The sequence below is a fragment of the Pontibacter silvestris genome (assembly GCF_020907275.1).
GTDB classification, from domain to species: Bacteria; Bacteroidota; Bacteroidia; order Cytophagales; family Hymenobacteraceae; genus Pontibacter; species Pontibacter silvestris.
Window position 1 is genome coordinate 1 of sequence record NZ_JAJJWI010000028.1, and the last position, 42,803, is coordinate 42,803.

Below are 42,803 nucleotides of genomic sequence, written 5' to 3' on the forward strand. Positions count from 1 at the left end.
GAGGCCGGAGCCTCTCTTTCAGGTAAGGGTAAGATAAGAAAAATTCAAAATAATCGCTTGATTTTTAAGATAGTACCTTTTCTCAAGGGAAAGACCGTAGTGGTTATTGCGCACAGGCTCTCCACTGTGAAGAATGCCGATCAGATCATCGTTTTGGAAGAAGGCAAGGTAGCGGAGAGCGGCACGCATACGGAGTTGGTCTCAAACAGGTCCGAGTACTATAACCTGGTGAAAAACCAGTTGGAGTTAGGAAGTTAACGGCTATCAGTAATAAGTAAAGCTCACGATTTTCAGACAAGTATACACCGCTTTCAGATTGTCTGATGGCAAAGATGGTCTGCGCCTGTAGTAAATTCTGATCTTCTCATGGCAACTCGTTTTGTTTAACTAGATCAATTGCCCGTTTCCACTACTTTATTAATAGTCCGGTTTTTCGGGGGGAGGTCACTTTACCAACTTTCTTTTAAGCCATTTGACAAAGCATTCTCATATTTCTCTTTATTGAAGCGATATAAGTTAGGTGATTTATGTGCCCCTCCACTTTTTCGTGATTCATCCAATTTGTCAAGTATGTCATATCCCATCATTTTACGATAAAAGTTTCCTCTGTTTAATTTCTTCCCTAAAATGATCTCATAGAGTTTCTGAAGTTCAGGCATTGTAAACTTATCAGGCAGCAGACTATAGCCAATAGGTTTGTGAGAAAGTTGCATTCTTAAAGTGGTAAGTGCTTGATCAATAATATATTTATGATCCATGATCAAACTTGGAAGATTTTCAATATCCTTCCACTCACAACTAGATGAAATGCTATCAGGCTTTGGGAGCACAAGGGTATAATCCACTAATGCGTAATATCCAATAGTGACAAATCGCTGTTTGTGCCAAAGTGTATCCGGAAATTCTGAAAAGTAATGTTCAGAACGATTAGGTGAGCCGAAAGCCCTAAACTGTTCAAGGTATATATTTTCAGCACCTGTTCTTTCTTTCAAAGTTCGAATTGCTGAATCATCTATGTCTTCTTCATTGCCTATGTATCCTCCTGGCAAGGCCCATGAATCATCATGTAACCCTTTTAAAAGTAGTACCTTAAGGGTAAAGTCATGAAAACCAAAAACTACACAATCTATTGAAACATGTAATAGATAAAGCTGCCAGGCCTCTTCCGATAGTTCCTTGAATTTCTCCATAGTCTCCTGCTTAGCCTTAGCGGAGGCATTAATATTCTCTATATAATTACTAGTACTCATAATATTAATGATTCTTCTTTAGAGTGATAGAATTGGGATTACCATTAAGTGAGTTGTCAATTCTAATGTTTGAAACCTGCACGATAATATTGTCAATTAGCTTGGAAGCCCTTTGATAGAGCAATTCAACTTGGGGAAAATAACAAAAACTATTATTATAATATCGTGAATTGTGGCCTATAATGCATGATTGTTTCTATAGTAAAATATTAGCTTCATAGCGTTGTAGTGGTTCCGCTCTTATTCAGAGAAGCAGGCAGTTCCTCTAACTATTCTTCTGTTCCTTGTCCTCAGGCACAGGTTCACCACCTCGATGTTCTTGGTGTAGCCCTTCTATCAAATGCTTTTCCCGGGGCAACACTTTTGTGAAAGTAGGCCAGTCTTCGGTACAGAATAGGTCTATGCTGAGTGTTTGCAGCTGTTCGTAAAACCTTTTGACTATGTATTGGCTGAGATTCCCCCAGCTCCAGGCCAGCACCTCGTCGGTTTATGGGGCATAGGCGTAAAACAGCAACCTTTTATGCTTCTTGCGCTGGTCAACACAAGTCCACACCTAATCCAACTGCACTGAGTTATAGATCTTGAGGCGGGGCTTGATCGGCAGGCTCTCGGCTTTCTTGTTAAGCCATTTGAGCACCGTCTGCCGGTGCACGCCTGTCACCTTTTCAATGTCCCGGATGCCGGAGTTCCGCACCAGCATTTGCAGCACCAGTTGTTTGGCCTCAGGCCGGCAGCCTGCCTTCTGGTACACGTACTGGAACTGCTTGCCACAAGCACGGTACAGGAAATTCTGCCTGCCCGTGCGCTTTACGCCGTTTTTGACTACCTTCATACTGGGGCAGCAAGGGTGTTTAGAGGAAGTTATGTGCGAGATAACTTCCTCTAAACACCCTTGCTGCCCTACCTGTTAACTCATCATACATTTTATACTACAACCAAGATTTTTATTATTAACCAAGTTGCGAAGTATAAACAATGAAGCCATTGGGACTTGTTAGGGAATAAAGCGACTAAACTTTAACACTGACTTACCATGAATGACTTCACTATTGCAATTTACTGTTTTATAATGATTATTTAGAGCTGCGTTATTTTTTCATGTAACCCAAGAGGGATAACCAATTCTCTAAAGATACAGTCCACTGATCTACAGGAAGGTTTTGCTTTTTTGTTCCAAAGCCATGTTTCCCTTTGGAATATATGCATTTCCACACTTTTTTCGGCTGCTTTCCATTTCTTATATAGATTAAGGCAACTCATATCAAAATTAAAATCATCATCTTCAGCAGCGGCAATAAAGAGAGGTGGAGCATGAGGTGTTACCTTAGCACTTTCAAATTCGGTGGCAAAAGGATAGATAGATGCCGTAAATGCCGGGGTTATTTCTTTTTCAGAGGCATAAGCCAGACCAAGAGACAGCGTTCCTCCCGCAGAAAAGCCTATAATTCCTACTTTTGAGGGGGCGATCTTCCATTTAGCAGCGTTGGATTTAATATATCTCATGGCTGACTTTCCATCTTTAACAGCTTGTGGCACTCCTGTTGACGCAAGTACTAGGAATTTATCCATATCTTTTGCTTTCTCTCCAATGTCGCCCAAAGGGTTCTTAGGGTCAAGGGGCAATAACCTGTACTTAAGTATAAAAGCAGTGAAACCTCTGCTTGCAAACCATTCCGCAACTTTTGTACCCTCGTTATCAATATCAAGTATGTGGAATGCGCCACCAGGACATATAATAACAGCCGATCCATTTGCTTTAGACGCTTCTGAGGTATAAACTGTTAAGGTAGGCTTTTTTACATTGTACACGGTATGAAGCCCCGTTTTTTGATCTAATAAAATCTGTCCGGTTTCGGTTCCTGAAGGCTTGCCGCCATTTAAATGGATGATTTCCTGGGCAATTGAAGCTTGTTGGATGCCCATAATAAGGAATGCCATAAAAGTTATTAGTCTCATAATGATGTGAGTGTTCGTTAGATTATACTCTTAAGATTTTACTTCCTAATGTACTTAGTCCTCTGCAAGTAAACTCACAGGTACAGCTGCAGTAATTAACCATCAAGGAAAAGCCTCGGGTGAACTCCACCCGAGGCTTTTCCTTGATACAATTAAATGGAAGTGGTAGCCATTAATGCTTCATGTCAGTGAACTGCTTGTCTAAGGCAAAGGCTTTATGCACTTTCTCCACCTCTTGCTCTTTGGCCAGCTTGAACTCCTCAGATTCTCTGATGTCCAGGGAAGAAGCGCCTACTTGTACTTTGTAAGTGCCCGCTTCCGCTACCCAGGCGCTCCGGCTATCCAGGTAGGAGGCCAGATCTTTCGGGTTCAGCGTCATGGTAAGTGTCTGGCTCTCGCCCGGCTTCAAGGTGTTGGTTTTGGCAAATGCTTTCAGCTCAGACTTTGGCTTGTCAATGGTTTTAGACGGAGCAGACAGGTAAAGCTCTACGACTTCCTTACCGGCGGTTTTGCCTGTGTTTTTCACCGTAACTGAAACCTTCAACTTATCATTGAAGCTCTTGCTGCTCAGCTTCAGGTCTGAGTAATTAAACTTGGTGTAAGACAGACCGTATCCAAACTCATAAGAAGGCTTCACGTTGAAGGAGTTGAAATAGCGGTAGCCCACGTATACACCTTCTTCATATGTAACCTCCTTAGGGTTCTCGGCCGGAGTTCCCAGCCAGTTTTTGGCAGAAGGAGTGTCCTCGTACTTCACTGGGAAGGTCATGGTTAGTTTACCGGAAGGGTTCACTTTGCCGGATAATACATCAGCTACAGAGTTGCCTCCTTCCTGACCTGGTTGCCAGGCAAGTAAGATGCCGTCTACTTTGTCTTTCCAGCTGGCTGTTTCAATTACGCCACCAATGTTCAGGATTACCACCACTTTCTTGCCCTTCGCGTGGAAAGCTTCACTTACGTTGTTGATGAGTTCAACTTCATCAGCGCCCAGGTAAAATTCATTTTCAATTGCGCGGTCTCCGCCTTCACCGGAGTTTCTTCCCAAGGTAATAATGGCCAGCTCAGAAGTAGCAGCTGTCTTGTTGATAAGGTCTTTGCTCACTTCCATCTCTTTCAATCTCTTGGGAGGTGACAGTAAGCCTTCTTTCTCACGCCTTTTCGCTTCTACATCATTAGCCTTTTCCGCAAAAGGAACATAGATGCTTTTCAGGTCCTCATCTAATTTGAAGCCTGAGTTGGTAAGACCATCCAAAAGGGAGACCGTGTAAGCTTCGTTCACGTCACCACTTCCCGTACCACCTGAGATAAACGAGTAAGAAGTGACCCCGAAGGCGGCAATAGGGTTTGCTTTAGAAGTGAAAGGCAGTACGTTGCCGTTGTTCTTCAGCAATATTATCCCTTCTGCAGCCGCCTGACGGGTTACTTCCGCATTCCCTTTCAGGTCTGGCTTGTTGGTGTAGTTGTACTTCTGCATAATCGGTGACTTGAACACCATTTCCAGTATTCTCTTCACGTTGGTATCTACCACCTCTTTGGAAAGCTTTCCGCTCTTCATATCGTCAAGAATAGCTTGCTTCTGGGCATTCATGCCAGGCATCAGCAGGTCGTTGCCGGCAGAAAGCTGCGCCGTTACGTTGCTGCTTCCTTTCAGTGATTCAAAACCGGCATAACCACCAAACCAGTCGGTCATCACAATTCCTTTAAAGCCCCACTCATCGCGCAGCACATCGGTTAATAAGTCTTTCCGGGCGGAGGTGTAGGTGCCGTTTACCAGGTTATAGGAAGACATCACCGTCCAGGGCTGAGACTCCTTTACGGCAATCTCAAAGCCTTTGAGGTAGATCTCACGCATAGCTCTCGGGCTCACGTGTACGTTGATGGAAAGGCGGTTCGTCTCTTGATTATTGGCGGCAAAGTGCTTGATGGAAGTACCCACGCCGTTAGACTGAATACCGTTTACCATGGCCGCGGCAATCTTGCCGGAAATAAGAGGGTCTTCTGAGTAGTACTCAAAGTTGCGGCCATTGAGCGGGTTGCGGTGGATGTTAAGGGCAGGAGCCAGCAGCACGTCTATACCATACTCCTTTACCTCATTGCCCATGGCTTTGCCCACGCTCTCAATCAACTGGGTGTTCCAGGTAGAGGCCAGGGCAGTACCTACCGGGAAAGCAGTACTGTAGTAGGTGTTCGCATCATCTTTTCTCTTTGAGTTGATCCGAAGCCCTGCCGGGCCATCGGCCATAATAATCTCTGAAACCCCTAGACGTTTGATTTCATGTGTTCCTCCGGCAGCGCCTGGCACGCGTCCTTCAATGGTGCCAACCACAGGGGCCAGGCCGTCAAAGCCCGGCATGCCGGTGCCAATAAGCATACTGGCTTTCTCTTCATCGGTCATCTGATTGACCAGGTCGTTGATTCTGTCTTGCATAGATAGGCGATAATCCTCATAACGGTCCAGCTTCCCATTGTGGTTCAGGTCCGCAAAAGTGAATCCGTCAATAATTAATTGTTGTGGGTCCTTGTCAGCAGGCGAGGCTTGTGTATTAGGTGCTCCCACCAGGGTAAGGGCGGCAAGTAGTGATACTTGTGCTGCTTTCATATGGTTATATTTCTTCATATAAAAATTGGGTATTTAGTTGATTGTGTATTATTAGAATTTAAAGTTCAGAGAGCCTTCAAGGGTGAACGGGCGGATGTAAGAACCAACTAGTAATTGTCCGTAATAAGGGGTTGGGTCTGTGATCAGCTCGGCTCCGTTGATGGTTCCCTTGGCGCCCCGCTGGTTCAGGAAGTTCACGGCCGTTAAACCAGCATCAAAGTGCTCATTAATTTTGTAGTTCACCCCACCAAAGGTTTCCCAGCGTGGCTCAAAGTATAGCGCGTTGGTGAGGTTAGCGTACTGTTGAGAGAAGTAGCGGAAGCTGGCCCAGACTTTGAAGTTCTTATAGCTGTAGCTTGGGTCAATCTCCATGAGCGTCTTGGAGATTTCCAGCACGTTTTTGTCGTCATAAGAGTAGTTGCGGCCAAAGGCGCTGAAGTTATAGTTCTTGTAAACCGGGTTTTGCAATGTGATGAGGTAGTGCAGGCTAAAGCCCTTGAAAGGATTGGCTACGATATCTGTGGTCCAGCCTATGGTTTGGATATCATAGTACACAGTCACTACCTCAGACTGGCTGGCATTGTCAGGGTTTACCAGGTTTAGCCGTGATTGATAGTTGTTTCTGGTAAGGTAAGTAGCCTGAGACACCAGGCTCAGCTTAGGAGAGTTAAAGTACACGCCAAAGCCCAGCAGTGGGCTTTTGATTTTGGTAAGATTAGGCAAAGCGGCACCAGAGTAGTTCTCAAGACGTTCGTGGTTCTCTGTATACGTAAAGTCTGCTATAAGCCCCGCATTCTTGGTTACTTTAAGGACGGTGTTCACAGACCCGCCTATGTGAAACCAGTCATTGTTGAAGTACGTCTTCTCTGCCTCATTCAGAACTACTCCCGGTGCTCTTGGTGTAAGGTAGTAATCGCCTTTAAGTTTCTGGTACTGCAGGTTAACGCCGTAGTTCACTGAGAAACGGTCAGATAATTTCCAATCATCAGAGAAGAAAACCGAAAGCTTGTTCTCATAACCGTTATGGTACTCGCTCCCCACGTTGTAGTTATAGAAACCTTCTGTATCTGTATTGGAATCGCCGCCCGGGACATTTCTAAGCAGTTTATCAGGAGCGGCTGTAGCAGTTTGGTAGAAGAAAGAGCGATTCGCCCTAAATTCATCTACGTTATAATACTGCTCAGTAAGGCCTATCCGCAATTGGTGAGTCTCTAGCTTTTTATTTAGCTCAAAGCGGGATAAAATGGTTTTGGTAGGAGTGCCAGGCGTGTACATAGCCACCGTGGGATTTACATAGCCAGTATAAGCCACTCCTGTGTTTTTATATGTAAATCCGTCTGTAGCGTATGCCTGGAAAACATTAAGCGGAATAACGCCTAAGTAGGTGGCCTCTGCATAACGGGCACGAGCCATAAAGTTGAACTTCCATCCGTTATTAAGCAAACGATGGCCTATGATGTCAAAGCTGTGAGAGAAGGCGGCAGCATCACTGGTACCCATGTCTCCGTTGACGTATTCTCCTGTAACAAAGTCTTGGAACCGAAGAATGCCATCGTTCACAATATAAGAGTCCCGCCCTATTCTGAAGTTGGGCAGCTCCTCTGCTTTGCCGCCTTCATTATATTGGAAAAGAGCATAGTTGGTTAAAGAAGCAGAGTTGGCATATTTGTAGAGAAAGCTGATTTCACCCTTCTGGTTGGCAAACCGCTTGGTTAAGCCGGCCCTGTAAATCTGAGTGCGGTCTGAGTAGGTCGCAAATTTCAAATCATAGGTGCTTGGGTCATAGTTGGCATAAGCTCCGGCTGTGTAAAACCAGTTTTTGCCCAGAGGCCCTGAGATGTTCACATCGCCTTTCAGCCAGCCAAAATGACTGCCGGAGATGTTGCCCACCAATTCAAACTTGTCTCCACCCAGCTTAGTGTAGGAATTTACAGCAAAACCCAGTTCGCCAGTGGTAATGGCTGCTTCGCCAATCTTCATCAAGCCCGTTCTGCCCAAACTCACGCTCGGTCTCCAGGTGCGGTTTGGTAATTCAGGCCAGAAATAATACACCACCGGAAGGTCATTTTCCATAATGGTGATTCCACCCACAGAGGAAGGAAGCCCAATGTTTACCTCGCGTGGGCCAGTGTTATTAGCTGCATTGAGCATTACATTCCGATTCTTCTCCTCCTTCGTGTCTGTTTCCTCCAACCTTATTTTGGTGCTGTCAGCCATCGTTGGCACAGTATTTTGCGCATAAAGGGTGATGCTCTGGAATAGCGATATCCCTAAAGCGGTGAGTAATGCTTTTTTCATCCCGTGCTTATTTATAGAGTTTCCAAACTTTGTTTTATTATTGCTTCATAATGAAGCAATAATAAAACAAAGTTTGGAAACAAACAATAGTTCGCAAGAAAAAGCATGAACTATCTGAATTGAGGAAATAATAAGATTAGTAATATTGAGTATAGGCATCCATCAGTTAAAACGCCATGAGAGGATCCTTAGGCTCCATCACTACTGCCTTTCAAAGAAGGATTGGATTAGGCAAACCGCTTAAGAAGTTTTATGAGCATGTGCTCGCCTTGCCTCTCAGTATCAGCCAGCGCATCAATTTTCGACAGCTTGCCCGCCACAGCAGCTGTGTTCGCCTGCATTTTGAGCAGTACTTGCAGACATCTTTCTTTTGAGATGATCTGGCACAAAACCATGAGAGAAGTGTTTGGAAAAGCGCTGGTTTTGAGTCTTTGTTTTCATCTCTAAATTTCCCGTGACATGAAAATCATCAAGCAGTCCGTGGGAGCTGACATCGCTAAAGGCAAGTTCGACGCCTGCTTCTCGGTGCTCACCCATGAGCAGCGCGTGGTAGTGAAAGCCGCCCTGCAAATTCTCAAACTCTCACTGAGGCTTTGCTGAGTTTACCCGGTGGTTGAGCAAATGGGAGGACCCGTCAGCGGAACTGATATTCATTATGGAGGCCTCCGGGGTATACCATGGAACCTGGCCTGGCAGCTCCACCGGGCGGGCCGCAAGGTAACTATCTTGCTTCTGCATTTAGCTATGGGCTGGAGCCATTTTGCCTCCAAAGTAGCCTTTGACTAGTCCGAATAAAGGGAGGTGCTCAATTGGCAAGCAGAAGGAGCATGAGCTCGCACCGTTTTTTTAATTAGCCTCAAGAAAGGGAGAGCAGCCGCTGTCACGGCAACAGCAAGGAAGCTGGCCATCATTATTTGGAACATGGTCACCAAAGCAGAGACGTGCAAGAAAAACGAGATAAGGGAAAGCAGAGAAAAAAGCAGGCGGACAGACGTATTCATGAGCTTAAACTGAGTCCGAGCGAACTTAAAAAACTTTTCTCAAAAGCCTCTTAGCTTGTTAGTTGAAATGAAGTTGTACAGAAAAAGTTGAACCAAAAATTCTTTACTTATGGAATAACTTTTTTTAGCATAAGACATTCTAAGTAAATAAGGAATAAACATAAGGCAATAATAGAATGCATTAGAATACTAGCGGGGGTGAATCTTACTTGTTAGTCGATTTGACCCTACTATTAATATAACTGAACGAAAAACAAATTGTGCCGCAATAAGCAAAGGTAAAAGTGACTTATTTTGCTACGTTTGATTTTGTATTTTAGCGCTGATGGACGATATTAAGACCTTTTCCCTTTCAAAGCATAGCCGGCTTTTTTCTGTACAGGATAACAATCGGGAGTATCTCTTTGTACAGGCGGCCGATCATCCTTACCTGGAGGAGCCCTACCGGGCAGAGAGTTATGCAATAGCCTTTCTGAAAGAAGGTGGTATTCATCTGCAAGCTGGCTTGAAACATCACGATATAGAGGCGCCTTCTATTATTGCTCTAGCACCGTCTGTCATCCGAAGCTTCCGCAAACGCAAGGACTTGATGAAGATGGACATTTTGTTCTTCAAGGATACCTTTTTACTGGAAAGACATGCAGACCTTTTTTTTCTGGTTAAACATAACTTCTTTGAAACTAATGACCTGCATGTAGTGCACCTGGAGCCCCTATACGAAACCAGGTTTAAAAAAATATTTGAGCTGATTGAGTTAACCCAATCTGTTGTCAATCATCATCAGGCTGAAATTATCAGGAACTATATTTTTGCCTTGGTATATGAAATAGATGCTTATTACCGGCAATATTCCTTAGGAACGCAAACGCTTCTTAATGCCTATCCCTTATTCGCCAAATTCAGGCAGTTGTTAGCCCGCAACTATATGAAAGAACGGAAATTGGATTTCTATGCTCGGCAACTGCATGTAACCCGCAAATACCTTTCCGCAGCGATTAAAAAACAAACTGGAAAGTCAGCTGGTGAATGGATAGATGAAACCATTACCCTGGAGGCAAAGGTGCTCCTGCAAAACAGAATGCTTACTGTCTCCCAGGTCAGCGAGATGTTGAATTTTTCAGATCAATCGGTGTTCGGAAAGTTTTTCAAAGCTAATACAGGCATGTCTCCCGTTGAGTACCGGAAAAAGACATAAGTCAACACAACCTGCAACTCCTCCCTTTTTATATTTGAAGCATTTTATGGTTTAGTAATACAAGACATTTCGACCAAAACTCAGGCCTTTTAGCCTATCTTTGCATGTTTTTTAAGCGCAACTTTGTCTCATCAAAATTCTGTAGTGGTATTGATGCATGGATAATTTAGCAACCTGATGGTCCTTGAGTCAATAGATGGCATTGCTTGATTCAGTTGAAAAGCTGTCTACCTAGTGTGGCTTGAAGGCGTATCCATAAGGATGATAGGAAAAAGACATAGCGTGAGTTCTGCAATGAAGAGGTGTTCGTGCTGAATACCAACTCTCTACTCTCTTTTGTGCTTACAGTCCAAGAACATCTCACATTAAGCAGAAGCGGCTCAAGCGAACTAATCGATAGACTACCTCATTTAAAACATTAAAAATGAATGATCTTTAAATCGATGAAGTGTTAAATGAATAGATATTTTTTAGTTGATAGGCGATCAGGGTACTAAAAGTAACCAGTAGTGCAGTCTTTTACTTTCCAAAAAGTCAAGCAGCAAAATGGGACAAAGCCTCGCTTGTGAAGATCGGAATGGTGCTTGTAAAACTACTTTGTGATCAGTAAATGCCAATACGAAGAAATCTCCTATGTATAAATGGTAATCAATATATTAACCATTAGAATTAAATAAATTATGGAAATTACAGCAGCTGTCGTTAAAGAGAAGTGGAGCAATTTTGAATTGACTAAAGTTGTGCTCGACCAACCTAAAAGTGATGAAGTCTTAGTGAAAATCGTTGCTACCGGTATCTGCCATACGGATATGGTGGCACGCGATTTCATCATGGGAGCGCCTAACTTTCCGGTGATTCTGGGGCATGAAGGTGCGGGTATCATAGAAAGCGTAGGTGCCGATGTACATCATCTAAACGTCGGTGACCACGTGGTATTGACCTATGGTTATTGTGGGGAATGTGAGATCTGCCGGTCTGGTAATCCTGCGTACTGCCATGACTTTTTTCAGCGGAACTTCTCCGGTGCACGGGTAGACGGCTCACACAGCCACCATTATCATGATGCTAAGGCCATCCATGATAATTTCTTTTCTCAGTCTTCCTTTGCCACCTACGCCGTTGCCCACAAAAACAATGTTATACGGGTGCCCAAAGATGCCCCGCTGGAAATCTTAGGTCCCTTGGGTTGTGGAATACAAACCGGAGCTGGGGCCATTATCAATTCCCTGAGGGTGAAAGTTGGTAGTTCTGTCTTGATAACTGGAACAGGCGCTGTGGGATTATCCGCTCTGATGGCAGCCAAAGCATCTTCAGCCACTACCATTATTGCGGTAGACATTAACGATGAACGTCTGGAGTTCTCAAAGGAATTGGGTGCAACCCATACGATCAACAGCCTGAGGGAGGACGTATCGCAGCGGATTCGCGAAATACTGCCCAATGGGGTCCAGTATGGTGTAGATACCACCGGAAGGAATGAAGTAATCAATAACATACTCTCAAGCCTTGCGCCAGTGGGCGAGTTGGTGTGTATCGGGGTAGCCCGAAAGCCCCTGGAGCTGGAAACCAATATTTTCCTGACCAAAGGTTATAAAATCAAGTTTATCAACCAGGGAGACAGTGTTCCGCAGGAGTTTATCCCTAAACTGATTCACATGTATCAGGGCGGGCAGTTCCCTTTTAACAAGTTGATCAAAAAATACGCTTTCCAGGATATCAACCAAGCCATTGAAGATTCTGAAAAAGGCAGGACCATTAAATCCGTGTTACTGATTGGCAATTATAACAACTGAATCTTACATCAAAGCGCACCTTTAAAAATCTGAAGGTGCGCTGTTTTTCCTCGATAAAATCAGAACATGAGAGCTATGACCTTTTTATTCGTGGTGGCTTTCCTTGTAAAAGTTAGGTTTTCGGGGGCTTTTTGCCCAGAAGCAGGCTGGGTACCTAGTCATAGAGACAGAAGCTATAGAATTCGTTAAGAAGTCTCACTTTGAAATTAGTGCGGAACTGGACCATGCTCAGATCGGAGAAGGCATGTAATCTGGTAATGTTAATGGTGTTGCAGTGAGTGCATGGGTGGTAAACCTTGATTATTTCCTTTCTGAAAAGTGAAGCATTGTAAACATAGTGATATTATGCTGGAGAATTTTTTATGTGCTAAGTAATATAGAATAAATAGTTGAGAGAAACTACCTTATCATTTTGTTGCCTTCTCAGGATATGAGTTCGCCAGGCGCACTTCTCCTTAATAGGTTCAATAGGTGTGGAGCGGAATATGGAAAAGAACTTTTTTAGGTACCGTGCTGGTAAAGAGTAAAGCTTGAGTTTTCAAAAAAGCTTGGAATAGAGTGCCGTTCTTGATTATGACTATAAAGTCAAAGGCTGCAATAGTTGGAACATTGGCTTAGGCATAGGCAAGTTCCGAGCCTATAGAAAACTTCAACCTAAACTAAATTGTAGAGTTTAAGACTTTCCCATATGTAAGGCTTGTACCAGAGATCTCTATTAGACTTTATGATAATGAAATTTTAAACAGCGTCTTCAACTGTTGACTGACTATCTGTCTAAGTAATTTAGGTACCTGCCGCTTCATAATAACCGTTTAACAGAAGTTGCACCTCTCGAAGAATTCTAACAGGCGGTGACGCATGAAAGATGCCACCGTTAAAAAGCAAATTGGGCTAAGCTTCGGACTTGCCTTCCAAAAAAAACATTTACCATAAAAGAGCACATTATGCTTTACATCACCGCTGCAATTAAAGTAAAACCTGAGGCTATTGAAGCCTTGACGGACATATTTGAACCACTGGTTACCGCCACCCGGCGCGAACAGGGTTGCCACCGCTATGAGGCGCATCGCCCAACGGATGATCCTGCTACTATCATCATGCTGGAAGAGTGGCAATCTGAAGAAAGTATACAGGCTCATAACCAATCGGAGCATTTCCAGCAGTTTATAACCAGCATTGAGCCACTGCTAGCCGAGCCGTTACAGATTTACATCACGCAAAAATTTTTTTAACCAGCTTACCCCTAGAAAAAAGCAACTGACAATTGCTGTTGTCAGTTGCTTTTTTCTAGGGGTATTGAGTTGGCTCCCGTATGGTTTTCCGGACGGCGCTATTTGGGTAGTTCCATGTTTATGCGTAAAAACTTATCAATCTTCGCTGGTTCATAAGCATAATGTTTTGAATCATAAATGATGTGATTTTGCACACATCTCGCCTTCCGCATCATAATATGTATTATCGAACCCAGCCGGCTTTTACCAGATAAGCCATTTCGACTAATAGTCAAGCCTTTTAGCCCACTTTTATGGGTTGCTAAAACGTAGTTTTGCCGAATCAAAAGTCCCGCAAGTTTTTTAGGCATGACTAGTTCAAACAACCAAGCTCCGCAAGACAAAAAGGAGGCGCTGCTGAATGCAGCTGAAGAGCTGTTTGCCGAGTACGGCTTTGAAGGCTCTTTCATAAGAATGGTAACAGAAAGATATGGCGTGAATTCGGCGATGATCAATTATCACTTCGGCTCGAAGAAAGCCTTTTTTGTTGCCATATTTGAGTTCAGGTTAGAGCAGATCAATCATGAGGTTAGGGAACTAGGAAGCTTTGCCTTGAACCCATATCAAAGTTTAAAAGCCTATCTGAATACTTTCATCCGCCGCATAGAATTGAATCATGGCTTACACCAGCTGCTCCGCAATCCTCTTGCCACAAGGCAATACCCTGCCGCCGTCACACTGGTATCCAAAGCTGGGGAGCAGGTTTTCATGCTGATCAGGAGTATTGGTCAGGAAGGTACCAAAACAGGGTGTTTTAGAAGAGTGGAGGTAGAGATGTTTGCAATGAATGTGCTCTTTCTGCTCCCTTACGTTCTTACCTGCGAAATGGTAACCCTTACTCGCCCCAATTGCACGCCCTTGAGTCTGCCCAGGCGGACCGCTTTGGCAAATTGGATAATTACCTATCTCCTGGTATCAATTTCTATCATAGAGCCTGTAAGTTATGAAGTATCTAATGGTTAGATATGCTTTGAATAGGAGGGAGTTGATAGTGCTTTTTATAATCCTGCTAGCAATCCCTTTTCTATTGAAGACTAATTTAGCAAGTGCCCAGGGCATTAGTAGTAGCCGGTACAAACTTTCTCTTTCGGAAGCTATACAATTTGCCAAAAGCCAGAATAAATGGGTGCAGGCAGCTATAACAGCAGAAAACGCCGCTGCTGAAGATCGCCAGGATGCTTATAATGCGGCGTTGCCCGCCGTTAACGCCAGTGCATCCTACCAAAGGTTTTCTGATTTAACCCTTTTTACAAATGGACTGGAGCAATCAACCACTGGACCGAGAAAGCCGACACCCAATGCCGCGGCCTTGGGCGTTGATGCCCTTTTTAATATTTACAGCGGGGGCAGGCAGCGTGCCCTGCAAAGCGAGCAGGATGCCCGCCTAAAATTAGCAGAACTGAATTCGCAGGACCAGGCTGGTAATATTGCCTTGCAGACGGCTACGCAGTATCTGGAACTAGTACGGCTGAATGATTTGCACAAATTTATCCAGGATCAGCTGAAAAGGGCACAAACCCGCTTAAGTAACATTAACTCCCTTTATAAAAACCAAAAGGTAACCCGGAGTGATGTGTTACGGGCAGAAGTAATGTTATCAAATGTCGAGCTCACTTTAGAGCAAAACGAAAATGATATTATTATCGCCAATCAGAAACTGAATGTACTGATGAATCTTCCAGATTCCGTTTCCATTTTGCCTGCCGATTCTGCCGGGATGCCTAAACCAGAGATTACTGTGCTTTTGCCGTTACTAGAAGAGACAGAGGCTGCTTCCTATGCTATTCAAAAGTCCGGTCAGAATATACAGGTGCAAAGGGCAAGAGTCAGAAGCATACAAAGCAACAGTATGCCTTCACTCAGTTTCTATACGGCCTACGGGCTAAACTACCCGAATTACCTGTTCTTCCCGCCGATAGACCAAGCGTATACCATTGGCTTTGTTGGGCTAAGGGCTCAGTACGGCATCTCCTCCCTTTACCATAATAAAAGCAAAATCGCTGCCAGCCAACTTAGAGTCCAGGAACTCCAGTTACAGCAGCAGGCCGTAGCCGATAACGTTCGTGTAGAGGCGAATGCTCACTACATCAAGTACAGAGAAGCCCTTAACCGGATCAGGGTAAATGAGCGCTCAGTTGCACAAGCCCGGGAAAACTACCGGATTGTCAGTACAAAATACTTTAACCAGCTGGCCCTGTTAACAGACCTGCTCGATGCCGACAATTTGTACCAGGAATCCAGGTTCAACCTGATTCGGGCGCAAACGGATGCCCTTGCCATCTATTACCGCCTGCTTTATACCAGCGGGAAATTATAAACCATCATCCTGAAAAATGAACAAAGATCATCATAAAACCCACCCGGGAAATATTATCATTACCATTATAGCCGTATTATTAGTTTTGGCAGGAGCTGGGTATTTCATTTATTTCTGGCAATACTCCCGAAACCATGAAGAAACCAATGATGCCCAGGTAGAAGCCTATATCAATCCTGTTTCGGCCAGAGCAGGTGGCTATATTCAGCGGGTTTACTTTGAAGAGCATCAATTGGTTAAAGAAGGGGATACCTTGGTGATACTGGACGACCGGGAATACCAGGCACAACTACAATCGGCCGAAGCAGCTGTGGAGGATGCCTATGCCCAGCAAACTGTGCTTGCTGCCAGTATTCGCTCGGCAGAACTTGGCACCCGGGTAAACGAGGATCAGATTAAGGGTGCAGAGGCCAGGTACCGGCAGCAGCAACAGGATATCAAACGTTATCGCAACCTGCTGAAAGAGGAGGCGGTAACCGGGTCTGAATTTGAGCAGGTAAAAGCCCGCTACGAAGTAACGGCAAGCGATTTCAGTGCCGCAAAAAACAACCTGGCAATGAATTTAGCGAAGATCCAGGAACTCAAAACGCGTTTTGCCTTACTAAAAGCCGATATTAAAAAGAAGGAAGCCGCACTGGAACTGGCCAGGCTAAATCTATCCTATACTGTTATCCGGGCACCCTATTCTGGTCGGCTAGGACGAAAGAACATTATGGAGGGGCAGCAAATTCAGCCTGGCCAGCCTCTGGTTAGCATTATTAATGAAAATGAGAAATGGGTTATTGCGAACTTCAAGGAAACGCAGGTAGAAGGGATGTATATAGGCCAGCCCGTCGAGATTCGCATAGACGCGATTGACGGTAAAGTGTTTGAAGGCCAGGTTGAAGCCATAGCGGGATCAACCGGTTCCAAGTTTTCACTTTTACCCCCAGATAATTCCACTGGAAATTTTGTCAAAATTGTTCAGCGAATCCCCGTAAAGATTGCATTTACGGATACAAGAATCTCCGCAGTGGTTCCTGGCATGAACGCTACTGTCGCGGTAAAGAAAGGGAAGTGATGAAAAAGCCCGAGTATTTTAAAGCATGGATTACAGGATGGGACTGGGGTATACGAATAGCACTTTTTCTTATCCTGCTGTCTGCCCTCGTGCAGTTCGGTATGTTTGCCCTTACTCAGAATTATATGGTTGCCTATATGGGCGCACAACCAGAAGACATCTCCTATTCTTTGCTGCTAACCAATGCCGGTATTATTTCGATTCTGCCGGTTCAGTTTCGCTTTTTAAGGTATTTTGAAACGCGCAGTTACCTGTTGGTCAACATTATCCTGGCAATCATCCTGAACCTATTGTGTTTATATTGCGATAATATTTTTTTCTTTTTTATCCTGCGGTTTTTGCAAGGCATATTAGTCGCCAATACAGCCGCATGTATTCTGATCGTGATTTTTTCGCGTATATCGAAAGAAAAATCACTAGCGGTCGGGTCAGCTGTTTTTTATGGAGCGATATTGAGTAATACCGTGATAATTGGCATGGTGGCGGCATTCGTGGTAACTACCTGGGATTGGAAAGCTACCTATTATTTTCTGATCCTTTTTCAGTTATTCATCCTGCTTATCATCCTGCTGATATTCAAGCCGGTAAATGGAATTAAGAGGTACCCCTTATACCAGATTGATTGGGCGGGCTTTATCATTTTTAGCTTTGCGGCATCGACATTCGGCTACCTGATGATTTATGGATCGAAATACTACTGGTTCTCAGACCAACGTATACAATTAGCAGGTTTTATTTCCATTACTGGTACTGTTCTTTTTCTGTACCGGCAACTTACTGTTAAAAGGCCATTGATCCAGCTTGCAGTTTTCAGGTCTACTAACATGGTGATAGGGCTTTGTTTACTGGGCATCTATTATGGGAGCAAAGACACGATCAATCTTATTTACAATTATGCCGGCAGTACCTTAAAGTGGAGTACGGCTCAGGTGATGGCATTGGGGTGCTGTAACGTGGCAGGAATTGTACTGTTCATGATTATCTCTACCCAAATCATGGTCCGTAACAGAAATTCTATAAGGGCGCTCCTATGTACAGGATTTTCCCTCATGGTCTTCTACAACCTTTGGATGTATTTTATGATGACTCCTGATCTGGCTTTTACAGACCTTATTTTTCCTGTCTTTTTACAGGGTGCCTCGTCGGGATTATTGTTTTTACCAATTGTCATATTTATACTATCCTCAGCACCTCCTAATACTGGTACATCTGGTTTGGTAGTAGCCGCTTATGCTCGTTTTATAGCTGCCTTAAATTCTTTTGCGGGATTTTATAACCTTCAGTTATACTTTAATCAGTATTTCAAAGAAGGTTTTATGGGCTATTTGACTGGTGAAACGCAGCAAACTGTCACGCGGATAGCTACCTATCGGCAGATGTACGCATCCAAAGGATTTACCTCGGAGCAAGCCTCAGCTCTTGCCATGAAAGCAATCGGCCAAAACTTATCCCTGCAAACGCAACTGTTAACAAACAGGGCAGTCTTTATGACGCTGGCAATCATCCTGGCTATTGTTGCTTTTCTTGTCTTGACGGTCCCTTCCATCAGCAAAACCTACCTGCACTGGAACAAACGGATGTTTACGCCTCCGCGGGGATAACCGGCGCTGGCATTTGGCGGAGTTGGAAAGAAGTCCGCATGAAAAAAATGATCAGCAATTTGAGAATCTTCAGGTAACCTAATATTCAAAATCAGAAGAAAAAATTCAGTATGAGCCCTTAGTTACTACATACATAAGATTAGATCATTTTTATTCAATCCAACTGCTATAAAATTCCATTCTAATGTAAGCAGATATTTAAATTAAATATGCTGATAATCAGCAGGAATTAGTTTGTCACAGCCTACATAAGCAGGCATTAAATACACAAAAATGAAAGGGAAATACAGAATTTTATTATCGGCTATTTTGATTATGGTTGGACTACAAATGAGTGCTCAGGCACAAGAATACAGGTCTGCAACAAAGTACGGTGAACCGGGGAAAGCGCCGGGAATGAAAGTTAAATTGCTAAGTACAGTTGGTGATGTTAAGACCTACGCGGTAATTTTATCTAAAGGGGATGAGGCTGTATCCGGACTGACAGAATTTGCAGAAAAGTATAACGTAAAAAGTGGGCATTATCAAGCCATAGGAGATGCCATGCATATAGAAGTAGGCTGGTTCGATTACAACCGAAAGCAATTTCTGGTTGTGCCTATTGATACAGCCGAAATTACTTCATTTACGGGCGATATTGCCTGGTACAAAAACAAACCGGTAGCCCACACCCACATGACGGCTTCCTTAAAAGATGGTTCAGTAAAGGGCGGGCATTTGCTACAGTTAATAGTTGGGCCAACGCTTGAGATTATTGTTACGGTGGAACCAACCTATTTGTACAAAAAGCTGAATGAAGAATTTCAAGCAGGGTTGATTGACCCGGATATTAAAAAATAACAGTAATGCAGGAAGAAGAATATAGATCCGCATCGCAGGAAGTGGAACCGGGTAAGGCACCTACCATGAAAGTTAAATTATTGAGTTCTGTAGGGGATGTTAGAACATATATGGTGATTTTCTCCAAAAATGATGAGGTAGTCTCGGGTTTAACAGAATTTGCGCTGAATTACAATGTCAAAAGCGCTCATTTTCACGGCATAGGAAGTGCATTTAGCTTAGAGTTGGGATGGTTTGATTTTGACCGCTTGCAATACCAGGTTATTCCAATGGGAATTGCTGAAGTAACTTCCTTTATGGGCAATATAACCTGGTTAAATGAAAAACCAATCGTACACGCACATGCCACAGCTTCCTTAAGGGACGGAATAGTGAAAGGCGGGCATTTATTGGCACTCAATGTAGGACCTACTTTTGAGGTAATTGTTACGGTAGAGCCAACCTTTTTATACAAAAAGCTTGATCAGGAATTCCAGGCAGGTATGATCGTTTAAATAGATGATTAGATAAAAAGCTGTTTAGAGTTTTATAGAACAATGTGTTTCTGCCCAAAGTAAACCCTTCCGGCTACTGCTGTTTCGGTCCTCTTTAAAAAAAGGCCGAAACGGCAGTAGGATTCTTATTTCTCCGTCAGAATACCCGCTTTGTTCGAAAACCCTAAACAGCTTCTATGTTACTATTGAAAACCTAAACAGTTTAATCTTAACAATACAAAATGAAAATAGAACTTTCTGTTTTAGACTTAATGATGATTGGCGAAGAACGAAGGTTTCTGGATACCATAGAAGGTGCCAAAATGCTGGCTCAGGCTGTTGAATCGTTTGGTTATAAACGGTATTGGGTGGCAGAACATCACGATATGCCAGGAATAGGATCTTCTGCTACTACTTTGCTCATGCAATATCTGGCCGCCGCAACCAGCAAAATAAGAATAGGGTCGGGAGGCGTTATGTTGCCTAATCATGCTCCTTTGATTGTTGCCGAACAATTTGCCACTTTAGATACCATGTTTCCGCAAAGAATTGATTTTGGCGTGGGTAGAGCACCTGGGGGAGCAGGGCCAGCAATCAGGGCAATCAGAGGTAAAAATCTGGAGAGGGATTTTGGGCAAGATCTGAAAGAAATTTCAGACTACCTGGCTGATAACTGCCAGCAAGCCGCCCGGGGAATCCGAGAGCCGCATGAAGTACCAGTGTATATTTTAGGTTCAAGTTTAAACAGTGCTGAATATGCTGCTAAGCATGGTTTGCCCTATGTTTTTGCTTCTCACTTTGCTCCCCGGTTTTTAATGGACGCTATTCAATTATATAGAAAGTTATTTCAACCTTCACCTACTCTGGAAAAACCTTATGTAATAGCGGGTGTAAATATAATAGCAGCAGATACTCCGGAAGAAGCTACCCTGATTGCCAGCTCACATCAAAAATGGGTAGTGCAATTATATACAGGAAACGCAGGCTTACTGCCAAAACCAGAACCCGATTACTTTAAAAATACAACTGCCAATGAAAAAGCCATCTTAGCTGAAGCAATGGCCTGTACGGCTATTGGCGACAAATCAAATGTTAAAGATTGGTTGGAATCTTTTTTACAACTTACCAAAGTTGATGAATTGATAATTGATGCCAGGATATATGACCCTTTAAGCCGCTGTAAATCTTACCAAATTGCGAAAGAAGCAGTGAAGGCATTGTAATATCTTACAGTTGCAATAATAATATAGCAGTTGCATTAGGCCTTCAGTTTTTGGGGTATTTTGTAGATACAATGGTCGAACTTTAAAATTTAAAAAGCTCTAACTATGCTTTTGTTCGCAGAAATGAAACGTCATGTAAAAATAAAAAAAGAACATGTTTAAAAATCAAAAGCTACTATTCCTGATCATAACGATATTATTTTTTGGATTTTCTGCGGATGCTCAGAAAAAAGATGGGATTTCGGTGAAATCAGTAAAGATCCAGAATGGAATGATTTCTGGTGTAGCTGGAACCGACCCTGAAGTTCTTGTTTTTAAGGGAATTCCATATGCCGCTCCACCTATAGGCAATTTACGATGGAAGGCTCCTCAGCCGGTTGAAAGCTGGCAGGGAATACGGGAATCTAATACCTTTAGCCCCAATGCGTACCAGGCCAAACCCAAACCTTTTGGCGTGTACACATCAGAATTCCTTATTCCACAGGATGGTGCTATAAGTGAGGATTGCCTTTATCTTAATATATGGACAGCTGCAAAATCAGTTAAGGAAAAAAGACCGGTTATTGTTTTTATACATGGCGGCGGGTTTGTAAGTGGGTCGGGTTCAGTACCTATTTATGATGGCGAAGCATTTGCTAAAAAAGGGGCTGTTTTTGTTACATTTAACTACCGCCTTGGCATATTGGGTTTTTTCGCCCATCCTGAATTGACAAAAGAATCTGCTCACCAGGCCTCCGGCAATTACGGTATTTTAGATCAGATCGCTGCCTTGAAATGGGTAAAGAAGAACATACGTGCATTTGGTGGCGACCCAAATAATGTAACCATCGCCGGACAATCGGCTGGCTCCATGAGCGTCAACGTTCTTGCTGCAAGCCCATTGGCCAGAGGGTTATTTAACAAAATAATTGCGGAAAGTGGTGGTTTTGTAGTAAAGGGTGTTTTTGGCGGAACGGAACCGCTAACCGTTGCCGAGCAAAAGGGTTTACAAATTGAAAAAACTGCCGGTGCAGCCAGCCTGCATGAGTTGCGCCGCTTGCCCGCAGAAAAGTTGCTATCCTTGCACCAGGGAATGGGAACAGTAATCGTTGATGGGTATGTGCTTCCTACCTCTGTTCCATCTATTTTTGCCGGCGGCAAACAAACCCATGTTCCCCTGCTTACAGGTTATAATGAGGCAGATGTGCTTTTTCAGGAGCCGGCTACGCTTGCAAGTTACCGGGAGCAGGTACAAAAACAATTTGGGAATGATGCTGCCAGGATTTTGCAGCTATATCCGGCTGCCAATGATAAAGAAGCAACAATAGCGGCAAATAACCTTACCCGCGACTCCGGATTTGGTATTCAGAATTTTGCCTGGGCGCGGATGCAACAGGAACAGGGAAAAGCAAAGGCCTACATGTACTTCTTCAAACGCCAGGTGCCGGAGGTTGGCGGAACCAATAAATATGGTGCTTTTCATACAGCCGAAGTGCCTTATGCGTATGATAACTTAAAATTTCTTAACCGGCCCCTGCAAGAGGCCGATCAACAATTGGCGAATGTCATGTCGTCTTATTGGATCAATTTTGCCAGGAATGGCAACCCTAATGGATCCGGAATTATGCAGTGGCCCGAATTTAAGCAAAATGGCCAAGTTATGATATTTGACTCCACATCCTCCGTAGCCCAACATCCTTATTTTGATGCGCTAGAATTTCTTTACCAGCGGTCGACGAAATAAAAATTTCTTGAAATAAATTTCAGATCAAATACCCTGTCGTCTTCACGATTGCTACAAATCTATGGCCTAAAACGCAGGGATAAGCTAATAGTAGGATACAAGGCTAAAGAATTGAAATTATGAGTCGTCCTGAACAACTTACCGCATATTGCAGGATGGAGGCATGGGTTTGGATTCTGTTTTCGGCCTCTTTTTCTAAAAACAGGCCGAAAACAGAAAATTGGACACACAAAGAAATAAAGCATGACTGCCACCAAGCAGGTTAAAACTTTTAAACTGCTTCATAACCAAAAAGCACCTTTAGAAAGCTAAAGGTGCTTTTTTATCTTCAACCTAAACCGAAAGGTTGGCAAGAAGCAAATGGATAGGTCCTTGCTGATGTTTAGCTAAAAGCCTTCCCCATTTTTTATTAATACTCCTCTAAACCGCCTACTTCGATATTCCAGAACTTTCCGCTTTCAGTATTTTCGGTTAGAGCCTTATAAATACCAGTAACGGACTGTTCAACTGTAACTGGAGCGTTCTCGCCACCCATTCTGGTCTGTACCCAACCTGGGTGCAGCGGAGTTACCCTGATATTTCTTTCCGCTAACCTTTGCGCAAGTATAACTGCATACATGTTGATGGCAGCCTTGGACATTCTGTAGGCCGGGCCGTTAGGGCCTGCATTACGAATAAGTGCCATAGCGGTAGAAAGAAACACAACATGAGCATCGTTTTTAAGGTATTTCAGCACACCTTCGGTAAATAACACAGTGCCAGTCGTATTAACAGCAAAGGAAGTATTCAGATGGTCTGCTGTTGGTATTTCGTCTCCCAAGTCGGGACCAACACCTGCATTGTTTATAAGATAGTCTACCTGGTTGGTTATTTGCCCTATCTGCTCAATTGCCTGATTGATACTTCTCTCATCACTGATGTCTCCCTTAACAACAGTAAGGTTAGGATGACTGTAATTCTCTATATTGCCGGATCGGGTTACGGCAATAACCTGAATACCTTCGTTCAGTAATTTTTCAGTAAGAAAACGTCCGATGCCGTTGCTTGCTCCAGTAATAATTGCTTTTTGAACTTCGTTTGTCATAATTAAAATTTGTTATTTTTATTGGGCCTAAACTACATCCTTAAAAGCTAAGGGTAGATTCAGGGCTATTTATTTTAAATTTAAAATTGTCTTGGAGGGCTTTGTGGCAGGATCAGTAGCTCTCCTGTATGTTAGGGAAGTCAGAGGCTTTCACATCGTCAACATATTGTCTGACTGCACTGTTTATGACAGTGTACAGGTTTGCATATTGCCTGACGAACTTTGGGTTAAAGCCTTTGTTCATCCCCAGCATATCATGGACAACAAGCACTTGCCCGTCAGCACCGGCACCTGCGCCAATTCCGATGACAGGAACGTGTAAGGTTGTGGCCACCTCCTGCGCAAGGGATGCCGGAATCTTTTCGAGGGTTATGGAATAGCACCCCAATTCCTGTAAAAGAAGCGCATCCTTCTTCAGTTTTTCTGCTTCTGCATCAGCTTTTGCACGAACGCTGTAATCCCCGTACTTGTTTATGGACTGCGGCATCAGGCCCAGGTGCCCCATCACAGGAATGCCGGCATTGATAATCTTTTTAATATCCGCTGCGATTTCCTCTCCACCTTCAATTTTCAAGCTATCAGCACCCGTCTCCTTCATAATCCTTATGGCTGATTTCAAGGATTTATTCGGATTTCCGCTGCACGTGCCGAATGGCATGTCAACGACAACTAATGCCCTTTTTACCCCTTTGACAACGGATTTGCCATAAAAGATTATCTCGTCTAAGGTGAGGGGCAGCGTTGTTTTGTTTCCTGCCATGACGTTCGATGCAGAATCTCCCACTAAAATAGCATCCAACCCAGCCTGGTCAAGGATGCTCGCCATTGTATAATCGTACGCAGTCAGCATTGAGATCTTCTCACCGCGTTCCTTCATCTTCTGAAATGTCTGTACTGTTACTTTCCTTTTATCACTCTCAGTGCTAACGGACATGTTATTCTGGTATGAATTGATCCTTTGTTTTAAACTCTTTCCTTCTCTTTCTTAGCAACTACTCACCCTTAAGCCACGCGTCCAAGTCCATCATTACTTCACTGTTAATCTGATGTCCCATGTTATACTCATGATAAGTTAACGGCACACCCAGGTTCTGCAGGAGTGCTTTTGCTTGTCTTGCGTAGTGAATAGGCAATGTCCCATCCTGAACCCCGTGGGCAACAAATACCCTTAAGCGGTGCAGTTCTTCGTTCTTAGTAATTGTGGATTGAACGTTCTCCAGAATCCTTCCGCTAAAGGCTATAACCCCATCCACCTCCTTCGGGTGGGCCAATCCAATACTGTAACTCATGATGGCCCCCTGACTGAATCCACCGAGATAAATTTCCTGAAGACTGTACTTTTGTTTTAGCTGCGCTAAAAACTCGCTGATTACTTCTCTGCTGGATAGTTCCTGCTCCGCATCGATGACAGGTTTACCTGTTGAAAAATCCACGTTATACCAGGCAAACCTTCCAGGGCCCAGGGAAAAGGGGCCACGGGCTGAAATAACATAGGAATCTGCAGAAAAGTGGTCTGCAAGGTTAAACAGATCCTGCTCATTGCTGCCAACACCGTGTAACAGAACAATAGCTTTGTTCTTGGAAGATTTAATTTTTGGCTCCCGCACAAGATAGTGCAGGGTAAGGTTGTCGGATGTTATGTCGCTTTCTTTTTCGGGTGTATGATTCACTTGAGTACTGTCTGTTAGAAAAGAGTTGATGAAGAGGAGGAGTAAGAACAGCTGCATTCTTATCCGATTTTTACAGATGTCATGGTCAGGGAACCGCCTACCACCCTGTCGTTGAAAAATGACACGGCATCATTGCTTCCCTTCAACCCGAGGGTATAAAGTAGGGGCCAGTAATGCTCCGGGGTCGGGATTGCCAGCAGGGCTTCCTTACCCAGTTGCTCGTACTTTATCAGTTTATCGTGGCTCCCGTTACGGATAAGGTCTTTAAACTTTGTGTTTATCTGCACTGCCCAATCAAAGCCATATTCCGGTTCGTTGATTTTATTCCAGTCAACCATGCGCAGGTTGTGCACCATATTGCCGCTGCCCACAATCAGCACTCCTTTCCTGCGTAGGCCTGCTAACTCTTTGGACAGCTCATAGTGGTATTGTGGTCCTTTGGTATAGTCAATGCTAAGCTGCAGCACAGGGATGTTGGCTTCAGGGTACATGTGTCGGATAATCGTCCAGGCACCGTGGTCAAGCCCCCAGTCATGGTCCAGTTCTACTGCAGTAGACTTGATAATGGATGCCGTTTCCCTGGCTAGTTCAGGGCTACCCGGTGCCTTGTACTGCACATCGAACAACTCCTGCGGAAAGCCGCCGAAATCGTGTATGGTTTTCGGAAAATCCATACCCGTGATACGGGTACCCTTGCTTAGCCAATGCGCCGAAACAACAAGTACTGCTTTCGGTGTCGGGATCTCTTTGCCCATTTGGCTCCACTTCTGGCTGAATTCGTTATCCATAATACCGTTCATAGGTGACCCGTGGCCAATAAACAAGACGGGCATCAGTTGCTCCTGCTCACTTAGGCTATCTGTAAATCTGTTGAAAGCGGATAACGTGGTCATACCTACTGCTCCTTTGATTAGTGTTTTAATAAATTGTTCCCGTCGCATACTTTAATTGTAAGTTACAGCAACTCTTGCTCGTAAATATGTAAAGGTAGATGCTGCTTAAAAGCAAAGCATTGACATTTGTTAAGAAATAGTACTACAGCAGTCAAATGTTCCCTGCCCTCTGCGTCAAGGCCGAAGAGGGCAGGGAACTGGGTTGGATCCACAGAAAAAAGCTTTCCCATTTTCCAACCCGTGTGCCAGCATCAGCGGGGCAACGCCCCCCGAACTTCAGTGTCGGTTCTTCAACTTCTGTTATTGCACAAATTCACCGTCAGCCTTGATGCGAACCTCGTCACTAATCATAGGAGCTGGGAACCCATTGCCTAGGTTAAAGTCAGAACGTTTGATAGTGCCAGTTACCTGAAAGCCCGCGGTTTGCTTTTTACTCATCGGGTTTTCTACCGTGCCCCTGTAAACAAGGTCCATCGTGACCGGCTTGGTAACCCCATTCAGCGTCAGGTTGCCCTTGAGCTTATAGTTGTTTTTATCTGCCTTTTTTACTGAAGTACTTTTAAAGGTTAGGGTTGGGTACTTCTCTACATTGAAAAAGTCTGCACTCTTGAGATGTTTATCTCTGTCTTCTACTCTTGTGTTAATGGAGGCTGTCTTGGCAGTCATCTCAAAGGAAGCATCGCTAAAATCTGGTTTCGAGGAAGTAACAGTTGCATCGAAATCATTAAACGTGCCGGTAACATCTGCAATACCCAGGTGTGAAACGGTGAAGCTAAGTTGCGAATGTGCGTCATCGTTTTTCCAAACACTGTTCAGGGTAGTGAAAGCAGAAAGAGACAGGACAGCGAAAACAAGTATTAATAAATTTTTCATTTTGGGTTTGATTTAATTTGCTATAATATGTTCGAAATGTTTAATAAAAGATGATGGGCTTACTGGTGTAGGATTTTCCAGCCCGCCAGCCAGTTGTAGTCGTACTTCATGTTCAGCTGAATGAGCAAAAGCTGCATGCGCTCCAGAGTCCTGCTAACAGCCAGATCACCTGCTACGATAGGATTGAAGCCTGCTGTGCTTACCAGTTCAGAGACAGTCTGCAAAGCCTCTTCGTCATTGCCTGCTATAAAGGCATCCGCTTGCTGGCCAGCTATTACCGGAGTTGCGAAGTCGGCGGCAAAGGTGGTATTGAATGCTTTCACTACTTTAGCGTTAGGCAACAGCTTTTGCAGCTCTTCTGCCGCGCTGGTGTCAGGCGCTGTCACCAATCCGTTGTAGGTGTCGTTTAGCGGGTTAGAAATGCTGATAAAGACTTTCTGGTTAGCGACTTCCCGAATTTTTTGGGCCACCTCTTTCTCCGCGGCAAAAGGAACCGCTACGATGATTATGTCTGCTTCCCAGGATGCCTCCACAGAGCAATCTATGGTCTCTACGTCCGCAGCAGGATTGCCGCTTTTGATCTCCTCAACTACTGCCTGCACTTTATCTTGCCTACTGGCGCACAGGAGTAATCTGTAATTGCCTTTTGACAGGCTTTTTGAAATGGCAGAGCCCATGTTTCCGGAGGCCCCAATGATGGCGATTGTCTGCATTGTCTTCATGTTTAGATTTTCAACAATGCAAAGATACCGCCGCGCCATGCCCTAAAGCATTGCGCAAAGTCAAGAAACACTCTTGACTATTGTCAATGAAACGTGAGGCGGATTTATTTCCGTTCTGCCATTTTCTTTCTGATCCGGCTCAAGGTTTCAGGCTTTACGCCCATGAAGGAGGCAATCATATGCTGTGGCACTCTTTGGGCAATATCCGGATACATTTCTGTAAAGCTTGTGTAACGTTCTTCTACAGGCAAACTGATGTTAGAGGTAAGGCGCCTTTGCAGGGCTATATAGGCACCTGTTATGAGCAGCCGCATATAGGTCTCATACTTAGGTTGTTTTTTAAGGAGTTCTTCGTGCGCACTCTTGGTTATCAGCACCAGTTCGGCGTTTTCCAATGCGTCAATATTGTACGTGGCTTGCTCTCCAGTCAGGAAGCTGAACAAGTCTGAGATCGTCCAGCCTTCTATGGCAAACTGAAGAATATGTTCGCTTCCGTTATCGACGGAGTACTCCCGTAGTGCTCCTCGTTCTACAAAGGCGATGGCCTTGCAAACTTCCCCCTCCTGCAACAGGTACTGCCTTTTCCGTAGCTTTTTCGGGGTTAGGTACGCCTTAATCTGTTCCTGCTCTTCGTCAGTAAGCGGAACCTTCTCTTGGAATTTTTGAAAGAATAATTCATACATAGGCAAACAACAAAAGACTTTGCACATTGGAAGACTGTCAATAGGCAAGGACTGACACAATAGACGCCAAACCCAGGGTTATGTGAAGAACCATAAATTATTTCCTGTTCGCGTCATTAGAGATTGATGTTAATTTAATGCCAACTAATTTATAAGCTTAAACTTCATCTATCTGTAGCAGACCATTTTTAGCAGTAGCACTATTGTTATTCAGCAAGCCTGATTCCAGTAAACTGCCATTGATGCTGTGGATGGAAAAAGTTACGGTAGCTCTTACGGCTGTGCCCGGCTGGCGTAGCGACAGAAGCACCACGGAGCACCATTTGGTTTACCATGAATTTTCCGTTATACTCCCCAACCGCACCGGCCGCCCTTTTGTAACCTGGATAAGGCAGGTAGGCACTGTTGGTCCATTCCCAGCGTTTTCCCCATTTAAAATGATCCGCAGCAATTTCCCACTCCGCTTCGGTCGGCAGTCGCACCCCTTTCCATGCCGCATAGGCGGCTGCCTCATAATAACTGATGTGGCATACAGGCTCGGCAGGCGGAATTTCCTGTAGCCCTGACAAAGTATAATGCATCCATTTGCCGTTCATGTTGTACCAGTACAAGGGAGCTGAAATTCCCTTGCTATTCACCCAATCCCATCCCTCGGCATGCCAGTACCTGAAGTCCCTGTAGCCTCCATCTTCCACAAATTCCAGGTATTCCCTGTTTGCGACCAGATTTTTGGAAATTTTGAATTCATGTAGATAAACTTTATGCCTGCCCAGTTCATTGTCAAAACAAAAGCCGTCTCCGTTGAATCCTATCTCATAAATGCCGGCAGGAATGTGAACTACCCCAGCCGCCTCCTTCTCTATGACCTTTTCCGTTGGGTTGATTCCGTAAGCGGGAAATAGCGGGTTATGCCCTAAAATGTACTTAATATCTGTACAAAGTAACTCCTGGTGCTGCTGCTCATGATTGAGGCCAAGCACCAGGAGTTCTTTTACCTCAGGCTCAGGATCATCCTTCAGAAAATCTGCCATGGCACTGTCCACGTAACTTCGGTACCGGTAAACATCCTCTACAGTTGGCCGGCTTAAATTTCCCCTGTCCGTGCGGATGACACGGGCACCTACGGTTTCATAATAGCTGTTAAAAACATAGTTATAGGCATGGTGAAACTCCCTGTAGTGGCGGGCATGCGGCTTTAGGATAAATGTTTCAAAAAACCAGGTGCTGTGACCTAGGTGCCATTTGGGAGGGCTTACATCGACACTGGGCTGGACCACATAATCTTCTGCTTTCAGCGGCTGGCATATGTCTATTGATGCTTGTCTAACCTTTTTATAAGCTTCTGCTAAACCAAGTTCAGTCATTTTCTTCAAGATATTGTTTTAAATCAGTGATTGTTTTGAGGTTCAGAGCCTGGGCCTGCCTTCTGCGCATCATCAAGGCATACGTGTTATTGAATCCAATCGGATCCAGCCAGATTAACCCATATCGCTTCTCGAATTGCTCCTGCACGAATTGAAAAACCTTCTCCCTGGAAGCAATCAGAGAATCCACTGTTCGGGGATCCGGCTGTAGAATTACCAGTAACCCAGTTCCGGTATATTCCGGATATAGATCAATCTGCTTATGAAGCAGGGCATCGAAGCATATTTTGGTGCCGCCAAGGCCTGTCTTTGTTTCAACTTCCAGATTGGTATGCCCCCTGATCAGCATACTGTAGATCTCGGCAAGGATGTACTGCTCCCCGAAAATTTTTGACCCAATCCGGATCACACCTCCGTTACCCTTTTGCGGAACCCGCCAAAGCTGTTTTGAGAGTAAGAAGTCCTTTGCGACTTTTTCTGGAGACTGCTTCAAGAAGTCGACACGGTAATTCAAGTCGGTCATGGTGGCGTCATCAATCATGCCTTTGAGTAGACCAAGCGCATTCCTAAGCTCTGGGTAATTTTCCAGAACCTCGGCGCGAACGACAGGGGCTGCGTAGTATGGAGGGAATATCGTCCTGTCATCTTTGAGGATTTTCAGATCATAAGCCTTTAAGCGGCCGTCTGTACTGTATCCGCCAATCACATCCAGCTTATTCTCATACAGGGCTTTGTACATCAACGCGTCACCTATCACCACAGTGGGGATGTCCAACTTATACTTAGACTTCAGTCCCAGATACCCGTCCGTACGTCCCATGAATTCCGGCTCAAAACCCGCCAGTAGTTGATTGCCAGTAGAAGGCATGAGGTAAGCACCTGATATAAACACAGTAGCTACAGAGAATGCCAGGGCAGCTTTTCGGATGCGGGCGGGTTGCAACAGCTGTACCTTTCCGAGAAGGTAATCAAACAGCACGGCCAGCAGGGATGCAGGGATGGCTCCAGCCAGGATCATATTGGTGTTGTTGAGGGCGATGCCTGCGAAAATAAACTCGCCCAGGCCTCCGCCTGCAATATAGGCAGCAAGAGTGGCCACACCAACGTTGATGACAGTAGCAGTTCTGATGCCTGCCATGATAACAGGCAGGGCCAAAGGTAGCTCCACCTTAAAAAGTATTTGCCTTTCCGTCATGCCCATGCCTTTGGCGGCATCTTTTACGCCTTCATCCACACCCGTAATGCCGACATAGGTGTTTCTGACTACAGGCAACAAGGCGTAAAGGAAAAGAACAACGATGGCGGGTAAGGTGCCGATGCCCAGCAGGGGAATCATGAAGCCGAGTAAGGCAATGCTGGGAATCGTCTGAAATATGCCTGCTGTACTCAGCACAGGACCGGAGAGCCTTCTTCTTTTGGCAATTAACATACCTGTGGGCAACCCAAGCAGCATGGCCAGCAGCAGGGACGCAAAGGTAAGCCCGATGTGGGTAACGGTCTGGCTGAGAATTTTATCGCCCTGCAACAGGAAGAACTCCCACAGGTTTTGCTGTTGATCCATCCTAATAGTCTTGTTTAAATTGATTCAGGAGGCGCAGTATATCGGAAACCATGATTTCCCTTTGCTCACCGCTTACTTCGTTATAGACAGCTACTGCCCGTGCACCGCCTGATTCCGAAAGATATTCCATAGCCTCCCAAAGGCTTTGGCTCTCCCTCATAGTGTCCGCTTCTACCTGTCCGGCGGTCTCATCCGAGTCAAGCATGTTCCAAACATCTGAAAAGCTAACGGCCTTCAACCCTAATAAAAACCGCTCCCGGCCTATAAAGCTTGACACAAAATCATTTGCAGGCCGGAACACCAGATCTGCGGGCGTTCCATGCTGCATAATCCTGCCTTTATCCATCAGGCAAATCCGGTCCCCCAGCTCGAAAGCTTCCTGTATGTCGTGGGTAACCAGGACAACGGTCTTTTTATTGAGTTCATCCAGGTCTCTGAACTCTTTTCGAACGCTTGCTCTGGTAATAGGATCCAATGCTCCGAAAGGTTCATCCATCAGTAGTATGGGAGGATTGGCAGCCAATGCCCTGGCTAGCCCAACGCGTTGTTGCTGTCCGCCGCTTAAGCGGGAGGGGTACTCGTTCCAGTATCTTTCCGGTGACAAGTGCAGTTTTTTCAGCAGGAGCGCTGTGCGTTCTTCTATTTGTTGGCGGCTCCAACCAAGCAACTTCGGTACGAGTGCAATGTTTTCAGCCACGGTGTAGTGCGGAAACAGCCCATTGTTTTGCAGCACATAGCCGATGGACCTGCGAAGAAGATCGGCAGGCTGAGAGAATATACTTTTACCGTTGATATACACCTCCCCGGATGAAGCCTCTGTCAGGCGATTGATCATCCTCAGCGTGGTGGTCTTGCCACAGCCGCTTGTTCCCAGCAAGACAAGGTTTTCACCTTCCTTTACCTCGAAGGATACATCCTGTACAGCAACGGAATGGTTGTAATGCTTGGACAAATTTTCAACAACAATCATAGCGAATTCTGGAATGGGGGACAATTATAGAACCAGAGACCTGGCTGGTTCTAAGCAGCAGGTTTAGAATCAGCATAACGTGTTTTAGTATGAATCGACACATTGCCAAAAAGTGTCAAGAAACCAGTTCCTGCTATCCGTAAGGTACCCGATAGGCATAAAATCTGCCTGTTTTGCCATGGAAGTGATCTCTTCCGGGTCATACTTCTGAGAAATTTCCATCGAAATGATTTCATCCTGCCGGAAGTCTATAGGCTGGCCGGCTACAAGCACCTCCTGGTCTGTTTTACTTACAAGATAACTTCTGCAGGCCCCGGTAAGCGGATCGTAGGACTGGTAATGCTCGAACTGGTCCAGGTTAAATTCACCGTCAAGCTCCCGGTTGATACGCTCGAGCAGGTTCAGGTTAAACCTGCTGGTAATCCCGGCTCTGTCACTGTAGGCATCCAAAATAAGTTTGGGGTGCTTTTTCAGGTCAAAGCCCATCAGCACCAGATCCCCTGGCTTCAGACGTGCCCGTAGCTCTCTGCAAAAGGCGTTGGCCGCCTGCGGCTCCATGTTCCCGATGTTGGCTCCCAGGAACAGGACTACCTTGCGCCTATGAGACAGCTCCGCGGCTCTGCCCAACATGTCGAAATATTCTCCTTCTAAGCTCCTGATATTTAAACCATTTATTTCCCTTTTCAGCCTGCTTTCCAGAATTGACAAGATATTCCCTGAAATATCAATCGGCATATACGTGAAGGTCTCCTGTGTATCAGCCAGATATTGAAGCAGGTATTGGGACTTAGTAGCATCACCGGCACCCAATTCAATTAAATCAAAAGGAGAACTATGGGAGGTGATGATACTGGCGAGCTCTTTGGTTTTGTTTCTAAATATCTCTTCTTCACAGTCAGTCAGATAGTATTCCGGACAGGCCATGATCTGCTGGAACAGCCGGTCACCTTCCTTGTCGTAGAAGTATTTCGATTGTAATCTTTTCGGTTTGCTTTGTAATCCCTCCAGTACTTCTTTACAAAATTTTTCCAATAGCGTATCGGTCTGCGCTAGTGCATCCACCGGGCAGTTAGTTGAATTCATAATGTATACTTTGTTTTTTTGTCTCTAATCCTCGGTAACGACCACGATCTTTCCGCCTGCTGAATTGCTTTCCATGAACTCATGTGCCGCTGCAATTTCTAAAAGGGAAAACAATTTGCTGATACGCAGCTGAATAGTACCTGCTTCCACATCGCGGATAAACTGCTGAAAGCTTTGCACGCCTACCCGGATCTGCCCACTGTCGTAAATGGTGAGGTGAACCGTGGCAGGGATGTATTCCATAGGGGCGAAATCTGTTAAGGACCATTGCTCAGAAAGCATTCCGGTCATACAGACCATGCCACCGGGGGCGGTGCACTGCAGTGAGTCTTTCAAGGTAGAAGTCCCGACCAGTTCCAGCACCTTCTCTACGCCTTTGGGATAAATGGCCTTTACTTTTTCTGCGAGGCTTCCGTCATCGATGAGCACACGGTCAACACCGTTGCGCAAGAGCAGCTCCTTTTTATCCAGTTTCCTGGTGGTAGCCAGAACGGTAAGGCCGCTGTTTTTAGCCAGCTGCGTGGCCAGCATTCCGATAGAGGAAGTGCCACCTCTTATAAGTAGCGATTCACCTGATTTTATTTTCAGCGCCAGGTGCAATGAACCGTAAACAGTCTGGAACATTTCCGGAATAGCCCCCAACTGTTCCCAGCTTAATTGGCTTTCAAACGGGTATAGCAGAGAATGGGGAAGCACCGCATACTCCGCATAGCTGCCGTCAAAGTCGCGCCCCATGCCGCCCATAAAGGCAGCCACTTTCTGCCCTAGTTTGAATTTCCCTGCCGGGTCATGCTCCACCTCCCCCACGCATTCAATGCCCAGCACCCTGGGGAAACGAACGCTCGGTGACAGGCCCTTGCGCGTCATTAACTCGGAGCGGTTCAGGCCGAAGGCCTTTACTTTCACCAACACCTGTTCAGCGCCTGGAGTTGGAATAGGTTTATCCTCCAAAACAAAGTTCTCGGGGCTGCCAGGATGGTATAATACTGCTGCTTTCACTGCTTAAGATTAATAAGAAAGATCATATCCCGTACATGTTGTACACTTAGATTGGTACCTTTCGATACGATTAGTCGGTATAGAGCTTCAGATTTGAAAAATATCCCTCTGTCCCAATATCTACCCAAAGGCCGATGGCACCTGTCGCGTTTTCTCCGTGTTTTAGATCATTCACAATGAGTGAGGGCTGTTTATTGTTGTTTAAGAAGAGTTCAGCTCTTTTACCCTTCACTACTATTTTCATAGTAATCCATTCATTCAGTGCCATGTCCGTGTAAGATTCGTATTCTTCCGGAGATTCTCTTCTAAGCCGATCAAACTTGAAGTCAGGGTAGGAGTAATACTGAATGGAGTGATTCCGCCTCACTTGGCTGTCAGCCCTTGCATTGGTCGGACGAAGGTATAGGCATTCAAATTCTGAATTGTCCTCGTTGATTCTGAAAGCAACCCCAATAAAACCCCGGGCAAACTCAGGGGCATCTTCCAAAAGCTGGCTCAGCACCTGAACTTCTATAGTCCCATCTTTGAAGTCGGTTCCGCTTACCCTGATAAAGGTAGCTTCGTCAAACGCTTTCACTGTAGAATCCTTCACTACTTTCAAAGCCTTTCTGCCCTTCTGCTTTTCGGTTGACATAGACGCGTTCACTGGTTCAAGTCCATTCTCATCAAGCTTGAGTTTCTGAGAAAACAAGTCGGTTGAAATGAACAGAAAACAGCTCATTAATAACAATATGATATTTCTCATTTTTCAGTTTAAATCGCTCTAACCTTTACTTATGCGCTTAGATGGGGTACTTGTGATTGATTGAATACCTCATAACTCCATTACTGCTCCACTACTTTATTGAAGATGTAACGGAAAATTTTATACTCATCCTGCTCATTGCGAGAGATAAAGAAATCCTGTCCTTTCATGAGCTTAATTCTAAAATGCCAACTGGGCTGCGCCAGTTGAGGCGGTGGTCTGCATATGTATTTATTTACCTACCGACCATCCACTACCATAGGCTATATATTTCTTAATTCCCCTTTATTACAAGGATATTATGCCTTGTTAAGGCAACGGACCACAAGGTCTTTTAGCTGCTCTGGGTCGAATATATGTGCAAGGTGTCCCTGGTTTCTCACAGGGTACATAGTGATACCGCGGACCCTTGCCGCAAGTGCAGCTGACGCTGTTCGTATCCCAGGTTGCGTCTCCGTCCCCAGCAACAAATACGTCACCGCTTTTATGGCATCGGTTTCGGTTGACGTGGGAGTAAGGTTATTCAGCGCCTCAAGTTCACGAAGGAAAACCTTCGTCATTTTTGTGAACTCAATCCAGGCAGGGCTTGCTCTGGAAGCCTCTACAGCCGCAGGATGAAATCCAACTATACTTGTTTGGGTTAATACCGTGGCCTCGTCCATTCTACCAGCCTCGACTAAGGACGATAACTGTGGGAGGAACCCCTGGCTTATTTTCCCATAGATGCTGTTCATCGGCTCATAGAAGATGACAGGTCCTTTGAAACCTGATTGGATGATATAGGCCAACGCTACACCGCCACCGTAGGAATGACTAATAATTGATGCGCCAGGCCCCGCCAGATCTACCATTGAGGCAAGATCATCAACCTCATTTTGAAAATGGAATGGCCTTTTGTCATCAGGGCTTTGGCCCCGTCCTCTGCGGTCGTAGACATAAACCGTGTTGGTTGCCCCCAACAGGCTTGAGAACTGGAACCAATGCCTCTGCACAGTGTAGCTCCCATGCACGATGACCACTGCTGGGCCACTGCCAAATTTGGTGTAGCCTATTTTAAGCCCATCTCTCGATATTAGATAGTCATTGCTGGTCATTACAGTGGCTTTGATTGGCTGCTCTTGTCGTTCTATCCGTATCTTGATGGTTATTCATTTCAAAAGAGGTTGGTTATCTGAGCTAGAGTGTTTCCGCGCAGCCAACATTTGCCATGCCCTAAATCCAGTTGTCGGATCGAAAGTTCCACTTTTGTGGCTCACACCATACCCAATACCCTCAGTAGGCAGGCATGTCCTAACAGGCGAAGATAACAAGCCTGATGATACAGTCCTGCCGCATTGAATATGGCATCGGATTTTACTATTGTTCCTTCACATTATTGAAGGTGTAGCGGAAGATTTTCCACTCTTCCTGCTCTTTACGGAGAACAAAGAAGTCCCGGCTTACATGGGTCAATGCCCCACCCGTCGCTACATCAACAGATCTTGTCTGAGCCACTGCCTCTACGAAGGCAAATTGACCATCAATGGCGATGTCCTGCACGTTAAACTCGATGTGAAATTGGCCCTTCTCCAGATAGCTTTTACTTCTTTTGGATAGGTCTGCAGATGTCAACGCCCTGAACCCATTGGGCAAAAAACGTCCGTCCTCGGTATAGAAAGTAGGGATGGAGGCCGCATCCGCTGAACTCAATGCTTTAGCGTAGCTAGTAATCAGGCTTTCAGCCGCTGTTTTTCCGTTTTGAATATTCATATGTATGTTCTGATTTGAAATAAATGAAAGGAGACAAAGTTTTATTCATTCAAACAACTTAATGCTCTAGCGAAGGGTCAATGAGTCCTGCCCCAAACTGAGGGTTCACCTTCTTGTAAAGCGTGGTTGGTTCAACTGTAAGAAATACCTCCAGCGTAGGCCCGGTAATAAGTTCAAGCAAGTGTCCTCCGCGTACTGTGCCATCTTCAGTAGCCACATTAGCATGAATGTGAACTACTGGTTTGTCATTTAACACTGCGATGTTGCCATTCAAAGAAGATACTTCAGAGGGCTCGTTGATGGGTATGACTTTAAACATTTTTCGGTCGTAATCAAAAAAGCCGAACCTGGCAGATGTTGCATCACCGATAGCGGTAAAGTGAGCGGTCTTTACATTATACTTTTGGGCAAATTCAGTTAAGCCAGACCGTACTTCATCTCCCTTTGCAAATATCAAAACATAGTTTTGAGTCTGCCCATTGGTACTTAACAGCCTGACTTTTACGCCAGGGGCTCTACCTGTTTCTACAGGTTGCGTTGGCGAGCTGTATTCTTGCGAATATGCAGTCATAGACATACCAAATACTGCCAGAACAGTGGCTAGTATACAGTTGAAAGAAACCGCTTTTATCATCATAAGTACTTTGCCTCTTACTGTTGTTTAATTATGCGGTGGTCAGCAACGGTATGGAACCTTATTTTATCCCCTTCCAAAAAGAAGGTGTCTGTTCCCATCGGGATTGTCGCAATCTCTGAATCACTGGCCCAGGCTACATAACCAACGTAATGGGTAACAGTCATTTGCTTCATTTCAAAGGCCAAGCCTGTCGGTATGGCCACAAAATAATCTGCAAAAAACTGTCTGATAGCAGCCACTCCTTTCAGCGGCCCGCTTGGTGTCAACACCTCTGATTCTTCGGTGTAGTCTTTCATAATCTCTTCCAGATCATTGTTACCGAAAGCGGTGAGGTGATGGACCAACACTTCCTTTGTTAATGCCTCGTTATTTTCCATATTGGAAAAGTATTTAAGTGAGAAATGTTTGCTTTGCTAAACTGATGCCTACTGCTTCAGGAAAGGCGCCATGCTTGCCCATACAGCCGGGAAATTTACCACAAAGGCCGGGTGCGGCGCATTGGGTATGATGCTTAGCTGCGCCTTCGGTATCATTTCATATGCTGCGATGACAGTTTTCAACGGAGCGTTCTGGTCAAGTTCACCCGCCATTACTAAAACAGGGCATTGAATGGCGCCAAAAGTCTTCTTACCTATGTTAACCGAGTTATAGTATTTATTTAGGGTCACTAACCATTCGTCGAATCTTTGCGGCTCGGGCATCAGTGCGAGTTGCTGTTTAAAGTAGAGACTGTCCATGCTGAAAAGCACTGCTCGGGAGTTGTCAAAGGTCCGGAAACCCTGCTTCCACTCCCCGGCACCAATGGCAATCAGCTTCTTCACTTTTTCCGGGTGCTTTGCAGCTAGAAAATATCCGGTGTAAGCGCCATCGCTGAAACCCAAAACTGTTACGCTGTCTTTCGTAACCGCGTTGATAATGGCATTTACGTCCTCTGCTTTCCGCTCGTAGGAAGGTGTTTGAGAACCCATTTCAGATTTGCCATGTCCTCTGGTGGAGACCGCGATTACTTGGTAGTTCCTGGACAGGCTATCTATGAATTGCCCCATCTCCATAGTAGAACCTACTATACCGCCGTGCAGCACCACCACCGGCTTTCCTTCGCCATACACTTCATAATAGATTTTTGCATCACCGGTTTTCAAGTAGTGACCTGCCTTAGGGTTGTTGCCATAGGGTATGGCATTGGCTGGTGAAGCTTCAGCCTGCATGAAGTATCTTAGTTGCTGCGCCTGGCCTTGGTTAAAGGCTGCATTAACTATGAATATTATGACCAGAAGAAGCCGTAGATTTAAGAATTTTTGCATTGATAAGTAATTTAAAAGCAATGCAAAGATCCGGCATTCGTGGCGGGCAGACCAATGAACTATCTTAAGAAATACCCTTAAACTAGTTTAAGGGTATTTCTTTATGCTGTAAGAGAGATTAAAGTAATAAAAAAAGCGTTTCAAGCTTTGCCCGAAACGCTTTTCTACAAAGTGTATCTCTGAAATTTACAAATGGTTTAATAGTTGCCTCTACAGATAATTATTGGATTAGACTTAAACGTTGATTTAAAATAATTTTTCAGATGGAGGGTTTACCCCTTCCAGGCGAAGGTAAATAGTAGTTTGTCCGCGATGGTGTGTCTGATGCTCGAAAAGCTTGTCAAGAGCAGTGCCTTTGCTCATATCGAAACTTCCAAACAGCTTTACATTTTCATTAAGTTGTGCTGGCTTAATTTTTTTGATCCCACCAATAACAAAATCGTAGCCTTCCATCACCAGCTTAGTTACATTTGCTTTCGATTTATCCTTTGTGTTTTTTTCAAGATCAGTAACTGGACTTTTTACGCCAGTTACGGCAGCAGCAAAGTTATAATTTGCGTCTGTTAAATGGAGCATCTGCTCAGCAAATGAACGTATCTCAGGAGTAGGCTTCGAGTCGTAGCCTGATTCAGGCATAGCATCCAAGTACTCTTTCGTGTATGCCTTGGCTCTTTCCCATTCTTTTACCAATTCATCGGTTTTAGTTTGAGCTTGCGCAAAGTTAAAAATACTGAGCAGCAAGCATAAGGATGTTAAAAGGGTGATAGCTTTCATTGATTGTCTGTTTATTTAGGAAAGCAAAGTTGGCGCATAGAAATCATATGATGCCTTAAACTACTTTAATAAAATTGCTTAAAGTAGTTTAAGGCATCATGATTTTTTGATTAGGCCTTTCCGGATGTTGCTAAGAAACTCTGGTGTGATGCCAAGGTAGGAAGCGATCTGCGTGTTGGGCAAACGATTGGCTAACTTAGGATATTGCTCCAGGAAAGACAGGTAACGTTCTTCGGCTGTGGAGCTGATGCTTTGCAGCATCCTGTTTTGCAGCTCAATGTATTTCTGCTCAATAATGATCCGAAAGTTGCGGTCGAATTTATGGTAGCGGATGTAAAGGTGAAGCAAGTCTGCGTGCTTGATTTGCAGTATAACTGAGGGTTCAATAGCCTCTATATAGGCACCGCTCGGCTTTTCAGAGTAAAAGCTGCTCAGGTCGGTTATCCAGTCGTTTTCCGCCGCAAACTGCAAATTATGTTCCTTGCTGGCTTGGTCCACTGCATACATTTTAAAACAGCCCGAAACAACAAAGGTAAAATGGCGACACACATCTCCCTGCTGCAGGATAAAGCCGCGGCGCTTGATCTTACGTTCATTGAAGCGCTCAGATAACTCTACACGCTCTTTTTCATCCAGCGGGAAATAGTTTTTAAAGTGCTCAATCAAGGCATTGAAGGAGGTACTCATAAGCTCAAAGATTCAATGGTGTGTGCTTTGGAGCTGTAAAGCTACACAAGCAACAAATAACCATAGTTATGGTTTCATAGAATTTAGCACATAAAAGCCTTGGGCCAGTACAACGATAAAGTAAAAAAGGCTGAACGCAGTTGTTTTTACATCAGCCCCTGCTACAGTATTGTGTAGAGGGTTATATAGATTTTTTGTATATAGAGGCTATTTTCCACTGCCGTTTACTTTTTTAAATATAAACAGTTCACGATTATCGACAGCTACAGTCTGCCCGCTTACTTTAATTACAAAGGACCCTTTAGAGGTAGACCTAGCATACGCTGTGTTACCGCTTACCTCAATTTCCAGGATGTTAAACTGTAGGTCATAGTTAAAGTTGTCAAACACATATTGGTAGGTTCCTCTCACTTGATCAGCTCCTTCGGCTGTTGGGGCTGCATTTGCCATCAGGACACCATTCTTTGTATAGAGTACACTAACCTTATTGGCATCAGAGGCATTAAATATATCTTGGTAAGAAAAGGTCAGCTTTTCTACGGCTGCTTTCTCTGTAGCTACTGTTGTCTCTACTCTTCTACTCTTTGAAGTTTTAGACTAACTTCTTGCTTTGAGTTGTAAAGTAAATTTCAATGTTATACTGGCTGTTGTGATTGATACTCTTTTCATTGTTATAGTATTTATTGTACATTGCAAAAGTACCTTACCGTCGCTAACGCTACGTATGAACAACTTCGTGCCCGCAGGCGAACACATGGGCCTTGGGGATGAGGCACTGCACCAGTTTCAGGTGGGTAACGGGGGAATAGCAGCGCAGACAGGGCGTACTTCCCTGACCTGTAAGGCTGGCCGGTGCTACCCTGAATTACAGGAAAGGCAGCTGGCGGTTTACTTTCTCAATGGAATGGAGGTTGGAGCAGTTCTTCGCTACTCTTCCAAGAGGCCCCTCTAAGGTACCGGGAAAGCTGATTTGCTGGTGCTGAAAGGCAGAATTTACTGGACACCGAGCCTCTCTACTCTGAACTTTCCATTGCCAAAGCCTGCTTGCCCGGTATCAGTGACTATGCCCACAACAAGTACGGCAGTGTATCCTACTGGAGTACAGTGATTGACCTGAACTACAGGCCCTCTTACCGGCCGCTGCAGGGCCTCGTGTTTCGGCAATTGTACGAGGCAAAGGTATAGCCGGGAGAGGATGTGCCTGTGAGTAAGGGGTTCTACAGCACCAACTATCAACAAGTAAAACTGGTGACGCAGGTTTACTTCTAAAACAGCTGGACAGCAGCGCGTTCTTTCTCAGCCTGTGTGACAAAAGTCACACTCTGGCTCCGAATAAAAAGTAAACTTTGTTGGCTACCCCGGTTCTAGAGTACGGGCTACAAATCAGTCTCTACCTGATTTTTATCGTTAAAAGAAAAGAAGTGCCACTTTCTGGCGCTGTTGCAAAGCGTTAACCTGGCATACATGCTCTCATCGGATACTTGAAAGGCTGAACACCTCCAAATCCGTCAGGCTAGGGCTTTTAACAGTCACTTTATTGCGGGGTAAGAGAACCTGGGAGTAGTAAAAAAATAACGGACTAAGCTTCATATATATGCCTATTGAACTTCCACTTATCACAGATCCTGTTTTGCTTGAAGAGATAGAAAAGAACGGCAAAATTCAGGAGTTTGAGCCTGGGCAGGCCATCATTGAGCCAAGGCAGTATGTTCAGATGGTTCCCATCATCCTGGAGGGGTCCGTTAAAGTGATGCGGACCGATAAAGAAGGGCATGAGTTGTTGCTCTACTACATTGAAGGCGGGGACACCTGTGCCGTTTCCCTGACCTGTTGCAGTACGTCAAGCCCCAGCGACATCAAGGCAGTGGTGGAGGAAAGAACAAGGGTTTTGGGAGTTCCTGTCCGGAAGCATGAGGAGTGGACGAATGAGTTTCGTCAGTGGAAGGACTTTGTCGCCATGACCTACCAGAAGCGCTTTCAGGAGATGCTGATGGCCATTGATGACGTGGCCTTCAGGAAAATGGACGAGCGCCTGCTCCGGTACCTGGTGGTCAAGTCAAAGCAGTTGAAGACACTGGAACTGTCGGTGACCCACCAGGAAATCGCCAGTGAGCTGGGCACCTCCCGGGAGGTTTGGAACTGCAATGTTTTACTGGAGGCTTTTTGTTAGGCAGCTACTTTATTATGTAGGTACAGGTTTTCATACTGGCAAGGGGTGAGATAACCCAATGCAGAGTGCCTCCTCTCTCTGTTGTAGAAGATCTCGATATACTCCAATATAGCCAGCCTGGCCTCCTGCCTAGTGGTGAATCTACGGTGGTAGATCAACTCTGTTTTCAGCGTTTTAAAGAAGCTCTCTGCCACCGCATTGTCCCAGCAGTTGCCCTTGCGGCTCATATCTTTGA

Annotated in this window: 42 protein-coding genes and 2 pseudogenes; 16 read left to right on the forward strand and 28 right to left on the reverse strand. The window is 44.8% G+C overall.

Translation table 11 applies throughout. The annotated features are described in order from the left end of the window. Window positions 1-258, forward strand: a pseudogene (locus LN995_RS18690) (peptidase domain-containing ABC transporter); the annotation flags it as partial. Window positions 259-449: 191 nt separating this feature from the next. Here LN995_RS18690 and LN995_RS18695 read toward each other — a convergent pair. The 6 genes and pseudogenes from LN995_RS18695 to LN995_RS18720 form a co-directional block, all read right to left on the reverse strand. Continuing rightward, complete coding sequence (locus LN995_RS18695) at window positions 450-1,190, reverse strand: NUDIX hydrolase (protein WP_229962612.1); 741 nt, start codon at window positions 1,188-1,190, stop codon at window positions 450-452. A 237-nt stretch (window positions 1,191-1,427) separates the two neighbouring features. Then, window positions 1,428-2,082: pseudogene (locus tag LN995_RS22255) on the reverse strand (IS1 family transposase). A gap of 245 nt (window positions 2,083-2,327) precedes the next feature. Then, on the reverse strand, window positions 2,328-3,188 hold the full coding sequence (locus LN995_RS18705) for an alpha/beta hydrolase (protein ID WP_229962614.1): 861 nt from the start codon (window positions 3,186-3,188) through the stop codon (window positions 2,328-2,330). A 190-nt stretch (window positions 3,189-3,378) separates the two neighbouring features. Next, window positions 3,379-5,823 carry a glycoside hydrolase family 3 N-terminal domain-containing protein gene (locus LN995_RS18710; protein WP_229962615.1) on the reverse strand — a complete coding sequence of 815 codons (2,445 nt, stop codon included), beginning with the start codon at window positions 5,821-5,823 and terminating at the stop codon, window positions 3,379-3,381. Window positions 5,824-5,856: 33 nt separating this feature from the next. Beyond that, window positions 5,857-8,103, reverse strand: a complete 2,247-nt coding sequence (locus tag LN995_RS18715) for a TonB-dependent receptor (RefSeq protein WP_229962616.1) — start codon at window positions 8,101-8,103, stop codon at window positions 5,857-5,859. 294 nt (window positions 8,104-8,397) lie between these two features. Then, window positions 8,398-8,640 (reverse strand): hypothetical protein, encoded by a 243-nt coding sequence (locus LN995_RS18720; RefSeq protein ID WP_229962617.1) that lies wholly within the window; start codon window positions 8,638-8,640, stop codon window positions 8,398-8,400. An 84-nt stretch (window positions 8,641-8,724) separates the two neighbouring features. On the opposite strand from LN995_RS18720, the gene LN995_RS18725 reads away from it, so the two are divergent. The 12 genes from LN995_RS18725 to LN995_RS18780 all read left to right on the forward strand — a co-directional run bounded on the left by LN995_RS18725 (window position 8,725) and on the right by LN995_RS18780 (window position 22,600). Then, complete coding sequence (locus LN995_RS18725; RefSeq protein ID WP_229962618.1) at window positions 8,725-8,889, forward strand: hypothetical protein; 165 nt, start codon at window positions 8,725-8,727, stop codon at window positions 8,887-8,889. A gap of 540 nt (window positions 8,890-9,429) precedes the next feature. Then, window positions 9,430-10,299 carry a helix-turn-helix domain-containing protein gene (locus LN995_RS18730; protein ID WP_229962619.1) on the forward strand — a complete coding sequence of 290 codons (870 nt, stop codon included), beginning with the start codon at window positions 9,430-9,432 and terminating at the stop codon, window positions 10,297-10,299. A 680-nt stretch (window positions 10,300-10,979) separates the two neighbouring features. Then, entirely contained in the window at window positions 10,980-12,092 is a 1,113-nt protein-coding gene (locus tag LN995_RS18735) for an NAD(P)-dependent alcohol dehydrogenase (RefSeq protein WP_229962620.1), read from the forward strand. Between the two features lie 944 nt (window positions 12,093-13,036). After that, on the forward strand, window positions 13,037-13,324 hold the full coding sequence (locus LN995_RS18740; protein WP_229962621.1) for a putative quinol monooxygenase: 288 nt from the start codon (window positions 13,037-13,039) through the stop codon (window positions 13,322-13,324). Window positions 13,325-13,672: 348 nt separating this feature from the next. After that, window positions 13,673-14,326 (forward strand): TetR/AcrR family transcriptional regulator, encoded by a 654-nt coding sequence (locus LN995_RS18745; RefSeq protein ID WP_229962622.1) that lies wholly within the window; start codon window positions 13,673-13,675, stop codon window positions 14,324-14,326. A gap of 64 nt (window positions 14,327-14,390) precedes the next feature. Next, entirely contained in the window at window positions 14,391-15,680 is a 1,290-nt protein-coding gene (locus tag LN995_RS18750; protein ID WP_229962623.1) for a TolC family protein, read from the forward strand. A gap of 16 nt (window positions 15,681-15,696) precedes the next feature. Further along, window positions 15,697-16,740 carry an HlyD family secretion protein gene (locus tag LN995_RS18755; protein WP_229962624.1) on the forward strand — a complete coding sequence of 348 codons (1,044 nt, stop codon included), beginning with the start codon at window positions 15,697-15,699 and terminating at the stop codon, window positions 16,738-16,740. Continuing rightward, window positions 16,740-18,341, forward strand: coding sequence for an MFS transporter (locus LN995_RS18760; RefSeq protein WP_229962625.1), 1,602 nt, complete (start codon window positions 16,740-16,742; stop codon window positions 18,339-18,341). Before LN995_RS18755 ends, LN995_RS18760 begins: the two co-directional genes overlap by 1 nt. Before the next feature lie 273 nt (window positions 18,342-18,614). Beyond that, window positions 18,615-19,181 carry a PPC domain-containing DNA-binding protein gene (locus LN995_RS18765; protein ID WP_229962626.1) on the forward strand — a complete coding sequence of 189 codons (567 nt, stop codon included), beginning with the start codon at window positions 18,615-18,617 and terminating at the stop codon, window positions 19,179-19,181. Between the two features lie 5 nt (window positions 19,182-19,186). Then, window positions 19,187-19,675 carry a PPC domain-containing DNA-binding protein gene (locus LN995_RS18770; RefSeq protein WP_229962627.1) on the forward strand — a complete coding sequence of 163 codons (489 nt, stop codon included), beginning with the start codon at window positions 19,187-19,189 and terminating at the stop codon, window positions 19,673-19,675. Between the two features lie 221 nt (window positions 19,676-19,896). Then, entirely contained in the window at window positions 19,897-20,877 is a 981-nt protein-coding gene (locus LN995_RS18775) for an LLM class flavin-dependent oxidoreductase (RefSeq protein WP_229962628.1), read from the forward strand. A 154-nt stretch (window positions 20,878-21,031) separates the two neighbouring features. Continuing rightward, entirely contained in the window at window positions 21,032-22,600 is a 1,569-nt protein-coding gene (locus LN995_RS18780; RefSeq protein ID WP_229962629.1) for a carboxylesterase/lipase family protein, read from the forward strand. Window positions 22,601-23,009: 409 nt separating this feature from the next. Here LN995_RS18780 and LN995_RS18785 read toward each other — a convergent pair whose 3' ends face one another. The 21 genes from LN995_RS18785 to LN995_RS18885 form a co-directional block, all read right to left on the reverse strand. Beyond that, entirely contained in the window at window positions 23,010-23,684 is a 675-nt protein-coding gene (locus LN995_RS18785) for an SDR family NAD(P)-dependent oxidoreductase (RefSeq protein ID WP_229962630.1), read from the reverse strand. Between the two features lie 112 nt (window positions 23,685-23,796). Then, on the reverse strand, window positions 23,797-24,618 hold the full coding sequence (gene panB / locus LN995_RS18790; RefSeq protein ID WP_229962631.1) for a 3-methyl-2-oxobutanoate hydroxymethyltransferase: 822 nt from the start codon (window positions 24,616-24,618) through the stop codon (window positions 23,797-23,799). Window positions 24,619-24,676: 58 nt separating this feature from the next. Continuing rightward, on the reverse strand, window positions 24,677-25,411 hold the full coding sequence (locus LN995_RS18795) for an alpha/beta hydrolase (protein WP_229962632.1): 735 nt from the start codon (window positions 25,409-25,411) through the stop codon (window positions 24,677-24,679). Between the two features lie 2 nt (window positions 25,412-25,413). Next, complete coding sequence (gene ygiD, locus LN995_RS18800) at window positions 25,414-26,247, reverse strand: 4,5-DOPA-extradiol-dioxygenase (protein WP_229962652.1); 834 nt, start codon at window positions 26,245-26,247, stop codon at window positions 25,414-25,416. Between the two features lie 300 nt (window positions 26,248-26,547). Next, window positions 26,548-27,120: a YceI family protein gene (locus LN995_RS18805; RefSeq protein ID WP_229962633.1), complete on the reverse strand. Its 573-nt coding sequence runs from the start codon at window positions 27,118-27,120 to the stop codon at window positions 26,548-26,550. Window positions 27,121-27,179: 59 nt separating this feature from the next. Beyond that, window positions 27,180-27,842: an NADPH-dependent F420 reductase gene (locus LN995_RS18810; RefSeq protein ID WP_229962634.1), complete on the reverse strand. Its 663-nt coding sequence runs from the start codon at window positions 27,840-27,842 to the stop codon at window positions 27,180-27,182. 104 nt (window positions 27,843-27,946) lie between these two features. Further along, entirely contained in the window at window positions 27,947-28,525 is a 579-nt protein-coding gene (locus tag LN995_RS18815) for a Crp/Fnr family transcriptional regulator (RefSeq protein WP_229962635.1), read from the reverse strand. Window positions 28,526-28,731: 206 nt separating this feature from the next. Further along, entirely contained in the window at window positions 28,732-29,889 is a 1,158-nt protein-coding gene (gene egtB / locus LN995_RS18820) for an ergothioneine biosynthesis protein EgtB (protein ID WP_229962636.1), read from the reverse strand. Then, window positions 29,882-31,450 (reverse strand): ABC transporter permease/substrate-binding protein, encoded by a 1,569-nt coding sequence (locus tag LN995_RS18825; RefSeq protein WP_229962637.1) that lies wholly within the window; start codon window positions 31,448-31,450, stop codon window positions 29,882-29,884. Before LN995_RS18825 ends, egtB begins: the two co-directional genes overlap by 8 nt. Window position 31,451: 1 nt before the next feature. Beyond that, window positions 31,452-32,420 (reverse strand): ABC transporter ATP-binding protein, encoded by a 969-nt coding sequence (locus tag LN995_RS18830; protein WP_317206979.1) that lies wholly within the window; start codon window positions 32,418-32,420, stop codon window positions 31,452-31,454. Between the two features lie 84 nt (window positions 32,421-32,504). Beyond that, the gene (gene egtD / locus LN995_RS18835; RefSeq protein ID WP_229962638.1) at window positions 32,505-33,503 is read right to left on the reverse strand and encodes an L-histidine N(alpha)-methyltransferase; all 999 of its coding nucleotides are present in this window, start codon (window positions 33,501-33,503) and stop codon (window positions 32,505-32,507) included. Window positions 33,504-33,527: 24 nt separating this feature from the next. Further along, the gene (locus LN995_RS18840; protein WP_229962639.1) at window positions 33,528-34,502 is read right to left on the reverse strand and encodes a zinc-binding alcohol dehydrogenase family protein; all 975 of its coding nucleotides are present in this window, start codon (window positions 34,500-34,502) and stop codon (window positions 33,528-33,530) included. Window positions 34,503-34,572: 70 nt separating this feature from the next. Further along, the gene (locus LN995_RS18845) at window positions 34,573-35,136 is read right to left on the reverse strand and encodes a DUF1080 domain-containing protein (RefSeq protein ID WP_229962640.1); all 564 of its coding nucleotides are present in this window, start codon (window positions 35,134-35,136) and stop codon (window positions 34,573-34,575) included. Between the two features lie 410 nt (window positions 35,137-35,546). Continuing rightward, the gene (locus tag LN995_RS18850) at window positions 35,547-36,341 is read right to left on the reverse strand and encodes an alpha/beta fold hydrolase (protein WP_229962641.1); all 795 of its coding nucleotides are present in this window, start codon (window positions 36,339-36,341) and stop codon (window positions 35,547-35,549) included. A 262-nt stretch (window positions 36,342-36,603) separates the two neighbouring features. Then, complete coding sequence (locus tag LN995_RS18855) at window positions 36,604-36,996, reverse strand: YybH family protein (protein WP_229962642.1); 393 nt, start codon at window positions 36,994-36,996, stop codon at window positions 36,604-36,606. Between the two features lie 58 nt (window positions 36,997-37,054). After that, window positions 37,055-37,633 (reverse strand): PPC domain-containing DNA-binding protein, encoded by a 579-nt coding sequence (locus LN995_RS18860; RefSeq protein WP_229962643.1) that lies wholly within the window; start codon window positions 37,631-37,633, stop codon window positions 37,055-37,057. A gap of 14 nt (window positions 37,634-37,647) precedes the next feature. Then, window positions 37,648-38,010, reverse strand: a complete 363-nt coding sequence (locus tag LN995_RS18865; protein ID WP_229962644.1) for a nuclear transport factor 2 family protein — start codon at window positions 38,008-38,010, stop codon at window positions 37,648-37,650. A gap of 48 nt (window positions 38,011-38,058) precedes the next feature. Then, window positions 38,059-38,937 (reverse strand): alpha/beta fold hydrolase, encoded by an 879-nt coding sequence (locus LN995_RS18870; RefSeq protein WP_229962645.1) that lies wholly within the window; start codon window positions 38,935-38,937, stop codon window positions 38,059-38,061. A gap of 246 nt (window positions 38,938-39,183) precedes the next feature. Continuing rightward, entirely contained in the window at window positions 39,184-39,711 is a 528-nt protein-coding gene (locus tag LN995_RS18875; RefSeq protein ID WP_229962646.1) for a DinB family protein, read from the reverse strand. 96 nt (window positions 39,712-39,807) lie between these two features. Next, window positions 39,808-40,398, reverse strand: coding sequence for a Crp/Fnr family transcriptional regulator (locus LN995_RS18880; protein WP_229962647.1), 591 nt, complete (start codon window positions 40,396-40,398; stop codon window positions 39,808-39,810). Between the two features lie 207 nt (window positions 40,399-40,605). Then, on the reverse strand, window positions 40,606-40,929 hold the full coding sequence (locus LN995_RS18885; protein WP_262910530.1) for a YybH family protein: 324 nt from the start codon (window positions 40,927-40,929) through the stop codon (window positions 40,606-40,608). A 79-nt stretch (window positions 40,930-41,008) separates the two neighbouring features. Here LN995_RS18885 and LN995_RS18890 point away from each other — a divergent pair, with 79 nt between their 5' ends. The 3 genes from LN995_RS18890 to LN995_RS18900 all read left to right on the forward strand — a co-directional run bounded on the left by LN995_RS18890 (window position 41,009) and on the right by LN995_RS18900 (window position 42,568). Then, window positions 41,009-41,350, forward strand: a complete 342-nt coding sequence (locus LN995_RS18890; RefSeq protein ID WP_229962648.1) for a hypothetical protein — start codon at window positions 41,009-41,011, stop codon at window positions 41,348-41,350. 92 nt (window positions 41,351-41,442) lie between these two features. Next, complete coding sequence (locus tag LN995_RS18895; protein ID WP_229962649.1) at window positions 41,443-41,583, forward strand: hypothetical protein; 141 nt, start codon at window positions 41,443-41,445, stop codon at window positions 41,581-41,583. Window positions 41,584-41,992: 409 nt separating this feature from the next. Then, window positions 41,993-42,568, forward strand: a complete 576-nt coding sequence (locus LN995_RS18900) for a Crp/Fnr family transcriptional regulator (protein ID WP_229962650.1) — start codon at window positions 41,993-41,995, stop codon at window positions 42,566-42,568. Here LN995_RS18900 and LN995_RS18905 read toward each other — a convergent pair. Then, a partial coding sequence (locus tag LN995_RS18905) for an IS3 family transposase (RefSeq protein ID WP_229962651.1) occupies window positions 42,565-42,803 on the reverse strand: 239 nt, incomplete at its 5' end. The genes LN995_RS18900 and LN995_RS18905 overlap by 4 nt on opposite strands.

What these genes read in the sequence shown, in the direction of transcription:
- LN995_RS18695 (WP_229962612.1), bottom strand. Translation starts at nt 1,190, where the DNA reads ATGGAGAAATTCAAGGAACTATCGGAAGAGGCCTGGCAGCTTTATCTA.
- LN995_RS18705 (WP_229962614.1), bottom strand. Translation starts at nt 3,188, where the DNA reads ATGGCATTCCTTATTATGGGCATCCAACAAGCTTCAATTGCCCAGGAA.
- LN995_RS18710 (WP_229962615.1), bottom strand. Translation starts at nt 5,823, where the DNA reads ATGAAGAAATATAACCATATGAAAGCAGCACAAGTATCACTACTTGCC.
- LN995_RS18715 (WP_229962616.1), bottom strand. Translation starts at nt 8,103, where the DNA reads ATGAAAAAAGCATTACTCACCGCTTTAGGGATATCGCTATTCCAGAGC.
- LN995_RS18720 (WP_229962617.1), bottom strand. Translation starts at nt 8,640, where the DNA reads ATGGGTGAGCACCGAGAAGCAGGCGTCGAACTTGCCTTTAGCGATGTC.
- LN995_RS18725 (WP_229962618.1), top strand. Translation starts at nt 8,725, where the DNA reads ATGGGAGGACCCGTCAGCGGAACTGATATTCATTATGGAGGCCTCCGG.
- LN995_RS18730 (WP_229962619.1), top strand. Translation starts at nt 9,430, where the DNA reads ATGGACGATATTAAGACCTTTTCCCTTTCAAAGCATAGCCGGCTTTTT.
- LN995_RS18735 (WP_229962620.1), top strand. Translation starts at nt 10,980, where the DNA reads ATGGAAATTACAGCAGCTGTCGTTAAAGAGAAGTGGAGCAATTTTGAA.
- LN995_RS18740 (WP_229962621.1), top strand. Translation starts at nt 13,037, where the DNA reads ATGCTTTACATCACCGCTGCAATTAAAGTAAAACCTGAGGCTATTGAA.
- LN995_RS18745 (WP_229962622.1), top strand. Translation starts at nt 13,673, where the DNA reads ATGACTAGTTCAAACAACCAAGCTCCGCAAGACAAAAAGGAGGCGCTG.
- LN995_RS18755 (WP_229962624.1), top strand. Translation starts at nt 15,697, where the DNA reads ATGAACAAAGATCATCATAAAACCCACCCGGGAAATATTATCATTACC.
- LN995_RS18760 (WP_229962625.1), top strand. Translation starts at nt 16,740, where the DNA reads ATGAAAAAGCCCGAGTATTTTAAAGCATGGATTACAGGATGGGACTGG.
- LN995_RS18765 (WP_229962626.1), top strand. Translation starts at nt 18,615, where the DNA reads ATGAAAGGGAAATACAGAATTTTATTATCGGCTATTTTGATTATGGTT.
- LN995_RS18770 (WP_229962627.1), top strand. Translation starts at nt 19,187, where the DNA reads ATGCAGGAAGAAGAATATAGATCCGCATCGCAGGAAGTGGAACCGGGT.
- LN995_RS18775 (WP_229962628.1), top strand. Translation starts at nt 19,897, where the DNA reads ATGAAAATAGAACTTTCTGTTTTAGACTTAATGATGATTGGCGAAGAA.
- LN995_RS18780 (WP_229962629.1), top strand. Translation starts at nt 21,032, where the DNA reads ATGTTTAAAAATCAAAAGCTACTATTCCTGATCATAACGATATTATTT.
- LN995_RS18785 (WP_229962630.1), bottom strand. Translation starts at nt 23,684, where the DNA reads ATGACAAACGAAGTTCAAAAAGCAATTATTACTGGAGCAAGCAACGGC.
- panB (WP_229962631.1), bottom strand. Translation starts at nt 24,618, where the DNA reads ATGTCCGTTAGCACTGAGAGTGATAAAAGGAAAGTAACAGTACAGACA.
- LN995_RS18795 (WP_229962632.1), bottom strand. Translation starts at nt 25,411, where the DNA reads ATGCAGCTGTTCTTACTCCTCCTCTTCATCAACTCTTTTCTAACAGAC.
- ygiD (WP_229962652.1), bottom strand. Translation starts at nt 26,247, where the DNA reads ATGACCACGTTATCCGCTTTCAACAGATTTACAGATAGCCTAAGTGAG.
- LN995_RS18805 (WP_229962633.1), bottom strand. Translation starts at nt 27,120, where the DNA reads ATGAAAAATTTATTAATACTTGTTTTCGCTGTCCTGTCTCTTTCTGCT.
- LN995_RS18810 (WP_229962634.1), bottom strand. Translation starts at nt 27,842, where the DNA reads ATGAAGACAATGCAGACAATCGCCATCATTGGGGCCTCCGGAAACATG.
- LN995_RS18815 (WP_229962635.1), bottom strand. Translation starts at nt 28,525, where the DNA reads ATGTATGAATTATTCTTTCAAAAATTCCAAGAGAAGGTTCCGCTTACT.
- egtB (WP_229962636.1), bottom strand. Translation starts at nt 29,889, where the DNA reads ATGACTGAACTTGGTTTAGCAGAAGCTTATAAAAAGGTTAGACAAGCA.
- LN995_RS18825 (WP_229962637.1), bottom strand. Translation starts at nt 31,450, where the DNA reads ATGGATCAACAGCAAAACCTGTGGGAGTTCTTCCTGTTGCAGGGCGAT.
- LN995_RS18830 (WP_317206979.1), bottom strand. Translation starts at nt 32,420, where the DNA reads ATGATTGTTGTTGAAAATTTGTCCAAGCATTACAACCATTCCGTTGCT.
- egtD (WP_229962638.1), bottom strand. Translation starts at nt 33,503, where the DNA reads ATGAATTCAACTAACTGCCCGGTGGATGCACTAGCGCAGACCGATACG.
- LN995_RS18845 (WP_229962640.1), bottom strand. Translation starts at nt 35,136, where the DNA reads ATGTCAACCGAAAAGCAGAAGGGCAGAAAGGCTTTGAAAGTAGTGAAG.
- LN995_RS18850 (WP_229962641.1), bottom strand. Translation starts at nt 36,341, where the DNA reads ATGACCAGCAATGACTATCTAATATCGAGAGATGGGCTTAAAATAGGC.
- LN995_RS18855 (WP_229962642.1), bottom strand. Translation starts at nt 36,996, where the DNA reads ATGAATATTCAAAACGGAAAAACAGCGGCTGAAAGCCTGATTACTAGC.
- LN995_RS18860 (WP_229962643.1), bottom strand. Translation starts at nt 37,633, where the DNA reads ATGATGATAAAAGCGGTTTCTTTCAACTGTATACTAGCCACTGTTCTG.
- LN995_RS18865 (WP_229962644.1), bottom strand. Translation starts at nt 38,010, where the DNA reads ATGGAAAATAACGAGGCATTAACAAAGGAAGTGTTGGTCCATCACCTC.
- LN995_RS18870 (WP_229962645.1), bottom strand. Translation starts at nt 38,937, where the DNA reads ATGCAAAAATTCTTAAATCTACGGCTTCTTCTGGTCATAATATTCATA.
- LN995_RS18875 (WP_229962646.1), bottom strand. Translation starts at nt 39,711, where the DNA reads ATGAAAGCTATCACCCTTTTAACATCCTTATGCTTGCTGCTCAGTATT.
- LN995_RS18880 (WP_229962647.1), bottom strand. Translation starts at nt 40,398, where the DNA reads ATGAGTACCTCCTTCAATGCCTTGATTGAGCACTTTAAAAACTATTTC.
- LN995_RS18900 (WP_229962650.1), top strand. Translation starts at nt 41,993, where the DNA reads ATGCCTATTGAACTTCCACTTATCACAGATCCTGTTTTGCTTGAAGAG.